At 55.7% G+C, this 57,671-nt stretch carries 43 protein-coding genes and 1 tRNA gene; 17 read left to right on the top strand and 27 right to left on the bottom strand.

Translation table 11 applies throughout. The annotated features are described in order from the left end of the window. The first annotated feature begins 290 nt into the window (after positions 1–290). Complete coding sequence (dnaX, locus tag SV7mr_RS25910; RefSeq protein ID WP_473163653.1) at positions 291–2,366, top strand: DNA polymerase III subunit gamma/tau; 2,076 nt, start codon at positions 291–293, stop codon at positions 2,364–2,366. A gap of 122 nt (positions 2,367–2,488) precedes the next feature. Here dnaX and SV7mr_RS18945 read toward each other — a convergent pair whose 3' ends face one another. Continuing rightward, the gene (locus SV7mr_RS18945) at positions 2,489–2,962 is read right to left on the bottom strand and encodes a transthyretin-like family protein (RefSeq protein WP_145275665.1); all 474 of its coding nucleotides are present in this window, start codon (positions 2,960–2,962) and stop codon (positions 2,489–2,491) included. A gap of 81 nt (positions 2,963–3,043) precedes the next feature. Then, entirely contained in the window at positions 3,044–4,135 is a 1,092-nt protein-coding gene (locus SV7mr_RS18940) for a DUF1559 family PulG-like putative transporter (RefSeq protein WP_145275663.1), read from the bottom strand. A 590-nt stretch (positions 4,136–4,725) separates the two neighbouring features. Here SV7mr_RS18940 and SV7mr_RS18935 point away from each other — a divergent pair. Further along, on the top strand, positions 4,726–6,579 hold the full coding sequence (locus SV7mr_RS18935) for an arylsulfatase (protein ID WP_419187607.1): 1,854 nt from the start codon (positions 4,726–4,728) through the stop codon (positions 6,577–6,579). Here the strand turns inward: SV7mr_RS18935 and SV7mr_RS18930 are convergent, their stop codons facing one another. Continuing rightward, complete coding sequence (locus tag SV7mr_RS18930; RefSeq protein ID WP_145275661.1) at positions 6,580–7,104, bottom strand: gamma carbonic anhydrase family protein; 525 nt, start codon at positions 7,102–7,104, stop codon at positions 6,580–6,582. It lies immediately after the preceding gene. A gap of 371 nt (positions 7,105–7,475) precedes the next feature. Between SV7mr_RS18930 and SV7mr_RS18925 the strand changes: the two genes are divergently transcribed. Both SV7mr_RS18925 and SV7mr_RS18920 read left to right on the top strand, forming a co-directional pair. After that, entirely contained in the window at positions 7,476–8,093 is a 618-nt protein-coding gene (locus SV7mr_RS18925) for a hypothetical protein (RefSeq protein WP_145275659.1), read from the top strand. 193 nt (positions 8,094–8,286) lie between these two features. Next, entirely contained in the window at positions 8,287–9,570 is a 1,284-nt protein-coding gene (locus tag SV7mr_RS18920) for a Gfo/Idh/MocA family protein (protein WP_145278656.1), read from the top strand. On the opposite strand, the gene SV7mr_RS18915 is transcribed toward SV7mr_RS18920, so the two are convergent. The 10 genes from SV7mr_RS18915 to SV7mr_RS18870 all read right to left on the bottom strand — a co-directional run bounded on the left by SV7mr_RS18915 (position 9,567) and on the right by SV7mr_RS18870 (position 21,603). Then, a complete protein-coding gene (locus tag SV7mr_RS18915) occupies positions 9,567–10,481 on the bottom strand; it encodes a bifunctional metallophosphatase/5'-nucleotidase (protein WP_145275657.1) in 915 nt (304 codons plus the stop codon). The genes SV7mr_RS18920 and SV7mr_RS18915 overlap by 4 nt on opposite strands. A gap of 17 nt (positions 10,482–10,498) precedes the next feature. Further along, positions 10,499–11,437 (bottom strand): 5'-nucleotidase C-terminal domain-containing protein, encoded by a 939-nt coding sequence (locus tag SV7mr_RS18910; protein WP_145275655.1) that lies wholly within the window; start codon positions 11,435–11,437, stop codon positions 10,499–10,501. Positions 11,438–11,733: 296 nt separating this feature from the next. Next, a complete protein-coding gene (locus SV7mr_RS18905) occupies positions 11,734–12,864 on the bottom strand; it encodes a protein-glutamate methylesterase/protein-glutamine glutaminase (RefSeq protein ID WP_145275653.1) in 1,131 nt (376 codons plus the stop codon). Between the two features lie 159 nt (positions 12,865–13,023). After that, entirely contained in the window at positions 13,024–14,700 is a 1,677-nt protein-coding gene (locus SV7mr_RS18900) for a CheR family methyltransferase (RefSeq protein WP_145275651.1), read from the bottom strand. 250 nt (positions 14,701–14,950) lie between these two features. Then, complete coding sequence (locus SV7mr_RS18895) at positions 14,951–17,137, bottom strand: methyl-accepting chemotaxis protein (protein ID WP_145275649.1); 2,187 nt, start codon at positions 17,135–17,137, stop codon at positions 14,951–14,953. 84 nt (positions 17,138–17,221) lie between these two features. Next, positions 17,222–17,707: a chemotaxis protein CheW gene (locus SV7mr_RS18890; protein ID WP_145275647.1), complete on the bottom strand. Its 486-nt coding sequence runs from the start codon at positions 17,705–17,707 to the stop codon at positions 17,222–17,224. Positions 17,708–17,827: 120 nt separating this feature from the next. Beyond that, positions 17,828–20,368, bottom strand: a complete 2,541-nt coding sequence (locus tag SV7mr_RS18885) for a chemotaxis protein CheA (protein WP_145275645.1) — start codon at positions 20,366–20,368, stop codon at positions 17,828–17,830. Between the two features lie 102 nt (positions 20,369–20,470). Continuing rightward, positions 20,471–20,836, bottom strand: a complete 366-nt coding sequence (locus tag SV7mr_RS18880; protein ID WP_145275643.1) for a response regulator — start codon at positions 20,834–20,836, stop codon at positions 20,471–20,473. A 162-nt stretch (positions 20,837–20,998) separates the two neighbouring features. Next, positions 20,999–21,205: a hypothetical protein gene (locus tag SV7mr_RS18875; protein WP_145275640.1), complete on the bottom strand. Its 207-nt coding sequence runs from the start codon at positions 21,203–21,205 to the stop codon at positions 20,999–21,001. 119 nt (positions 21,206–21,324) lie between these two features. Continuing rightward, complete coding sequence (locus SV7mr_RS18870; protein WP_145275638.1) at positions 21,325–21,603, bottom strand: STAS domain-containing protein; 279 nt, start codon at positions 21,601–21,603, stop codon at positions 21,325–21,327. 507 nt (positions 21,604–22,110) lie between these two features. On the opposite strand from SV7mr_RS18870, the gene SV7mr_RS18865 reads away from it, so the two are divergent. After that, positions 22,111–24,324 (top strand): 3-keto-alpha-glucoside-1,2-lyase-like domain-containing protein, encoded by a 2,214-nt coding sequence (locus tag SV7mr_RS18865; RefSeq protein WP_419187606.1) that lies wholly within the window; start codon positions 22,111–22,113, stop codon positions 24,322–24,324. A 57-nt stretch (positions 24,325–24,381) separates the two neighbouring features. Here the strand turns inward: SV7mr_RS18865 and SV7mr_RS18860 are convergent, their stop codons facing one another. After that, positions 24,382–25,377, bottom strand: a complete 996-nt coding sequence (locus SV7mr_RS18860) for a transglutaminase-like domain-containing protein (RefSeq protein WP_145278654.1) — start codon at positions 25,375–25,377, stop codon at positions 24,382–24,384. A 262-nt stretch (positions 25,378–25,639) separates the two neighbouring features. On the opposite strand from SV7mr_RS18860, the gene SV7mr_RS25600 reads away from it, so the two are divergent. Continuing rightward, a complete protein-coding gene (locus SV7mr_RS25600; protein WP_419187605.1) occupies positions 25,640–25,783 on the top strand; it encodes a hypothetical protein in 144 nt (47 codons plus the stop codon). A gap of 39 nt (positions 25,784–25,822) precedes the next feature. Here SV7mr_RS25600 and SV7mr_RS18855 read toward each other — a convergent pair whose 3' ends face one another. Beyond that, a complete protein-coding gene (locus tag SV7mr_RS18855) occupies positions 25,823–26,167 on the bottom strand; it encodes a hypothetical protein (protein WP_419187604.1) in 345 nt (114 codons plus the stop codon). A gap of 367 nt (positions 26,168–26,534) precedes the next feature. Here SV7mr_RS18855 and SV7mr_RS18850 point away from each other — a divergent pair, with 367 nt between their 5' ends. Beyond that, positions 26,535–27,794, top strand: coding sequence for a hypothetical protein (locus tag SV7mr_RS18850; protein ID WP_145275634.1), 1,260 nt, complete (start codon positions 26,535–26,537; stop codon positions 27,792–27,794). Between the two features lie 36 nt (positions 27,795–27,830). Further along, positions 27,831–28,718, top strand: coding sequence for an aminotransferase class IV (locus SV7mr_RS18845; RefSeq protein ID WP_419187603.1), 888 nt, complete (start codon positions 27,831–27,833; stop codon positions 28,716–28,718). A gap of 29 nt (positions 28,719–28,747) precedes the next feature. Here the strand turns inward: SV7mr_RS18845 and SV7mr_RS18840 are convergent, their stop codons facing one another. From SV7mr_RS18840 to SV7mr_RS18805, 8 genes are all read right to left on the bottom strand, one after another. Then, the gene (locus SV7mr_RS18840) at positions 28,748–31,567 is read right to left on the bottom strand and encodes a c-type cytochrome domain-containing protein (protein WP_419187602.1); all 2,820 of its coding nucleotides are present in this window, start codon (positions 31,565–31,567) and stop codon (positions 28,748–28,750) included. Between the two features lie 214 nt (positions 31,568–31,781). Beyond that, positions 31,782–33,503: an alkaline phosphatase gene (locus tag SV7mr_RS18835; protein WP_419187601.1), complete on the bottom strand. Its 1,722-nt coding sequence runs from the start codon at positions 33,501–33,503 to the stop codon at positions 31,782–31,784. Between the two features lie 217 nt (positions 33,504–33,720). Beyond that, entirely contained in the window at positions 33,721–34,674 is a 954-nt protein-coding gene (gene radC, locus SV7mr_RS18830) for a RadC family protein (RefSeq protein ID WP_145275630.1), read from the bottom strand. Between the two features lie 126 nt (positions 34,675–34,800). After that, positions 34,801–35,400 (bottom strand): bifunctional nicotinamidase/pyrazinamidase, encoded by a 600-nt coding sequence (gene pncA, locus SV7mr_RS18825; protein WP_145275628.1) that lies wholly within the window; start codon positions 35,398–35,400, stop codon positions 34,801–34,803. A 59-nt stretch (positions 35,401–35,459) separates the two neighbouring features. Then, positions 35,460–36,164, bottom strand: coding sequence for an NUDIX hydrolase (locus SV7mr_RS18820; RefSeq protein ID WP_145275626.1), 705 nt, complete (start codon positions 36,162–36,164; stop codon positions 35,460–35,462). Between the two features lie 86 nt (positions 36,165–36,250). Beyond that, positions 36,251–37,723: a nicotinate phosphoribosyltransferase gene (locus SV7mr_RS18815; protein ID WP_145275624.1), complete on the bottom strand. Its 1,473-nt coding sequence runs from the start codon at positions 37,721–37,723 to the stop codon at positions 36,251–36,253. A gap of 175 nt (positions 37,724–37,898) precedes the next feature. Next, positions 37,899–38,378 carry an FKBP-type peptidyl-prolyl cis-trans isomerase gene (locus SV7mr_RS18810; RefSeq protein ID WP_145275622.1) on the bottom strand — a complete coding sequence of 160 codons (480 nt, stop codon included), beginning with the start codon at positions 38,376–38,378 and terminating at the stop codon, positions 37,899–37,901. 1,444 nt (positions 38,379–39,822) lie between these two features. Beyond that, positions 39,823–39,906 (bottom strand) — tRNA-Leu (locus SV7mr_RS18805). 306 nt (positions 39,907–40,212) lie between these two features. Here SV7mr_RS18805 and SV7mr_RS25595 point away from each other — a divergent pair. The 3 genes from SV7mr_RS25595 to SV7mr_RS18795 all read left to right on the top strand — a co-directional run bounded on the left by SV7mr_RS25595 (position 40,213) and on the right by SV7mr_RS18795 (position 45,045). Then, positions 40,213–40,362 (top strand): hypothetical protein, encoded by a 150-nt coding sequence (locus SV7mr_RS25595; RefSeq protein ID WP_419187600.1) that lies wholly within the window; start codon positions 40,213–40,215, stop codon positions 40,360–40,362. 107 nt (positions 40,363–40,469) lie between these two features. Then, positions 40,470–43,331: a DUF6653 family protein gene (locus tag SV7mr_RS25590; protein ID WP_419187599.1), complete on the top strand. Its 2,862-nt coding sequence runs from the start codon at positions 40,470–40,472 to the stop codon at positions 43,329–43,331. A 184-nt stretch (positions 43,332–43,515) separates the two neighbouring features. Beyond that, positions 43,516–45,045, top strand: coding sequence for a GntP family permease (locus SV7mr_RS18795; RefSeq protein WP_419187598.1), 1,530 nt, complete (start codon positions 43,516–43,518; stop codon positions 45,043–45,045). On the opposite strand, the gene SV7mr_RS18790 is transcribed toward SV7mr_RS18795, so the two are convergent. After that, positions 44,995–46,539: an A24 family peptidase gene (locus tag SV7mr_RS18790; protein WP_419187597.1), complete on the bottom strand. Its 1,545-nt coding sequence runs from the start codon at positions 46,537–46,539 to the stop codon at positions 44,995–44,997. The two genes, SV7mr_RS18795 and SV7mr_RS18790, sit on opposite strands and share 51 nt — an antisense overlap. A 277-nt stretch (positions 46,540–46,816) precedes the next feature. Here SV7mr_RS18790 and SV7mr_RS18785 point away from each other — a divergent pair, with 277 nt between their 5' ends. The 4 genes from SV7mr_RS18785 to infA all read left to right on the top strand — a co-directional run bounded on the left by SV7mr_RS18785 (position 46,817) and on the right by infA (position 49,990). Further along, on the top strand, positions 46,817–48,289 hold the full coding sequence (locus SV7mr_RS18785) for a cryptochrome/DNA photolyase family protein (protein WP_419187596.1): 1,473 nt from the start codon (positions 46,817–46,819) through the stop codon (positions 48,287–48,289). Between the two features lie 460 nt (positions 48,290–48,749). Next, entirely contained in the window at positions 48,750–49,202 is a 453-nt protein-coding gene (rplM, locus tag SV7mr_RS18780) for a 50S ribosomal protein L13 (protein ID WP_473163652.1), read from the top strand. Between the two features lie 134 nt (positions 49,203–49,336). Continuing rightward, entirely contained in the window at positions 49,337–49,750 is a 414-nt protein-coding gene (gene rpsI / locus SV7mr_RS18775) for a 30S ribosomal protein S9 (protein WP_145275620.1), read from the top strand. Between the two features lie 18 nt (positions 49,751–49,768). Then, positions 49,769–49,990, top strand: coding sequence for a translation initiation factor IF-1 (infA, locus tag SV7mr_RS18770; RefSeq protein ID WP_145275618.1), 222 nt, complete (start codon positions 49,769–49,771; stop codon positions 49,988–49,990). Positions 49,991–50,355: 365 nt separating this feature from the next. Here infA and SV7mr_RS18765 read toward each other — a convergent pair whose 3' ends face one another. Beyond that, positions 50,356–51,432, bottom strand: coding sequence for an LOG family protein (locus SV7mr_RS18765; protein WP_145275617.1), 1,077 nt, complete (start codon positions 51,430–51,432; stop codon positions 50,356–50,358). Positions 51,433–51,957: 525 nt separating this feature from the next. On the opposite strand from SV7mr_RS18765, the gene SV7mr_RS18760 reads away from it, so the two are divergent. Further along, complete coding sequence (locus SV7mr_RS18760; RefSeq protein ID WP_145275615.1) at positions 51,958–52,641, top strand: BamJ family beta-barrel-assembly machinery protein; 684 nt, start codon at positions 51,958–51,960, stop codon at positions 52,639–52,641. Positions 52,642–52,742: 101 nt separating this feature from the next. Here the strand turns inward: SV7mr_RS18760 and SV7mr_RS18755 are convergent, their stop codons facing one another. Then, positions 52,743–53,885 carry a DUF6268 family outer membrane beta-barrel protein gene (locus tag SV7mr_RS18755; RefSeq protein ID WP_145275613.1) on the bottom strand — a complete coding sequence of 381 codons (1,143 nt, stop codon included), beginning with the start codon at positions 53,883–53,885 and terminating at the stop codon, positions 52,743–52,745. Positions 53,886–54,242: 357 nt separating this feature from the next. On the opposite strand from SV7mr_RS18755, the gene SV7mr_RS18750 reads away from it, so the two are divergent. Next, positions 54,243–56,318, top strand: a complete 2,076-nt coding sequence (locus SV7mr_RS18750) for a sulfatase-like hydrolase/transferase (RefSeq protein ID WP_145275611.1) — start codon at positions 54,243–54,245, stop codon at positions 56,316–56,318. A 62-nt stretch (positions 56,319–56,380) separates the two neighbouring features. On the opposite strand, the gene SV7mr_RS18745 is transcribed toward SV7mr_RS18750, so the two are convergent. After that, positions 56,381–57,325: an IS110 family RNA-guided transposase gene (locus SV7mr_RS18745; RefSeq protein WP_145268727.1), complete on the bottom strand. Its 945-nt coding sequence runs from the start codon at positions 57,323–57,325 to the stop codon at positions 56,381–56,383. Positions 57,326–57,671: the final 346 nt, after the last annotated feature.

Here is a 57,671-nt window from a genome sequence, read left to right as displayed (position 1 = left end):
TGGTCCGGGATGTTGTCAGTTCGATGACGCCGTACTCGTTTTGACTCGCCGTTGCGTCAAAATGATGGCGCTTCGGGCTTTTCCGGCCGTGAGAGAGGTTTCATTGACTGGCTCGCCCGCAGTGGCCCGGTCGAATGTTCGCACCAGGAAACGCTGCGATGCGATTTCCCCTTTCCGTCGCCGTGCTTCGCCCACTCGATTGCCTGCTTCGGAGGTGTCCTGATCGTCGGGCGTTGTGGTCGTGAATTATCAGTGCAGCGCCATGACCAACTTGGGTTTGATCGTGTAGGATGCTCACTGCCCAAACGTTCCCAGTCTCCCCATCCGATTCATTCATTGCCGCTTCGCTCATGGTTGACGAATCTCCGCAATCTTCTTCGTCCACGCCAGATGCTGCTGCCGCCGATCCGTCGCTCGCTGGTGACGATTCTGGCTATGTGGTGGTCGCACGGCGTTATCGGCCAAAAGATTTCACGCAGTTGGTGGGCCAGGAGCACGTCGGTCAAGCGCTGACCAACGCGATCGAAACCGGGCGCGTCGGGCATGCTTACTTGTTTACCGGTGCCCGAGGAGTGGGCAAGACCAGCACGGCGCGGATCTTTGCCAAGGCGCTGAATAACCCGGGCGGTGCGAGTGCTGAATTTGATCACGAAAATGACATCGCTCAGGCGATTGATGCCGGTGAAGACATTGACGTGATCGAGATCGACGGGGCCAGCAATCGCGGGATTGACGAAATCCGTTCCTTGCGAGCGAACGTGGGTGTCCGCCCCAGTCGTGCTCGTTTCAAGATTTACATCATTGACGAAGTTCACATGCTGACCACAGCAGCCTTCAATGCGCTGCTGAAAACGCTGGAAGAGCCTCCCGAGCATGTGAAGTTCATCTTCTGTACCACCGACCCCGAGAAGCTGCCCATTACGGTGCTCAGTCGGTGCCAGCGGTTTGATTTCGCGCCTGTTGAAGTCCCCAAGATTGTTGGGCGGCTGCGAGAGATCGTCATCAGTGAGCAGATTGATGCCGATGACCAAGCCCTGGAGCTGATCGCCAGGCGGGCAGCCGGCTCGATGCGTGACAGTCAGTCGCTGCTTGAGCAGGTGCTGAGTTTCTGCAGTGGCAAATTGACGCCCGACCAAGTGCACTCGATGCTGGGGACTGCCGACGATCAGCGTTTGCATGCACTGGCTCAATCGATGGCAGCTCGAGATCCCGCTGAAACATTGCAGCAGCTTGACCTTGCCGTCGACGCCGGAATTGATGCCGGCCGTTTAGCTGAGCAGCTACTGGGGTACTTTCGTGACTTGATGGCAGTCACTGTCGGTTGCCAGCCAAGCATGCAGCGGCACACCCCCGCGTCGATGTACGATGAGTTGCAAAACCTGGGGAACCAGTGGGGCTTGCAAACGGTGCTCGCCGTGGTGGGCATGCTGGATGAGACATTGGTGCGCATTCGGCATAGTGTCTATGGGCGTGTCTTATTGGAGGCAACGGTGATTCAGATCTGCAGTTTGCCCGACTTGCAGGCAGTCGCTGACCTGGCCGCTGCGGCAGCCCAGCAAAAGCCGCTTGCCGGAGCCAATTCACGAAACAATCCAGCAGCCGTACCGAGAGCCTCCGCCGCCGAAAAAAAAAAGGTGACGCCAGGTCCTGAGCATTCAGCGGGGCCGATGAGCGAAGTTCAGTCGACGGTGCCCTCTGCTGCCGTTGCCTCTGCGCCGGCCAAATCAGGTCCAACTTCATCAGAGCCAACTGGATCCGTTCAGTCGGCAGCGTCATCGGGGCCCCCGGCAGCGTCTCGGTCACAGGCCTCCGCGGCCGAGCCGGCTGCCCCAATACCGGCTGCCCCAATACCGGCTGCCCCAATACCGGCTGCCCCAATACCGGCTGCCCCAATACCGGCTGCCCCAATACCGGCTGCCCCAATACCGGCTGCCAAGACGGGCGCTGTGTCCATTCCTTTGAGCGCGGCCAATCTTTCCAAGCTGATTGATGCCGCATCTCAAGGCGTCGAGCCGATGACGGCCTCGTTCATCTCCACAGCGCACTGTAGCTTGAAAGATGAGTCGACCATCAAGATGGAGTTTCCGGCCGGAGCTGGCTTGGCTCTCAAACGCATGGATTTGCCAGAGCATCGCGGGCCGTTTTGCGAAGCGCTCAGTGCGCTCGCTGGTCAGAAAGTGGGAATTGAATTGGTTGCGTCCAAGCGGGCGGCCGATCCTAAAGCCGCACCGGCCAAGGCGGTGTCTCCGAAGCAGAGCGCCAAAGAGCGCATGGAGCGGATGCGAGAAATTGAAGCGCACCCATGGGTTCAGACCTGCGTTGAACAGTTTGACGCGCAGATTGTCAAAGTCGATCCCAAGCGCTAGCCACACGCTGTCGCTCGGTCACCGGTTGCAATCAAAAAAAAACGGGAAGTCTAACCTGAGTTGAACTTCCCGTCTGTCTGATTGTGAGGGTTCCTTGATGGTTTAAGGATCCGTTCGCAGTACTAGATCGCCAGTTGGATGACGTTGGGTCCTTCTGCAGTGACCTCGGCGGACAGCCCTTTGATTTCACCCGATGCTGCGCCGGGCCCACCACGCTTGGTGTCTGGCTTCGCTTCTGGGTCAGCCATCGGAGCCAAGGTGCCCTCGGCACTGTCTGCACCTCCACCGGAAACCTGGGTCACTGGCGCGGCGTTGACGCTGCCACCAATAATGGTGACAGAGTGTGTGTCCACTGCTGCGCCGGGGCCTCCGGTTGAGTAGCGAAGTTCAAATTTACCCTGGGCGTCGGTTTTGCCATAAGAGGCAGCTCCGTTGTTGACCGGGTAGAACTCGACTCTTGCACCGACCAGGGGTTGACCTTGTTTGGTGACCACGCCGGTGACTTCGGCAACCGGCGGATGATCGGCTCCACCACCGCAGCCAATGATTGGGAAGGCAAGAGCCATTACGGCAAGAGTGCGAATGAAGTGACGCATGATTGGCCTAGACTTGATCCTTGTGAAAGCTGATTCGAAATTGATCAGGCAACTGTTGGGTTGATTGAAACAGGGTTGAGATTAAAGGTCTGAATCGTTGATTGGCTCACGATCTTCCCGATTGGAAAGCAGTGATAGAATCGAAAAGCGAATGCTCTCGGTGATGAATTCAACCGAACCATCCGCTTTGGCGAACTGAGCTCCACCGCCGTGGGTCGACGTGAAGATCGTGTGGTGACCCGGACGGCCATACCAGTAGGGGCCAATGCCGTATGGATCCAGATAACGATTGGTGGGCGAGTAGTTGATGCCGACGCGAGTCGAAGCGATATTCAGGCGATAGGCTTCGAAATTATTGTGCACGGCACCACCACCACCTGACCAGGCTCCACCGTGCCAGTTGCCAGCTCGTTGGTCGTAGAAGTTAGGGTCAGCAGAATTGTTAGCTTGCACGCGAATGAAATCACTTTGTTCGCCGATCATTAGTGTGTTTGACGTGCCGTCCAAGATGGAGGCAAACTTCACCACTTCCAAGTTGTTGTCGTCGCGGGCAACAACAACGCCGTTGTAGTCGTTCATTCCCAGGTAGCCGTTCCAGCGTGATTTGCGCTCGTTGTAGTCACCGGAAACACCAACGTAGTTGGCGATCTGATTCTGGATTTGGTCTGGAGCACCCAGTGCGCGGGTTGCACTGCTGGTATTGTCGATCCGGAAGTTTGGTAGCGGGCTCGATGGGCAATTGAGCGTCGGCACAATCAAGCCATCATAGGTTTCCCAGTTCAAGTTGACGCCATCTCGTGAGGCAAAGTCATTGCCAGCGAAACGTGTTTGACCGTAGGCCGCTGTTTGTTCCATGAACGGCAGAATCTTGACGATCCATGAAGCTGGACGTTCGATGCTCGAATCGGTCAGCTCACTGGCAGTCGGCATTTGGCGGAAGGTGTCATGGTACATGTGCATGGCCAGCCCCAATTGCTTGAGGTTGTTGCTGCACGACATTCGTCGGGCCGCTTCACGAGCCGCTTGAACGGCTGGCAGCAAAAGGCCAACCAGAATGCCAATGATGGCGATCACGACCAGCAGTTCCACCAACGTGAAACCTGATCGATGGGGTGGACGGTGATTGGGTGAGTGTTGCGATGGGTCGCAAGCGGATTGTCGGTTGACTGTCATAATTAATGGCTAATGATAGAAGGGAACGGGTGTCATTCATTGAAAGCACCGCTGCAAACTGCCGCGATGTGCAGAGTCCTTTGATTGACTCGCCCTCATTGCATTGTTGGTGCCAATCGCAGAGTGATGCTCTGCCACCGTTTTGCCCTCAACGCTTGCGGATTCGTTGGGGGGGCGATTCTCCCGTAGATTAGCAACGGGATGTCGTTGATTCGACCTTAGAGGGTGTAGGTTTTTCGGGTTTATTTTCCTTTTGGGAGATGTTGGTGGCCGCAATGGCATGTGAGCAAGCCCCCTTTTTAGTGTGGAGGTGCTGAAGTTGTGGTCATTGTATGCCCAAAAGAGTTGCACAGTTCCGCAGTTTGGCCCGTGTCGAATTCAGTCTCGTTGGACCAATCAAGTCGTCGTCTAGCCCCTTGACTCCTCCTCTGCGCTCAGTTTTGAGCGGCTAACCGACGCCGCTGGCTGTCTTTTATGGGCAACATCCTTCCCTAGTGGTTGTCGAGAGGGCTTGTGTGGATCGCTTGTTGGTTCACAGATATAATCGGCTTCAATTCCTCTCTCGACTTCCTCGTCCGTGCCCACCTGAAATGCCCCGGTTTCCTATGCTTTATCGTTCTGCTCTGAGTGTCGTTGCCCAGCTGAGTGTCGTTGCCCAGCTGAGTGTCGTTGCCCAGCTGAGTGTCGTTGCCCAGCTGAGTGTCGTTGGCTTGCTGGCAATGTGTTTCTCTTCGTTCGTCATGGCGGACCGCCCCAATGTGATCGTGATCATGAGTGATGATCAGGGAGGTGGCGATTACGGATTCCTGGGCAACGAGGTCATACGAACCCCGCAGCTTGATCAAATGCGAACGCAGAGCACGCTGCTGAGTCATTTCTATGTCAGCCCTGTTTGCGCTCCGACCCGCGCGAGCTTAATGACGGGCCGATACAACTATCGGACGCGTTGCATTGATACCTATGTCGGCCGCGCGATGATGGATCCCCAAGAAGTGACGGTCGCGGAGTGCTTGCGCGACGCAGGGTATCGCACGGGAATCTATGGGAAATGGCACCTCGGTGATAACTATCCGCTGCGGCCCATGGATCAGGGGTTTGAAGAAAGTCTGATCCATCGTGGCGGTGGCATTGGGCAGCCATCGGATCCAATCGGTGCCGAAGGAAAGTACACCGATCCGACGCTGTTTCTAAACGGCGTGGAAACGCCGATGAAGGGTTATTGCACCGATTTGTATTTTGACCATGCGATGAAGTTCATTGGTCAAGCCGTCAAAGAGAAGCAAAGCTTCTTTACCTATCTCGCAACGAATGCTCCTCATGGACCGTTCCATGATGTGCCTGAAGACCTCTATCAGGAATACCTGAAGGTGGACTTCAAACCGATTTTGATCAACAAGCGACTCAACCCCCAGCGATTGAAAGCGGAATCGGACAAGTTGGCTCGCATCGCCGCGATGATCACCAACATCGACCAGAATGTTGGTCGTTTGCTGAATCACTTGGAACAGCTCGGTGTCAAAGACAACACTATCGTGATGTACTTGAATGACAATGGTCCGAACTCGATGCGTTATGTCGGCAACATGCGTGGGATGAAGACGCATGTAGATGACGGAGGGGTTCGCAGTCCATTGGTCTTCCATTGGCCGAAACAAGTGCCTGCCGGTGGCGAGCTCAAGCCGCTGTGTGCTCACATTGATTTGATGCCAACCATCCTGGATGCGTGTCAGGTGCCATTGCCTGAGGGCATCAAGATTGATGGACGCAGCTTTCTACCGCTGTTGGCTGAACGTAAAACGACTTGGCCTACCCGGCAGGTTGTCTTGCAGGCTCATCGTGGGAATGAGCCTCAAGCGTTTCACAACTTTGCCTTGCATGAAGGTCGTTGGAAGTTAGTGCATCCGAGTGGATTTGGAAAAGAACGCTTCACCGGCGCGGCGAAGTTGGAACTGTATGACCTGGGCACTGATCCGCAGCAGCGACATGATTTGGCGTCTCAGCGGCCGGAAGTGTTTCAGCGATTGAAAGGTGCGTATCAGGCTTGGTTTGACGATGTGAGTTCTTCGCGTCCGGACAACTATGCTCCACCGAGGATTGTGATTGGCACCGATCACGAACCGGTGTCGGTGCTGACGCGTCAAGATTGGCGGCATCAGTCCGGGCGTCCTTGGGGAGCGGACTCGAATGGTTTTTGGTTGCTGGAATCGCCAGCCCCGGCAACCTATGACGTCGAAGTCATCTTTCATACGGAACCCAAGCAGGGGCGGGCGCAAATCACCGCCGGTGAAACGCAACTGGAAATGCAGATCGACGCTGGCAAGAAACGTGGGCAGAGCGTGCGGATGAAGCTGCCTGCTGGAAAATTCAAACTGCAAGTTGATGTTCAGTTTGACAACAAGGTCCAGGGCCCGCATCAGGTGATTCTGACCAAGGTCAACGGCTGATCAGTTTCCCAGGTCGGCCTGCTTGTAAGAATCGATCAGCGATTGATAGTGTGTGGCCGCATGTTGGATCATGCGTTGATGCTTGTCCGTCGTTTGGCCGCGAATCTTTCCTGGCAGTCCGGCGACGATCGAGTGGGGGGGGATTTGCATTCCCTCGGTGATCACCGCGCCAGCTGCGATCAGGCTGCCCTGTCCAATGCAGGCGCCGTTCATGATGACGGCGCGCATTCCGACCAGGACATTGTTTTCGATGGTGGCTCCATGGACGATGGCCCCGTGGCCTAGAGTGACGTCGTCGCCCAGGATGCAGGGGTAACCTGGGTCCGCATGCAGAATGCAGTGATCTTGCACATTGCATCCTCTTCCTAATTTGATCTGTTCGCAGTCGCCACGGATCACGGCTTGGAATAAGACAGACGTCTTCTCTGCGATTGTGACATCACCAAAGACGGTGGCGTTATGTGCAATGAATGCTCCCGAAGCGATTTGATCCTCGCGAAAGCTGGTTTGGGGTGTGGGTGACATGCAGTTGTTTCCGGGTTGGATCGTAGGGGGTTCGTTGTGATGCGTTGGTTATTTTTTAATGGAAAGACTGTGTAGCCACTCGTAGAAGTGATTTTCAAGGGGTGTTCTTGACGTTCTGCAGACGGGGTAAGCCAGTCTCAATCGGTACGATTGGAAATTCCATCTGTGTCAGGCCACCAGATTTAGGGCTGCCATGAAAAACCAGGGAAAAGAGGGTGGCGCACGAGTACTGTAATCGTTCCTTAACCAAAGCCTTACGAGTTGAGAGAGTTGCCCGCAAGTAGGCAAACGCGATCAGAGCCGCACAAGTGTTCGCAAGACAACTCCTGGCAGTCCACTTGTTTCCTCTAGTTTGTCTTCCCTGAATATCCATGCAACAAGAAACAAAGATTAAGTGTGTCGTTGGTGTGCCCGAGCAGTGGCTGGTTGGCGAAGTTGACGTCAACGGCATTCGCCTGCAGGACCGAATGAATGATACGAGCACTGACTTTCTGTCGGTCGATCATGTCAAGTATTTCTGGTCCGGTGGCAATCAGTTATTGGCCCGTTCTGCGTCTGCAACGCTAAGCAAGAAGTCGATCCAGTTTGTCGGGGTGATGAAACCTCGCAATGAAGCGCCCGAGCAACGGCTCTCACGCTATAACAATCGGGACATTTACCTGGCAACCGTTTCTGTTTCCGGGTTGATTATCAAAGGATCGTTGCACTTGCCAGAGCTTTCCCAAGCCAACGAACTGTATATCCTTTCCCAGTCCGAGAGGTCTTATTTCCCCCTGACCAATGCGGTGGTTGCCTGCCGTTCGCTGGCCAACGAGATTCGTTTTCCCCTGCTGATGGTCAATCGTCGCTTGGTCAACAGCTTGCACGTTGGGTTGCAGGAGACCGATCCAGAGCAGGTCAGTCAGTCGCTGCATGAATTGGATTCGCACGCTCCGGCGATCACACTTCCGTCAAGCAGTTTGCCTTCCTCGCCAGTGGTGACGTCTTAAGCGGTTGCTATAAGAGTTTCACACGCTTGCTTTGAGGCGTCCCGTGGATCGTTGGGCTAGGTCTGCACGGGCTGGCAATTGGGTTATAATTGTCGATTGATGACGATTGGCAAGTTTGTTTGTGTCAGAGAAGTCTCTGGCATTCAGCTTCGTCGAATTCCTTCGCAAACCCTCCTTCTGTCGGCCCACTCTGATGTCTCATGCCTTCAATCGACGCCAAGGACTAGCTGCGGCTGGTTCGGTGGCTCTCGCTGCCGCTTCTGCGCGGCATCTTACTGCACAAAGTCCCAACGAAAAGCTCAATCTGGCCTGCATTGGGATTGGCGGCCGCGGTGCGGCAAATGTTGGTGGGGTGCGAGGAGAAAACATTATCGCGCTAGTCGATGTCGATCAGCAACGCGGTAAGCAGGCCTTTGAGTCACATGCAGGCGCGAAACGCTATGCCGATTATCGTGTGATGCTGGATGAGCTTGGCGGTAAACTCGATGGAGTGGTGATCAGTACGCCGGACCACACTCATTTTCACCCCGCCTTGGCGGCCATGCAGCTTGGTTTGCATGTCTATCTGGAAAAGCCATTGGCTCACAATGTTTGGGAAACCCGAACGTTGACCGATTTCGCGCGTGAGAAAAAACTGGCGACGCAGCTGGGTGCTCAGCGACATACCAAGAGCAATATGCACCGCGTGGTTGAATTGATTCAAAGCGGCGCGATCGGAAATGTGTCAGAGGTTCACAGTTGGGTGTCAGGCAGTCGAGGCATGCCATCGATGCCAACCGATCGCCCTCAGCCACCGGCAACGCTTGATTATGACCTGTGGTTGGGACCGGTCGCTGGCCGTCCCTATCATCCGTCCTTCTGTCCTTATGGATGGCGATTCTGGTGGGATTTTGGTACCGGAGAAACCGGCAACTGGGGCTGTCACATTTTAGACATCCCCTTTTGGGCTTTGGGATTGCGATATCCCAAACGCGTTGATGCTTCGGGCCCGGAAGTTGATGCCGACCGCACTCCGAAATCAATGTCGTGCCATTTGGAATTTCCGACCAGCAATCAAGACTCTCCGGTCAAGCTTCACTGGGGACATGGAACACCAGCGATTCTGAGCAAGCTAGGCCTGAACGCCAGCGGTTGCAATAACTTGTTTATTGGTGACAAAGGCATGCTGCTGTGCGGGTTCGATAAGCGTCAGCTGTTGCCCGAGGATCAGTTTGCAGACTTCAAGGAACCCGAAAAGTTCATTCCAGATTCGCCTGGCTTTTATCGTGAATGGATCGATGCCTGCAAAGGTGGTCCTGCAGCGACGTGTCATTTTGACTATTCGGGGCCGATGGCTGAAACCGTCCTGCTAAGCAATGTCGCCTATCGAGCCGGTGGCTTTGATTGGGATTCCAAGAATCTGTCCACCGGCCAGAACCAGAAGGCCCAGGCGTTGATCAAAGAGCCCTATCGCAAAGGCTGGGACATCAAGGTTTAAGCGATTCGGTAGCGTCCCGCATTGGTCTGCAGGGCATAACCATCGGGCGAGAACATGATGTCAATGCGTCCTAGCCGCAAACCGGCCCAGCCAACTTGATGAATCAATGTTTGGCGGGTCGCGGACTGTTTGATGATCTTGGGCTCGCGCATGAAGGTATGCGTGTGCCCGCCTAGGATCAAATCGATCCCGCTGACCTCGTTCGCCAGAGCCAAGTCGCTGACTTTGTCGCCGTCATATTTGTAACCCAGATGGGATAAGCAAATGATCAACTGGCAGCCTTGGTTTTTTAGATGGGCAACGGTTCGCTTGGCGATCCCAATCGGATCTTGGTAGGTGACGCCCTTGTGCCAGGCTGGCAGTACCAAGCCGCTCAATTCGATTCCCAGCCCAAAGATGCCTACTTTGACTTGCCCCAATTGTCGCGTGGTCGATGGACTGACATGTGGGGCTAAGTCTTTCGAAGTGACGTCATAGTTCGCAGACACCAATTCAAAGCTGGCATGCTGGAGTTGTTTGGCCAAGCCTTTAACTCCGTTGTCAAAGTCATGGTTGCCAATGGTCGCCACGTCGTACTTTAGCGCCGACATGGTTTTGATTTCAATCTCGCCCCCAAAAAAATTGAAGTAAGGCGTGCCTTGAAAAAAGTCACCGGAGTCCAGGAGCAAGACGTGTTTGTGCTGTTGCCGAATTTGTTTGACTAACGTCGCCCGCCGGGCCGCCCCACCCTGCCCTGGGTAACGTGGGTGGTCGGCAGGAAAGGGCTCCAGATAGGAGTGCGTGTCGTTGGTATGGAGCACAACCAGTTGTTGCGGTTTTTCCAAGCGGCGAAGGGCAGCCTGGGAAACGCCCGCCACGGAGGTCATGGCGGTTGCGGCAAGCCAGCTTCGGCGTGAGTAAACGGGATTCATCGGGCAGTTCACTAAAGTTATTTCGAGTGTTCGCTGTCTTGTTTTGATGCGCTGTCTTGCGGTGAAGTGCTGGCGTCGGCATTCAGTGGACTAAACGCTTGGACATATTCCATCATCGCGTCACGCCACAAGATGGGCGTCTCGGTTCGCGACGATGCCGCTTGCAAGAGCGTGTACTTGCGTCCAATGTCTGCCAGGAAATCTGTGGTGACTAAGCGGTACACGGAATCGGCCTGTAAGGCTTTTCCACCGACTTCAAACTGATTCGGTGACACTGTCTTTGACTGAGGTGCCAAGTCCGTGATCCCCGAAAAGGGCTCGCCACCGTTTCGCCCCAGTTCGGCGTAAAGTTTGGCAAGCTGTTGGCCATTAAACTCCAAGACCACCAAGCGGTTTTCAAACGGCAAGAGCTGATAGATGTCCGATCGAACAATGGGGCCGACTGGAAGCACTGGTAATCGGATGCCGCCATGATTGGCTAGGGCAACGTCGACCTTTTGATCCAGGGTTTGATTCAGATGCCACACCATCGAGTCGGTGACCAGTGATCCCAGTGAGGGAATGTGATTGCCCCGACCAACGGTGCGAGCAACTGAGCCGATCTCTTCGCTCATCTCTGCTTTGATCGCAGACGAGAAGGGCTCAAGGAGCTGTTCGACCGCTGGGTCACCGGAAAGCTTGTCGTCGACCGGAGTGGACTCGCCCGTGACGGAGCTCAATTCAACCGTCGCAATCGGCGGTGCTGGTTGGACAGGCTGCGGTGGTGCCGGCGCGGTCACCGCGGCAGGCGGTTCGGCAATGGGGGCCGCTGCGGGGGCCGGTTTCCAGCCCAAAGCAACACAGCCCAAAGCGACCATCAGCAGCCCGAGCATCCAGCCTAGTCGCGAGTCTTGAAGGCCAAACCGTGAACCGCGAGAACGCCAATTGAACTTGCCAGGCATAGGCCGCAACGTCATGGGAAAGGACAAATGAAAGAGAAACTGGCGGCACCGAAATCGCAACCAAAACGCGATCACTTGTGCCGTTGATCGTGACTTGATTGTAGGCTCAGGTGTCGTCACGTGCCAGCGAGGAATCTCGGATTGGCAGCGCTGTCACCCAAAGCTGGGAACGCCAGGGACAAGGTGAAGCCGCGGCCGGTTCAGAGCAGACAGACGCTCGTCCTCGCTGGCTGTGATCAAGCTCAGCTCAGAAAGTGTGAAGATTTGCCGGTTGACTGCGCGTCGATGGTCTGGCGATCAACCTGCCAAGGCTATCGCTTGCGAAGCATGCGTGCCAATCTGGATGCGATTTTGTCCAAGGGAAGTTGGGTTTGCACGGCACCAGCTTCGTGGGCCAGTCTTGGCATGCCATACACAACAGAAGACGCTTCGTCCTGGCCGATGGTGGGTGAGCCCGCGTTTCGCATCGCCAGCAAGCCCTTTGCACCATCGTTGCCCATGCCGGTCAGAATCACTCCCACGGCGGCTTTCCCGTACAGCTCCGCGACGGATTCAAACAGGACATCGACTGCCGGTCGGTGACGATTGACTTTGGGTTCTTGATTGAGCAGCACTTCGTACTTGCCGTTGACCTTTGCCAATTTCATATGCTGGTCGCCGGGGGCGATCAACGCATGGTTCTTTCTCAGCGGAGCGCCATGCCAGGCTTCTTCGACAGTGATCTGAGAATTCCGATCGATTCGCTTGGCGAAGGAGTTTGTAAACTGAGCCGGCATATGAATGACCGCTACGATGGGCGGTGTTTGCGCCGGCAAGGCAGACAGCACGGCGGGCAAAGCATCTGCGCCACCGGTTGATGTGCCGATCGCAATCAGTGCTGGTGCGATGCCCGTGATCGCCGCTTCATTGCTCACACGCGTCGGTGCCACGGCGGTGCCACCACCGCCACGACTGAAGGAGGGTGCCGGAGGCGCGCTGTTGGTTGCGGTCGTGTTTGGGCCTGCACTGGATACACCGGGCGGACGCTTGCGCGCCGCGATGTTGGCGCTGGCGGCATGCTTGACCTTGTAGATCATCTCGTCGGCTTGCTCTTCCAGGGTCGCATCAATGCCAGCCCGCGGTTTGCAAACAAAGTCAATCGCGCCAAGTTCCAAAGCACGAAGCGTGATTTCACAATTCTCTTCGGTCGCTGAGCTGACCATCACGACCGGCATTGGCTGAGTTTTCATCAGCTTTTCTAAGAATGTCAGTCCATCCATCCCCGGCATGTTGACGTCCAGTGTGATCACGTCGGGTTTCAGCTTGTCGATCTTTTGCTGTGCAAACTCGGCATTCGAGGCGGTTGCAATCACGTCCAGATCGGGATCCTGATCCAAAATCTTGGTCAGAATCTTGCGCATCACCGCGGAATCGTCAACCACCAGGACTCGTATTGTGGACATTGTTGCAGTGATAAAAATAGATGAAAACTAAATGTCAATCAGTAGATGTTTTTCAAGTCGCAGCGAGGTTGGATCAGCAACGACGCTGCGGCATGTCTTCTGTTGTGAACGCCTGTCGAGTTCTCAGTTGAATGGCCAAGCCCAAGGCGGCGTCGCGTTTTAGAACAAAGTGATGTTGTCGTCCGATGCTTCATTCTGATGAGGAACGTCGGCCAAAACGGGGACACGGAACGTTTCTTCTTCTTTCATGTTGATCGCTTTGCTCTCTACGGGTCTCACCCGAGCCCGGCCTGACATGGGGAAGAATTGGACCATCAAGCCGGAGTCGCAACCGAGTAGCTCTGACTCAATCGGGATGGATTCCACGCGTAAAAATTCCTTGATGAATTCCGTGTTGCGCTGCCCAATGCTGTTGGTGCGCCGCATCCCTTTGACCACGTTGCCGCCGCCGAAAACTTTGGCTTTGAGGCGACTGCGTTCCCCGCCGAGGCTCATGATTTCATTGATCAGCAGCTCCATCGCGTGAATGCCATAGCTGGAACAATTTCGCGTTCCCGCGCCATCGGGTAACAAGAAGTGATTCATTCCACCCACATTGACTTTTTCATCGTAGAGGCAGGCGGCAATGCACGAGCCAAGCAGCGTCGTGATCCAGACCGGTGTGTTGGCAGCCTTGACTTCGCCAACAATGATGGAGTGCTTGACGGTGCAGGTGGACAGATTGCCGTTGGCGGTGATTCGAGTGTGTTCGTCCAAGTGAGCAGCAACGTCCGCAGCAATCTTTTTGGGGCCCGCAGCCGTCTGATTGGCGTTGCGAGCGGCGCGCCGATTGGCAGCCTGTCGACTGGCTGACAGTTGGCCGCTGGTAGGAGGTGGGGCAGCCGACCGTGTCGTGGCTCGCGACGACACGGTCGGCCTAGCGGGACTTGCTGTTGGGGCGTTTTGCCCCGGTTGGGCCGCGACGGGTGCCTGCGCAGGCGGGCTTTGCGAGGCATTGACTTCGGTGCGAATAAATGTGGTTTTCCCACAGGTTTGATACAGGTTTCCAACGGGAGTCAGTGATTCCGAGTGGCCCAGAATCAAGTTCTTGCCAGGATCTTGGTACTGGGAAAAACGTTTCAGCAGACGTTCTTGAGTGCTGTTGTCAAAGTAGATCATGACGTTCCGACAGAAGATCACATCGAACTTCGCATTCACTGGCCATTGATCGTCCATGAAATTGATTCGCCGAAAGGCAATCATTTCACGCAACTCGGGTTTCGCTTGGATCTTGTCCCCGTCTTCAAGCGTCTGAAAGTAACGGCTGGTGACATACTTGCTGAGCCCGATCACTTGATGGGGATTATAGATGCCCTGTTCTGCATGCTGTAAGACATTGGTGTCAATGTCGGAGGCCAAGATTTTGAAGTCCCAGGAGAACTCTTTGGCAAACGCTTCGCGAATGGTCACGGCGATGCTGTAAGGTTCTTGGCCGGTGGAACAGGCTGCACTCCAGATTCGCAGTTTGCGCGGTGCCTTGCCTGCTTTTGCGTCGCGAATCATCTGCGGAAAGAGCGTCGACTTGAGGAAGTCGAAGTGGTGATTCTCGCGGAAGAATTCCGTCTTGTTGGTTGAAATGGAGTTGATCAGTTCGACCATCTCCTTGCCGTCGGGATCATTCTGTGTCACGTGCTTGTAGTAAGCCTGATACGAAGTCAGGTTCAGAGCACGCAACCGTTTTCGCAAGCGAGACTGCATCATGACCTGCTTGCCTTCTTGCAGGTTGATCCCCGATGCCTTGTAGATCAGGTCTCGTATCAGTTGAAACTCCTTTTCACTGAGAGTCGGTTCGCTCATGGTGATTCATCATGTTGTGAGATGGTGGTTGGCAAGTCAGTCAAGTCGCAGCGCCGGTGGGGAAGACAAGCATTCAAGGTGGCTGATTTCAGGTCCACCTGGAACATTGCTCTGCCTCCGCCATGCAGTCTCATCAACCCACTCAGGCACTTCTTCACACCGTGTCGATTTAGCGACTGCTAAATCGACCTGTAGATCACGGTGCTGAGTGTTGCAGGCGGAGCCGATGCCATCCTTGGCGGCGTCTCGCTTAAAACTCTTGGAAGCTATTGGCTGCCATCGTGGCCGGTGCACTGATCGGTGCGATGGGAGCTCCAGCAGGGGCAGGTGCTTGGTGAGTCGCAGGGCCTGCCAAGTGGGGTTCACCATCGTCCAGTCGGAATCGAGCAACGACACCGTTGAGCTGTTCGGCATGTGACAGCAGAGAGGCTGCGGTCGCCGACATTTCTTCAGTCTGTGTCGCATTAGACTGTGTGACACGGTCCATTTCGGCAACCGCTCGATTCACCTGCTCGATTCCAGTCAGCTGCTCGCTGGATGCGGCAGCGATCTCGGTGATGATTTCGGTGACCTGTTTGACGGAGGTCACGATTTCATCCAGAGTGGATCCGGAGTCGTTGACGAGGCCGGTTCCGTTTTCAACCTTTTCGCTAGAGTCTTCGATCAAGGACTTGATTTCCTTGGCAGCCGTCGCACTTCGTTGTGCGAGGTTGCGAACTTCGGCAGCGACCACAGCAAAGCCGCGTCCCTGTTCACCCGCTCGAGCTGCTTCCACAGCGGCGTTCAAGGCCAGCAAGTTCGTTTGGAACGCGATCTCGTCGATGGCGGTGATGATGTCCGCAATCTTCTTCGATGATGAATTGATCGCCGACATCGCTTCGACCGCTTCACTGACAACGTTACCGCCGCGTTGAGCAACGTCACGTGAGCCCGTGGCCAGGTCGCTGGCTTGTTGTGCGTTGTCGGTGTTTTGCTTCACCGTCGATGTGATCTCTTCCAAGCTGGACGCAGTCTCTTCCAGGCTGCTGGCTTGCTCTTGAGCTCCCGTGGAGATCTCTTGGCTAGCGCTGGCCATCTCTTGCGCGGCATTGGCAACGGTGCTAGAGACTTCGCGGACCTGTTTCAGAGAATTACGGACCGAATCGATCGCCTTCTCCAGGGCTTTTCCGACTTGGCCAACCGCATCTTCGCCCAGGTCTGGGACGATCTGGTTGAAGTCACCTGCAGCCACAGCGTTGACCACGGTGAGAACAACATCGACCTTCTCTTGCGTTTCCTGAGCGCGGGCTCGTTCTTGTTCCGCTTTCTCTTCGATCTCCCGTTCCATCGCCAAACGCTTGGTGATCACTTCCCAGCTGACCATGGCACCCATGTAGTCCTTGTTTTGATCGAACACTGCGTTGACTTGCAGGTCCAGCGTTTCATCGCCCAGCTTGATCTCTGTCGAAATCGGTAGGTTGGATGGGTCCTTCAGCATGTTGCGTTGGTGCGAAGGATTCTTGTGGAAGATGTCAATGCACTGGCCGATCAATTCGTCAGCGCGAATCGGCAGCAAGTCCTCGATCGCTTTGAGCGTTCGGATCGATGCTGGGTTGGCGTAACGGATGATGAGGTCCGTGTCGGCAAACATGATGTTGATGGGGGCTTGTTCCATCATGGAACTCACGCGAGCCATCTCTTTTTCGGCTTTCAATTGCGCCGTGATGATGTCCCAGGTGACCATCGCACCAAGGAAGTTCTTGTCCTGATCAAAGACCGGACTGACCAACAGATCCAAGGATTCGGGGCCAACTTTGATCACTGCCTGGATTGGCAGTTTGCTCGGATCGGCAAGAATACGACGCTGGTGTGAAGGATCTTTATGGAAGATGTCGATGCTTTGACCGACAATGTCATCAACCTTGATCGGTAGAAACTCTTCAATGGTTCGCAGCGTCTTTTCTGACTCTGGGTTCAGGTATCGGATGATGAAATCGGTGTCGGCAAACATGATGTTTGACGGCGCCTGTTCCATCATCGAATGCACCCGTACCATCTCGATGGCTGCGAGTTTCGATTCGGTGATGTCGGTGGCGTATTTGACAACTTTGACCGGTTTGCCTGCGGGGCCAATGATGGGATTGTACGAGGCTCGCAGCCACAGCACATTGCCGTCTGTGTCAAAACGCTCGAACTCTCCTGCATGATCGTGCCCGTTGCGGAGGTCTTTCCAGAACTTTTTGTAGTCGCTGCTTTCGGCGTACTTTGGGGCCACGAACATGCGGTGGTGTTGGCCAACGATTTCGTCCAGTGAATAGCCTACGGTGTCCGTGAAGTTTTGGTTGGCATCCAGGATGTTACCATCGAGGTCAAATTCGATGACAGCTTGCGTGCGGCCGATCGCGTCGAGCTGTGCCTGAGTGTCGTCGAAAGAGTTGCTGGTGGTTTCCGTAGTCATTGGTTAGCCCCTATTGAGTGAAATTGGACGATCGCCGTGGGAGTCGTGTCAGGTAATGGTGAAGTGGAAAGCTGAATTCGAGGGTTATGTTGCGGTTTGAAGGTCGTGTTCGTCAAAACTGACTAACTTTTCCATGTCTAAGAGCGTGATCAAACGTTCACCGTTCTTAGCGATGCCGCTTAAGTAGTAGGCATCGCAACCGACTCCTAATTTGTCAGCGGGTTCAATGTTGCTGCCTTCGATGTTGAGAACATCGCTGACAGCGTCGACAACCAGTCCCGTGATCTTGTCCCCAATGGTGACAACAATGATGACGGTGAATCGATTGTAGGGTGTTTCAGGCATGCTGAACTTGGAACGCAAGTCAATGATCGGCACGACGGCGCCGCGCAGATTCATCACGCCTTTGATGTGTTCGGGCATGTTGGGGATGGGCGTGATGTGGGAAATGCCTTTGATTTCCTGGACACGCAAAATCTCGATCCCAAACTCTTCTTCTTTTAGTGTGAACGTTAGGTACTGACTGGCATCGGGAGTCAGGCTGCCTTCGTCATTCATCTCAAGTGTCATTGTTGCCTCCTAATCAATCGGTGGTTTAGGCCATTCGAGTTGCGGGTCGTTGTTTCACTGGTGGCCGTGTTCACTGGTGGCCGTGTTCACTGGTGGCCGTGTTCACTGGTGGCCGTGTGCTCAGGCCCACGTGTGCTGTGGCGTGGACCGTTCCGGGTTGTTGGTCGTTGATTCGTCTGGTTCGGTTGACGTTGCCAGGGATTCATCAGGGTTGGCTGGGTGGTCAACGGCCTGCGTTTCAGTGATCTCGGACAGCTGCTCGGCTTCCTCGCTGGGCATCGGGAGTGCTGGTTTCAAGGCGGTCAGTCCGGCAATGTCAAGGATCAATGCGATGCGGCCGTCGCCCAGAATGGTCGCGCCGGCAACTCCCACGACTTTCTGGAAGTTCGCCTCCAGGTTCTTCGTGACGACCTGTTGTTGTCCCAGCAGGTCGTCTACCAGGAGTGCAAACTTGCCTTCGTGGTCGTCAACCAACACTAACAATCCGTCCGTTGGATCGCTGACGGCACCGTCAATGCCAAACAGGCGATGCAGGCGAACCAAGGGCACCACTTCGCCACGAACTTGAACCACTTCAACCTTGCCAGCGAGTCGTTTGACGTCGGAGGGGCCGGGGCGGAATGATTCGATCACGGAAAGTAGTGGGATGATGTAAACATCCTGATTCAAGCGTACGGTAAGGCCGTCCATAATTGCCAGAGTTAGCGGCAAACGGACAGTGATCGTGGAGCCTTTGCCAGGTTCTGAATGAACTCCGACACTGCCTTTGAGTTCGGCGATGTTTCGACGCACCACATCCATGCCAACGCCGCGTCCAGAAACGTCGCTGATCTTTTCAGCAGTGGATAGACCCGGGTGAAAGATCAGATCACAGATCTCTTGGTGTGACAACTCATCACCTTCGCTGATCACTCCCTGCGAAAGAGCCTTCTTGCGAATCGCTTCAACGTTCAGGCCTTTCCCGTCGTCTGTCAGACGGATGTAGATGTTGCCACCTTGGTGATACGCATGAACCGTTACGGTTCCCTCGGCCGGTTTGCCAGCGGCGATTCGTTCCTCGGGGCTCTCAATGCCATGGTCCACCGAATTGCGAATCATATGGATCAGTGGGTCGCCGATACTGTCGACCACCGTTTTGTCCAATTCGGTTTCTTCACCGATGGATTCAAAGTTGATTTTCTTGCCAAGCTTGTTGGACAGATCACGCACGATGCGAGTCATCTTCTGGAAGGTCGCGGCGATGGGAACCATTCGCAGCGAGAGACTCATCTCCTGCAGATCCCGGACGATCTTACCCAGCTGATTCATACTGGTGGTGGTCTCCGCCGCAGCGACTTTGCACCAATCCTGTTCCACCATCGAAGCACCAATGACCAGTTCACCGATCTGGTTGATCAGCTTGTCAAGGCGATCGCGGTCGACGCGAATGGTTTCCCGGCTGCGGCCTCCCAGAGCGGCTTCGTTTTTCGCCGCCGCCGGTTTTGCTTTCGCCGCCGGCTTTGCTGGAGTGGCCTGTGCTGGAGTGGCAGCCTCGCTGGCAGTGGTTGGCTGACTCGCCGATGGCTCTGCTGCGTTGGCGGTCGACTCAGCGAGAGGACTTGGCGCTGTCGTTGCTGGTTCCGGCTTGTCACTTGCCGTTGTCAGATCGGCGGAAAGTTGCTCCAGTTGTTCATTGATGTCTTCGGCGATGGTCTCGGTTGAGGGCTCGGTTTCGGACGCTGTCGTGGTTGGTTCTGGAGTGGTTTGAGCGACGGCGTCCCGGGTTGGATCGCCGACCGATTCGCTCTCTGTCAGCGTGCTTTGGCCCAGCGGGGTGATGGTGAGTTGGCTGTCATCGTCCAGGAACATGAACACATCCTGAATCGTCTCCTGGTCAGCATTGGTCTGCAGGATCACGGTCCAGGCTAGATGGCAGGACTCTGGCTCTAGCTTGTCAAACGGCGGCAGTTCGTCCTGATGCAGTTCAACGGATTCGAATCGCCCCAGTTCAGCGAGTTCGCGTAGCAACAGCAACGCGTCTTGCCCAAACTGAAAGTAGTCGGTTGCTGGGCGCAAGAAGATTTTCCAGCGTTTGGCATCGTCTTGGCTTTCGCTTTGCGGTGGTTGTTCGTTGGCTGCGGTTTCAACGGGTTGTCCGCCGGTTGGGTCTGCCCCGGATTCGCTTGCTTGTTCCATGGACTTGCTATTCGTTTCGGAGGCGGCAGGTGGGGTTGGAGATTCGTTGGTCTCGCAGTCAGCTGCTTCTGACTGCACGGCAGCCGGTTCTGGAGCATCGCCATCGGCATTGATCGCATGCAGTCGCTGAACCACTTGGTCAATGTTTTCTGGAATGTCTGATCCATCTTGAGCCGCGGCGACGAGACCGGTCAGCACGTCAAGGGATTCAAAGAGAGCGCCGACAAGGTCGCTGTTAACCGCCAAATTTCCTTGGCGCAGATGGTCGAGCAGGTTTTCCAAGACATGCGTGAAGTTGCCAATGTCGTGGAAGCCAAATGTACCGCTGGCTCCCTTGATGCTGTGTGCTGCGCGAAAGATCTCATTGAGCAGTTCTTCGTCGTCGGCCTCAGATTCGATTCGCAGCAGCGAAGCCTCCATGGTCTCTAAATGGTCATGCGCTTCATCAAAGAAAGCTGCATGAAACGCTGAGAGGTCGATCTGCATTTCCTACTCCAAAAGTTCTACTGCATCAATCAGGCGTTGCCAGACGGACAAGGTCAGAGGGGTTGGGCTCGATGGTGTTCGTATGGCTTACGCTGCCGGTGACTAGCGGACGACTTTGTTGACCACTTGGATCAGTTGCGTGGGGTTAAATGGCTTGACAATCCAGCCGGTCGCACCTGCTGTTTTGCCCTCTTGCTTTCTTGATGCTTGTGACTCGGTCGTGAGCATCAGGATTGGGACTGCCTTAAATGATGGGTCTTGACGGAGATTGCGAATCAGGGTCAGACCGTCCATCACAGGCATGTTCAAGTCCGTGACAACAAGATCAAACTTCTTGCCTTTCGAATTGTCTAAGCCCTCTTGTCCGTTACTGCCTTCGGTAATGTCGAACCCCGCCTGGCCAAGCGTGAAGGAAACCATTTGACGCATGGAGGTGGAATCGTCGACGACTAATGCTGACTTTGACATTGGGCATACCTGGATGAAAACGTGAGGACGAAGGGTGTGACTGCTTGGATGAACGTGTGAATCAAAATCTGTCTGCCATCAAGCGGCCGGTCGAATGGTTGGAGGAATTCGTGATCGGTTCGCCAGAGGAAACGGTGTGGCTGGGGTTGATAAATGAGTTTGTTATTCCGCTGTGGACCTGGGGGCGGTCGGTTTCTCCGTTGAACGTCCGTACTCCTGCTCGTTGAACACTGCTCTGCGAGTCCCGAAGCGGTGCAGTGCGGGTGGTTCGATGAAGCTGATTTGTTCCTGAACCCAATGCCCCCAGCGAATGATTGGCTCCATGATCCAAGTTCGATTGGCTGCTGATGATTGATTGTCGTTTAACATGCGTGGGGCTCCGTCAAGAGAGTTAAATTGAGTTGCAGTCGGGCGTTCGGGCCTCCGGCACCATTGGGTTGCGAGGGATTGGTTTGTATCAGGGACGGAAGTGGTTTTGTCTGTGTGGTTTAGCCAATTAGGTGGTCGGCGCCAGATTGCCCAAGGCAAGCGATCAATTCATCGGACAGATTCGCTAGGCTGAGTGTTGTTTCTTGCTTGGTCTTGGCATGTGCAGCGGCAAGCAGCAATTGCAACACCGAGGCGTCAATGAACTGCAAGTCACTGCAGTCCAGTGCGACATCATCGGAGTCCTCAATCGCTTGCTGTAGCAACTGCTGTGTCTCATTGATGCTGGCTAAGTCGCGGCCGCCAGTCAGACAGAGCGTTGCTGAGGTTTCAATGGCCATGGCAATGGTTGCGCTCTTGTTTTTGAGTGTTGTGGTCTTGAGGGGTGGGCGTCATGACAGGCCTTGGAAAACACACTTTCTGGGTTGCCCGTTGACTTCCTCATCTACCGACGTCGCTAAACGGTAGATCGCAAAATGATCGGTAGACGTGGTGTCGCGGAAAACGGACACGCGATCGGAGAGATTTTGCTGCCTCGGTCAGGCCTTGCAGGCAGTGAGTGACAACGAAAGAGTCGCCGCAAAGAAGATCGTGCTGGCTGTCGTGCAGCCCACGCGGTGGATAGTTATACTGTGGTCCCAACAACAAGCTGCGGTTGCGAAACGCATGAATCGAATGCTTGGCTGCCTCGGTCACTGTGTGCGATTGCAATGCACAGCACCATGGTCCCTAGGATCGTCCCGCTTGTTGCTCGTCCCGTTTTTCCGACGCTGTTCTGATTGCCCTCACCCCTGCACCGATTCAACCTGACGATGCCGATCAAGAAACTTTTTTTGTGCCTGTGCCTGGTGTCTGCTAGCCTTCAAGTGGCCACCGCACAGGAAACCCCGCCTGCTCAACAGTTAACAGAGCAGTCAGCTGACAAGCCAACGGAGCAGGCGATTGATCAGCGATTTCTTGATCCCACGTTCTGGAGCTGTATTGATGGCCGCCCGGTGCTGGATAACTGGCAATTTGCTGACGGTGAGGTGCGTTTGTTCAAGCCGCGCGGTGGAGGCGGTAGCATTGTCTCAGAACCCTTGCCAGCGAACTTTGACCTGACCTGGGAATGGAAGATCGAAAAACGGACCAACAGCGGTTTGAAGTATCGCGTGGGACGTTTTGGTAAAGCGATGTTCAACAACGGTTACCTGGGCGTTGAATATCAAATCATTGATGATGCACCAGACAGTCAAGGCAAGGGAAGCACGGCATCCATTTACGATTTGGTGCCCCCTGCAGTGGAAAAGAAACTGAATCCTCTGGGGCAATGGAATCAAGCTCGAGTGATCGCCCGTGGCAACCACTTGCAGCACTTTGTCAATGGTGAACTTGTCACCACATCGGCCACGATTGGTCCCGGTTGGGAAAAGTCGATCGCCCTGAGCAAGTTTTACGGAGCCAAGCATTTCGGCACCCCAAAGGGTGGCGACCGAATCATGTTGACCGATCATGGTGGCAAAGTCAGCTATCGAGGTTTTCGGTTTGTTGGTGTGGGCCCTGCGGACGATGCGGCACTGGCTGACGGTTTATCCTCTGGCCCATTTCTTGGAAACGGGATGCGAAATAGTTGGGCGGACCAGTCGTCAATCGTTGTCTGGACGCGTACAACGAAGACTGCGGGCATGTTGACCGCCGGAAAAGAGTTCGTTTCGCTTTCCAGTCGTGAAGCAGCCGCGCTGTCTAAACAGTCCGATCCTGAAAAGCTCTTGAGTCGTCAGCTTCCAGAGGGCGCTGATCTAGAGCAAATGATCGGTGCCTGCCCCGGTGCCGCCGGTCGTGTTCGTCTGACGTATTTTCCCGCGAAGTCACGAAACCAAGCGAAGTCCACCGACTGGGTTGAAACAAACGCCGAGCAGGATTTTACCGCACAGTGGAAATTGCAAGGCTTGCGACCGGGCGTCCAGTATGCCTTGGTCGCTGAAGTGCAGTCGCTTGACGCGGACCGGCCGAGCGCGATCCTGCGTGGTGGCTTTGAAACGGCTCCCGCGCCGTCAGCCGAACGTGACGTGGCCTTCTGCGTGACCACCTGCCATGACTTCATCCGTCGTGATGATGGCATGAAAGGCCATCAGATCTATCCGGCGATGTCCAAGCTGCGACCTAATTTTGTCGTTCATGCCGGCGACATTGAATACTATGACAAACCTGATCCCTGGGCAGTCACAAAGGACCTGATGCGATTCAAGTGGCAGCGGATCTTTGCCTTGCCTAACAATCGTGACTTCTATAGCAAGACCACGTCGTACTTTATCAAGGACGATCACGACACGTTAAAGAATGACTGTTGGGTGGGGCAGACCTACGGCAGTGTCAGTTTCGAGGAAGGTGTGAAGTTGTTCAACGAAGAGCAGTTTCCCTCACGTGCGCCTCGTTATCAGACCGTTCACTGGGGCAAGGATCTGCAGATTTGGATTTTGGAAGGTCGCGATTATCGCAGCCCCAACGACATGCCCGACGGACCCGAGAAATCAATCTTGGGTGCGGAACAAAAGCAGTGGCTCTTCGAAACGCTGCAGCAGTCAAAGGCCAAATTCAAGTTGGTCTTCAGCCCAACGCCGATCGTTGGTCCCGATCGCGCGAATAAACGCGATAACCATGCCAACGAAATCTTTGCGGTCGAAGGCCAAGAGATCCGCGAGTTCCTTGGCACACTGGAGAACGTGATTGTCTTGTGTGGTGATCGCCACTGGCAGTATGCCTCTCATAATGCCCAACTCGATCTGTGGGAGTTTGGTTGTGGCCCTGGAAGCGAAAAGCATCAACTCGGCTGGAAACCCGGTGACCAACGGCCCGTGCATCGCTTTTTGCGAGTCAAGGGTGGCTTTCTGTCAGGCGAATTGCGTTACCCCAAGGGAACAGGGCAGCCGGTGCTAAAGCTACAGCATCGAACGGTGCAAGGGGATTCCGTCAGCGAGTTCGAATTCGGTCGGAAAGAACAGCCCCAGCCATCGCTGCCGACTGATTCGCAGCCGCCAGCAGCACAAGTGGACGGGCCGCAGCCAACGGCCAGCGACAAGTAAGTCGCTGCCAGTGGCCAGGGCATTTGCGACGTGGATCTGACGGGCAAGCGCGTTGGATCACAGCTCAAAGGCTTCGCGAACAAAGTTCGGCCGCGGCGCACCATTGCCGCGGCGATCGCAGCGGAAGTATTCGGCGACATATCGAACGGTTTCACGTTTCTTTTCTGGCACGCGGAACCGGTCGCCTTTCTGGAGCACTGGTCGGGCTTCATCCATGCGGCCAAATTGACGTGTGCCGGCAACTTGGCAAGGGTACCAATAACCTTTCTTGTCTGGTGTTTCCAGATAGAACTCTGGGTAGGAGTGGTCGGGGATCCAGACGACGCGGGCGGGGATGCCTAAGTTTCTGCAGATGGCAACGAACAAGCTGGTCATCTCTTCGCAATCACCGAATCCATCCAGCAACGCCTTGGAGGCTTTCTTGATGTCACCCTCAACGTACTGCACTTTGTCACGCACATAGTCGTAGACCTGTTCCACGCGTTGCCAGGCGTTATCGACCGGTTCCTTTTCCAGTTCCACAGCCACGTTGCGAATGATGCGGCTGGTGGTATCGATCTCTGGGCTGACGCCCATGTAAAGCCTGAGTTCTCGCGAGATTGATTTGGGGATGATCAGTGCGGAGGTGTCTTCCGGTGGTTGAATTCGATCGCGTTCAATGTCGAATTCAAACAACGCACTGACCTTGGCTCCGGCGTTGATGCGTGGCATTTGGAGCACAACTTGCTGTGTGCCGCCACCAAGGTCACGCACTTGCCAGCGAGTCACTTCCGGATCCACTTCCTGGTTGCGAATGGTGATCTTTTGCTCAGGCCAATTGGAGGGCACGGGAAAGGTTGCCAGGCCGTTGGTGCAGGCCACGGGCGTGGTCAGAATCAATCCGATGCGCCAATGCGAAAGCGGTTGTTCGATGTATTGGGGGCTCTCTGGGCTGCCGTCACCGTTGTCGCCTTGAACAGGTTTGTCACCGGCACTGCTAACCGTAGCAGGCAGCAGGGCTGAGGCCGCGCAAAGGCTGCCAGCGGCGCTCATCCAGTTCCGTCGATTAAGCATGAGGTTGTGTTGACGCATGATGCTCCCGAGCAGTCTGGAGGGAAACGGAAATTTGCCACAGAACGCAGTTTCTGGGACGCCCAGGACCAACCCAATGGCACAGATCAAAGTCGCTGGTCTGTGCCCAGCATAGTCACAAGACTTGGCCTGCCCCAGGCATCAAATCTGGCGGGTTTCCAGGATGAAATAGAAATGACGCGAAACGCCACAGGCAATTCCCCCCGAAATAGCCTGCTTGCGAATGGCGTTTCGCGTCATTGAAATGACAATCTGTTTCGATGATGTGATCGGGCCTGCGACCGGTGACGCCTGTCTGCAGGGGGCACTGCACGTTAGCTGTGCAGAAGCACCTGCGGCGGATCACCCGGCCGTCATGTCACCCTCGCTGGCAGTGATCACTGTCTGATTGGGATCACTGTCTGTTGGAGATCACCGAGGGTCAGGGTCACTGACTCGGCGCGACAGCGCCAGGAGGCAGTTCTTCGGAATGGATGATCGTTGCACCATCTTTGTCCCAGCCATATCGGTTGGCCGCATGCGGTGTCATCGCGGGGCCGAAATTGTCACTTGCGCTGGGCATGCCACCACCGGCTGGATTACAGCCACAGCTTTGCGTTGTGGTGTAGGCCTGGGCCATGGGTTGGTTGCATGGCGCGGCAATTGCAGTGGGGTGATTGCAGGAACCACAGCGGGCACCGCGACCAAAGAAGAAGTTGCGAAAAGGTGCACAGCCAGAGCTGACTGTTAGCAACGTTGCGGCCGTAAGAACCGCTAGTAGGCGAATATTCATCGATCTTGTCACGAATTGCATAAGGAGCCGAATCGTGGATCTTTATCGCAGATCCGTACAAACCTAAGACGTAACCAATGATGTGCAAACGCAACATGTCTTTTTTTTGAAACATTTTGTTGCGTTGCGTCAACAATTGGTCATATTTGATTGATAAGAACGCCATACCCAAGCGATGTGGGAAGCATGCTGTTGCGACAGACGGAAAGCAACAAAGCTGGACCACGGCGGTGTTTGGGTGATGCGAAAGACCTGGCGTTCTGGGGCTAGCTCAATCAAGTGTTAGCAGTCGATGTCTGTTCACGGACGCGAACAGAGGGGGCACTTTGGATTCCGACTACATTCGCATTTCATTGACAATAGAACATTGATTCGACTTTTTCGTTACCAACTTGGCATTGGCGTGCTTGCTGTTTGGCAAGCTTGCTCTGTCCTGCTCGTCGCGTGTTTCCTCTGGTGTGGTTCCGCGGGCGCTCAATCAAAATTGCTTCGCAAGACGGCTGTGCTGCAACAGTCGGCAGCTCTCACAATTGCTGCCAGTCCGGAGCCCTTTTCCAGCGTCACTCCAAAAGCTCAAGACGCTAAACGATCCGCTGATCCTGGACTCGATCAGCTTGAGCTCAAGAATCTGCCAGAGCCTCGGCCCGCTTTGCCGGCGGATCCGGTTCAACTCACCGGTGAATTAGTGCCCACGCCCGTTCGGTCAAACGAACTGGTTGGCCGCTGTGGCAATGAAGATCGAGTGTTCATGATCTCAACGCGTCACTTGCCTTACTATGCGTGTCATGTTCCCGAGGAAGAGGCCGAGTTCCGCTATTACCAAGTCAACGGGTACCGCTGCCAGAAACTTGCAGAAGAAGATTACTTTGCGTCGCTGATGCCCAATCAACCGATTGTGTTTTACGTGCATGGTAACCGCATGGCGCAGAAAGATCTGTTGGGGCGTGCGACGGCTGTCAGAAATTACATTCGCCGCTATCACGCTGATTTTCCGGTCAACTGGGTGATCGTCAGTTGGCCAAGCGCCAAAGAGGGACTGGTCATCCGCGACTTCCGCGAAAAAGGGCGGCGTTGCGATGCACAAGGTTTCTACTTGGCGACCTTGATGCAGAAGCATTCCACAAAGGTGCCCATGGCGATGGTGGGTTACAGTTTTGGTGCCCGCGTGATTACCGGTGCTCTCCATGCGTTGGCCGGTGGAAGCTTGGCTGGACGTAAGCTGCACTATGAGCCACTGCTTGGTCGCGAGATTGATGTGGCCCTGGTAGCCCCTGCGGTTCAGTCGAATTGGTTGGCCACTGGTGGCTATCATCAATTGGCAACCAAGAACATGAACTCACTCAACTTATTGTTCAATCATCGCGATGCGGTATTGAAGCGATACTGGTTGCTGAACAACAATCGGCGTACCCAAGCGCTGGGCCACTGTGGTCCAACCTGTTTTGCACCGCGTCTTGATGGGTCTTCGTTGCCGGTGATCGCCAAGGACTATGCGCGAGCGATTAATATTCGCCACGCGGAATTGGAATACTATCGCAAGTGCGGCAACGCTGGCTATCAAATCTCGAAGATGGTCAATGGGTTGAACGCAGCGGCCGAGATGGTGTCGGTTTCAAAGCAAGACTGATCGCTTCATGGGAGCGTGGTTAAGGACGGTATCGCGTTGTCTGCATTGGCATTCTTGAACGGAGATTGGATTCCCGACGATCAACTGGCGTTGCCGCTGTCTGATCCTGCGTTCACCCATGGTGTTTGCGCAGTGGAGCGGATGCGAGTCTATCATGGCCAGCTCTGGCAACCGGAGTTGCACTTGCAGCGTTGGCAACGGACCATCGATGCGTTAAAGATCAGCGGGCTGCCCTCCGCGGCCGGATTGCAGCAGCTGATTTCTGAGTTGATGGATCGCAATGAGTCTTGGATCGCCAATCAAGCGAGCTTTGGGGTCGTGCTCTTGGCTTCGCCCGGCAGTTTGATGACTGGCAGTTTGATGACTGGCGCTGACACGCAGACGGCGCCCCAGCCAACCTTGATTCTGCATCTGTATTGCATCGATCAGGGGGCCATGCAGCAGCGAATCGAGCACGGCATGCCGTTGGTGATCACGGATGTGCAGCAACCTCCCTCAGCCAGCTGGGATCGTCGACTCAAAGTCCGTTCTCGGCTGCACTATTACTTGGCCGATCAGCAAGCACATCAGGTTCATCCACTGGCCAGCGGTGTGCTGGTTGATCACGATGGCACGGTGACTGAAACCGCAATCGCCAATGTCTTGTTGGTCCAACAAGGAAGCGTTTTCTCTCCCCAGCCGGATCAGATCTTGCCAGGCGTTTCCTTGCAAGTGGTGCAGAGGCTCTGCGCTGAGTTGCAGTTGCCGTTTCTAACTCGGCGATTGAACACCCAGCGACTGCGCGAAGCCGATGAAGTCATCTTGACGGGGACCAGTTGTGGGGTTTGGTTCGCCAGTCAAGTGGATGATCGGATGATGCCATCTCCAAGGCCCGTGTACACGCAACTGCGTCAGGCATGGGATCGGATCACCAGTGCGTCGTGAAAGAATCGCCAGCGGTTTGACGCGTTTGGCTACGGCAGCACTTCAACGGTGACAGGATGCGTTGCCAAGCCACCGTCGACAGCGGCCGTCAGGAAGAACGCACGTTTGCCCGGCGTGGCCGTTGGATCTGCCGTCAAGAAGAACTCTCGCTCGGAAGCGTTGGCAACGATCAGCAGTCCATTGAGACCGATATTGTCGACATACACACCATGGCTGGGGTTGCGACCTGAGAACTCCTTGCCAAACGAGACCTGGCCGTTGAACCCTTCGGCACGTTGAATCACGACTCGTGCCGAAACGGTCTGACCTCGGGGGATTTGAATCAACAGGTCACGAGCCACGTTCTGATCCGCCGGATCGCTGGTGCGTGCGATCGTCGCGGAAACTTTGGGTGCATTGGCAGAGACCACAAGCTTGCCCAGGTCGCCGACGGATTTTTCGATGCGTTGGCCGTTGATCATCGCCCACGCGGTGACTTTGGCCGTCGCTGCTGCCTCGGTAGATAGCAGTTTGGCGTCCGCCTCGGGTGTGGCCCAGACAACTGCCTGAGCAGATTGCTGGCCGGATTCAATGGTGACCGGAAAGTTACTAATCAGTCCATCGGGCAGCGCATCGATCTCAAATGTGACGGGGCCATCAAAGCCATCGAAGCGATCCACGCTGACGCCGATCTCGCGACCCGTGCCCGGAAAGAGTTCCTTGCTAAGCGCGCTGACTTTCGGATTGAACTTGGGTTCGGCGGGACGAACTCTCAGTTGATAGCCGTATTTCTCGCCGCCTTCCCCACGCGTGTCACGCACGGCGATGCGATACGGTCCATCGCTAGGTGCCGTGAACAGTAAACGCGAATTGGTGCCCGCCATTCGCATCGGATCGTCATCGTTTTGATAGGGCACGTCAAAGGTTGGCAAGCCATTGGCCATGGGCTCGCTACCCGGAGCCATCGGCTGAACGATGTAGGCCGGTTCGCCCAACGCGTGTGTGGCGCCGCTGGTGCCAAAGTACGTCCAGCGTTTGCCACGCCCTGGGTACACGTTGAACCCTGAATCCGGGCCACGCGGATGGAGTTTTAGTCGCGTCACTTCCCCGGCAGAATACAGGTACTGATTGAGCTGAAGTTCCTGCCAGTTGAATAAACGAAAGTCGTCCGTTTGATCGCTGTTCTTGCCACGGAAGGTAAAGTAAGAATCGCGAATCGCCTGCAAGCGAACTTGGATCACCGGTTTGCCGGCAACGTCCGTGATGGTCACGATCGGATCAAGTTTACTGCCGGAGGCTTTATCGACATCGATTGCCCAGACTTCGCCTTGATGGCAGTCCCATTGATACCAATCGACTTCACCCCTGTCACTCAGTTGACCATTGACGAGGCTATGGCCGGGCAACGGGATCGATCCGCGTGCCGATTCCACGGGTTGTTTGGTCGCGGCCTGGCGAGCTTCGGCTTCCGACATGGACAGTGGCTCACTGGAAGGCAGATAGACTTTGGCGATTTGCTGTTTAGGCTTGTCATCGGGCCCTGCGCTGGCGGTGGGCAAGGTGATCGTTGCCAGTTGGCCGTTCATGAGGGCTGCCGACGCCGTGCCGCCATCAGGACGAATCATGACACTGGTGGCACTATCAGGCAAGCGATCGAGCGAGGCGACCGGTTGCCAGTCGACGGTGCTCAGGACTTTGGCATTGCCAGATTCAAAGACCGCCAGCAGTTGCCTGCCATCGGGCGTGAAGTCCATCGCCACGGCCGGAGATTCATCAACAAAGCGAGCCGCAACGAGCGGATTGATGGCGGGGGTTGTTTTCGATTTGAGTTGCCAAATGCGAATCCGATTGTCAGCACTGCCCGCCAAGATGTGTGCGCCATCCTTGGTGACTTTGGTGACCAGTACTTCGCCTTCGGGTTGGCTGAGCGTGTCCAGACGCTGCATGGTTTGCGGGTTCCAGACCTTGACGGTCTCATCGGCGCTGGCACTGATCAGTACCGCGCCATCGGGCGAATACTCCAGGTCATAGATCGCTCCATTGTGCCCCTTCAGTTCGCCGAGTTGCTTGCCGCTGGCAACATCCCAAAGCCGAATCACAGCATCGTATCCGGCTGCCGCAACGGTGTTGCCATCGGGTGAAAAGACCGCGTCATAAAGTGTGTCACCACCGACGGTGAATTCTTGGACCAGCTGGCCAGATTTCCAGTCGTAGATCGCCGCGCGCCCGTAGACTCCCGTCAGGCCCGAACCCATGAGCAAGGTTTTTGAGTCCGGAGAAAACTGCAGTGAGTTGATCTTGCCTTTGTCGTCCGCATTCAAACGGATGGAAGACTCAACGTCTCCCTGCATCACGTGAACGGTTGCAAAGCGAGCCACAGCGACCAAGTCGCCGCCAGTGGAAAGGGTTGCCGCAGTGATGGGTTGTGCGACCTGTTGATTGGCCTTGATGATCGGCGTGCGCAGGCTGCGCTTAATCGGCATCGGTCCACTGGGGCCCTTGGCACCCTGTTCGATCCAGGTTGCCATGAGTTTCAGTTCTTCGTCGCTTAGTCCCTCCGCATCCTCTGGCGGCATGACCGGATCCATCTTGCCGCTGACCATCAGGAACATTCGGCTGCTGTTGGGTTCGCCGGCGGTCAATGCCACGCCTTTTTCGCCTCCACGCATCATGGCCGCAAAGTCGTCCATCACCAATTCACCGTCTGCCTCATCGCTGTTATGGCAGCCGAGGCAATGGGTTTCCAGAATCGGATAGATGTCTTTTGCGTAGTCGACCTCTGGTTCGGCGGACGCCAACTGGCATACCGGAAAAAGAGCGGCCAAGAAGACGAATAACTGGCACAGACGGGGCGATTGCAAAGGCATCATCGGAGCACTGCAAGAAAAAGCAGGAGGGCGGAGGGAGGGCACACAAGCGGCTCCATTGTAGCCGCTTTCCATCAGCCGGGCGAATCGATGCAGAAGTCAAAACGGCTGATGTCTCATTCGCCGCTGGCTGTTGGGGCCGGTTTTTTGATTCACGACGTGGCCGTCGATGAACCGTGGCGAACGCCAAAACGGTGGATGAATCACCTGGCGGGGCTTATTTGCCGGCGTTGGCGATCGCTTCGGGTTTGTCGATGACCAGGTAGTGTCCGTGGTCAGCGGTAATGATGATGGCCGTGTGATCCCAGGTCTCGTTTTCGTCTGCCCACTGGACGACTTTCTTGAAGGCCTTCTCGCCCTCGAAGACGGCACCGATACTGTTGTCAAGGTTGTTGGCATGGTTGGCCCAGTCGACATCGCCCGGTTCGATCAGCAGCCAGAACCCGTCGACCGATTGTTCCAGCACCGTCAATGCCGCTTCGGTCATCTCGGCGAGCGAGGGGTTTTCATCAATGTCTGCCTGCGTCACGGTTTCCGCTTTGCGTTGATCATCGGCAGGATTGAAATTGCCGTCGGCTGTTGAATACGGCAAGTGCCCCGCAGCGTTCCCGAACAGTCCCAGCAGACGATCACCGTTATCGGCAGCCTGTTGAGCGGCTTTCAGCAAGCTGCGACTGCCATCGACACCGGCTTGTCGCTGGACGACGCGATACCGACCACCGTTTTGCAAGTCGACTTGTTCCACGTCCGCTTGGTGAATGTACTTGTTGCCGTTGGCAAAGTTCTGGCCCTGCTGAGCGTCGGTTTTGGTTTCGTCACCCCATCCAGCGCCCAGCAGCACGTCAACACCGGAGAGCGGATGCTCGCGATGGGCGCTCGAGGGAAGTCCCAACAGGTCACGGGCGATGTCTTGATAGTCTTTTCGGGCAACATTATTGGCGTAGGCCGCCGCTGGAGTGGCATGACTGACTGGCACGCTGGTGACCAGTCCGACCATGAAGTCTTGCTCGGACTGAAGCTCACGAGCAAGCGGAGTGACTTGTTCGCCATCAACGGTGTAGTTGATCGATCCGTTGTAGGTTTTGATCCCACTGAACATGGATGTCGCCGAGGATGCCGAATCGGTCACGGCGTGTGGACGTAAGCGATCACGGCCTTCGATGTATTGGTCACCGACTCGTTCCGACCAAGCCCACCGGCCACCGAGACGCGGGTCGTAGCCGAAGTAATGGGATTGCTTGACACTGAGCACACGCTGCGCATCGACATCCGTTTTCGCGCCACTGGCTGCCGCACTGGTGACGATGGAGCTGAAATCCGTCACCACGTGAAAGTCATCTTGAAAGGCAAGTCCACTCCCGCGACCACTTTGATAAACATCGGCGCCATTGCGATACAAGGCTGCCGCACGTGTGGTTTGCCAGTCCATGCCATCAAACACAATCATGACAATGTTGTTATAGCCTTGCTCGACGGCGTGTTTTTGCAGGCGGTAAAGATCCGTCTGGTCATAATAGGTTGCCTGCAGATTCAGGCTTTCATTGCTCGAGGGGTGTTGAGCTAATTCGGACAATCGCTTGGGGTCGGCATACACACTGCCTTGTTCACGCAAGGAGGAAAGCGTGATCCCGAAGGTGTAAATTGGGACCAGGCGATTGGTGTGGTTGGTCCAATTGCTATAGCCCTCAGGCAGGTCGCCCCAGTGTCCATACGCACGCACGTTGTTACTGGCTTCATCTTGTTGCAGGTCACGCATGGCGTCGTCGCGATGCCCCGGCTCGGCATCCGTTGTCACCGTGGATGTGGCTTTGTCCGTAGGCGGTTGTGCGACAGAAACCGGTTGCGGGCCCAGTGCTGTGATTGCAAGGGTGACCATTGCAATCAACGCAGCCATAAACAGTGACCGGACATTCAGCGAACGCAAGCGAAACAGAGGCATTTCGGGACTTCGAGACAATGAAGACAGAGGACTGGTTTTAACAAGTCAACGACTCCCTTCGTCAACAAGTTCGCATGATACTCCCTGGCAGCCGGTTTTGCGAAGGTGTTCGAGGCGAGAAATCTTGCCGTAGTGAGCCTTGGGAACGAATTCTCAGTGCAACGCAAGTTCAGCTTCTCAGTGCAACGCAAGTTCAGCTTATCAGTGCAACGCAAGTTCAGCTCAGCTCACGGATGCTGACGCAGGCCTGCGAGGCGACGACGATATGGTCCAAGACCGTAATCCCGATCAACTTTCCAGCTTCGGTCAGCCTGTCAGTGACCTGGAAATCTTCGCGACTGGGAGTCGGGTCGCCCGAGGGATGGTTGTGCACCAAAATCACCGCGGCCGCCGAATCGCGGATCGCCGGCCGAAAGACTTCACGCGGGTGCACCAAACTGGCGTCCAAGGTCCCTCGTGTGATGAGGTGTGTATTGATGGGAAGGTGTTTGGTGCTCAGCGTGACAATATGAAACTCCTCTTGAACCGCACTGCGCGCCAGCCCGCCAAAAGCGGTCTGACAGAATTCCACGGCCGCTGAAGTGCTGGTGATTGGCGTCTGTTCACAACGCTGCTTGATCTCGTGGTCCGCCACCCGGCGGCCAAGTTCGATGCCTGCCATAATCGCTGCGTAACTGGTCACCGTGACGGCGGGACTGATGTCTCGTAATTCTTGTTTGCAGCTCCGTCGCAGGTCAGACAGCTTTTGTTCGAAGCTTCGGGCCAGTCGCTGACCCGCCTGAATGGCCGATTCGCCTTTGACGCCGACTCGGATCAGAATGGCCAGCAAATCAGCATCGCTTAGCTGCTCTGCTCCGGTGGCCAGCAGCTTTTCACGAGGACGTTCCTGTTCCGGTTGAGCTAAAACTTGGTTGCCTTCCACTTTGCGCTCAATCCAGTGCGAAGGGTCCACTCGCACTTGAGCGTTTCGCCACGTAAATGTTTCGTCACTCTTTGTCCCGTAGCGGTCCAGGATTCCCTCACGCACCAAGTCGTCTAGCACCACGCTGACGAATTGGGGCGAAAGCTCAGGACATTGGGCTTTGGCTTGTGTTTTGGAGAACGCGCCGACTGCGGACAGGCGTCCCATCAGTTTGCGTAACTTTTCTTTGCGAGTCTCGGATCGGCCCATCGCAACTGTCTGCCAAGGAAAACGAGTGTCTTGCTAGTCTCGCCTGCATTGTAGCAATTGTGGACGGAGTGGTGTCTGCTGAAGGTGGGGTTTTTGGTTGGCGGAAAAAGCCCCGCCTGGACGCGATTAGGACAGGATCCTGACGCCCGCTGAGCGCATGTCTTCGATGGCCTGCTGCACGTCATGCGGCTGCAAATTGACGCCTCGGCAGCCCGCCAGGATCAGTTGGGTGTTTAGTCCCAGTCGCACTGCGTCTAACGCCGTGAATTTCACGCAGTAGTCCGTTGCCAGTCCCATTACGGACACCTGATCGACCTGATGCTGTTGCAGCAGTTCGCCCAGGCCGGTTGCCTGACGCCTGCCGTTGTCAAAAAAGCCACTGTAGCTGTCGATGGTTCTGTCTGTCCCTTTTTGGACAATGTGTTGAATGCGTTGCTGCTCAAGCGAGTGGTGCAGTTGTGCGCCGGGCGTCTGTTGAATGCAGTGATCCGGCCACAAAACTTGCGGCAACCCATCGAGCTGGATCAAGTCGCCAACAGCCTGGCCGGCATGTTGACTTGCAAAACTCAAGTGGTCCGAGGGATGCCAGTCCTGCGTCGCAATGACCAGGTCGAACTGAGGCATCAAGTTGTTCGCAATGCCAACGACTTCGTCGCCCTGGGGAACAGCCAGGCTGCCGCCGGGCATGAAGTCGTACTGCAGGTCGACAAGGATCAAAGTGTTCATGGGAAGGTTGCAGGCTGTTAAAAAAGGTCTGAAAGCACCGACAACGGTGTGTGATCCGATTAGAGCTCAAAGTGGAATCCCGCTTTCTGAAGTCGCTGGTATTTGGTTCGATCAAATCGGTACAACTTTGCGGCTCGATGAGCAACGCCGGTTTGTTTGCGCTGTGTATCGATCAGCAATTCCATCGCCAGCAACTTTTTGCGAAAGTTTCGTTTGTCGAGTGACTGGTTGAGGATCACTTCATAAAGCTGTTGCAATTGCGTTAGTGTGAATTCTCGTGGCAGTAGTTCAAAGCCGATGGGCCGCTGGCGAACCGCTTGCTGAAGTCGCTGCCATGCGGAAGTCAGAATCAGTTGGTGATCAAAGGCCAGTTTCGGCGTCTGGTCAGCATCAAACCAATCTGCGTCCCGAGCATCGGTCGCAGCAAGCACCTTGTGGTCAAACAAATTCACAAGCGCAAAGTGGGCGACCGAGACCACATGTTCACGTGGATCTCGCTGCGGATCGCCAAAGGTGTGGAATTGTTCTAGGTAAACCTTTGACAGGCCGGTCTCTTCACGCAATTCCCGAGCCGCCGCTTGGTCGAGTGACTCATTGATGCGAACAAAGCCGCCGGGCAGCGCCCAGGCGTTCTTAAAAGGTGGCAGGTCTCGCTGGATCAACAGTACCTGCAACTTTCGAGTTGCCGCATCGGAAGCGCCAATCCCGAAGACAACACAGTCGACGGTCAGCGCAGGCCGTGGATACTGATAGCTGGTGTTCACTGTTTCCCATTCGATTGTTGGGCGGCCTGCTGAGGCAAATTCCTGCTTGCGACTGCGGCATTGGAAATGCCCGTCGGTGGCACGGGTTACCGTGCCTGCAGGATCAAGTTTGTTTTCAACTCGTTCAGTTTGGTTTCCAGTCCGACCGGATACTGGTGCGGGTAGGTGTGCCGGCGGATACCGCTGTGAAACTGTTGTAACTGTTGCTCGCGTCGAGTTCGAATCTTCGCCAGGGAAATGCGTTCGCAGACCCGTGTTCCGTTTCGGAACACGGGGGTGAGTAAGTCCTCGTGCTTCTGATCGCTGGCAAAGGTTTTGCGCCGAGTCGGGTCCAGGGGATCGATCATGACACAATCGTCCGATGCGCCATCCAACTCGTTAAAGATCATGTCGGCTTGTGCCCCTTGATCATCGAAGTAACGGCGGACTTGCAAAATGCCGGGCGTGGAGGTCTTAATCGCCTGTTCAGAGAGCTTAGTTTTCGGTTGCCACTGACCACCGGTCGGTTTGATGGCGCTCAACTTGTAAACGCCACCGAGTGCCGGTTGGTCAAACGCGGTCGAGAGTTTGGTGCCGACGCCCCAGACCGAGATCTGAGCGCCCTGCTCTTTCAAGCTGCGAATGATCTGTTCATCAAGATCATTACTGGCCACGATTGCAGCGTCGTGAAAACCTGCTTCATCGAGTAACTTGCGGGCCTCGATGCTTAGGTAGGCCAAGTCGCCAGAGTCCAGCCGGATGCCGACCATCTGGTGTCCCCTTTCTTTCAAGCGCTGGCCGACGTCTATCGCGTGGCGAACACCTTGCAATGTGTCGTAGGTGTCCACCAAGAACACGCAGTTGTTGGGCATTGCGTCGGCATAGGTCTCAAAGGCTTCTCGCTCATTGTCAAAACACATCACCCAGCTGTGGGCGTGTGTGCCTTTGACCGGGATGCCAAACAGTTTGCCAGCCAAGACATTGGATGTTGCGGCGCAGCCACCAATGAACGCCGCTCGGCTCGCCGAGAGCGCCCCGTCGATTCCTTGAGCGCGTCGCAAGCCAAATTCAAGCACCGGGTCGTCACCGCAGACGCTGGTGATGCGACTGGCCTTTGTTGCGACCAAGGTCTGAAAGTTGATGATGTTTAGCAGTGCCGTCTCCAAGAGCTGGCACTGGATCAACGGTCCCCGGACACGCAGCAGCGGCTGGTGTGGAAACACGACCGTGCCTTCGGGGATCGCGTCCAAATCACACTGCAGTTGAAGCTCTTTTAAATGGGTCAGGAATCCGGGTTCAAAGAGCGGCTTGTCGTCGTTGCCTCGTAATTCACTCAGATAGGCAACGTCTGCGGCGTCAAATTGATAGTCATTGAAGTAGTCGATGACCTGATCCAATCCGGCGCTGATCGCATAACCACCGCCAAATGGATTGCTGCGAAAGAACAGGTGAAAAACGGCTTCGCTCTCCGCTCCGCCGGTCTTCCAATAAGCATGTGCCATGGTCAGTTGGTAGAGATCCGTTAACAGCCCCAGCGGGGTGCCATAAATCTGACGAAGGACGCTGTGGGAATCGAGCATCGCAGCACCATGGTTGAAGGTGAATGATAGTGTCGTTTGTACACTAAGAGGCTGCGGCGCGTCAAGAGGTTCGCCAGAGTCGAGAGGATTGCCTTGGCCGCACGCAGCTTGTTCCGCGTTCTCCGCAGTTCGCGGGGCTGGGTTCGCCAAGCGTCATCGGCGCGCTAGCAGCAGATCATCGCGGATGCGGAAAGACGCGAATCAATTCCACCGTGAAATGCAGCGTCGCATCGCGTGGGATCGTTGGCGGTTTGCCTGCGGCGCCGTAGCCCAGTTCGGACGGGATCTCTAGCTCGATCATGCCGCCTTCACCGACATAACGCAGGCCTTCTGTCCAGCCGGCGACGACGTCGTCTAACGAGAAAATGGCCGACGTGCCCTTTTGGTAGGAGCTATCGAACAGCGTTCCGTCATCCAGGCGTCCCTCGTAATCGACCTTCACGTGTTGGCCAGGTTTGGGTTTAACGCCGTCGGATTGCCGCAGGATTCGGTACTTCAGGCCCGAATCGGTGGTGGTGAATTCGGGATCAGCGTCAGCGGCAGGGGCTGGTGGGCCAGGCATCAATTGCGAGCAACCCGTGCAGTATAGCAAGGCTGTGGCAAGGCAACTGAGCGAGAGCAGGTGACGGCGCGAAGCGTTCAGACCAAGGTTCATGGTAGTGAAACGTCTGCGAGTGAAAGTGACTTGAAGGCTCTCCGCGAAACCGATTTTCGGCGGATGCACCTAGTTTAGCGGGCTCATTGGCCAGCACGCTACCGGTGCTACGCAAGAGCCCGGCAATCGTTCGCCGTCGAGGCCAATTTTCCCGGCAACAGATCGACCGGATCGCGTGAGGTCAGAAAAGTCGAAGGAGTCTTTTGATTGGCCAAGTGGATTGAAATGGCTTGACCAACAACCGACCCGCCCGGCGTCTGATGGAAGGCGTGTGGGGTGCTTGCACGTACCAACCAATACGCAGCACCAACGAGTGTTAGATTTCGTTTTTGGGGGGCAGTCGTTCTACCGAATTCGAAGATTTTCAAAGCAGTGGTGCGTGCAAGCACGATACCCTACGATTTTTGGTACGAGGGTTTGGGCGAGAAGCCTTGGAGTTGCTTGCATTCTGATGGGCTTGCCAGGACCCTTTGTAGAACACCTACGGCGTTCGGAGACGATGTGTGGGGCCTGTCCCCAGGGTGCGCTGCGCGACCCTGGGCTATGGGGTAGAACACCTTCGGCGTTCAGGCATTCAAGACTGGGGGCAGCCCCCGGAGGATGATTGTGATTCCCTTCTTCGTGCTCTTCGCGTCCTTCGTGGTTCATTCCCGGTTTCGCCACAATTGCCGGGAGTCGCAAGTTTTTGGTGGAAGACGTTAACGGGGACATCGCCACGCGATCGCGCGATTCTTCGATGTGTGTACCAGTCATTCCACTGCCAAGGGTTCACACGCAATGAGCATGTTCACGATACCCCCTTACGGACACCAGGTAATAGACAGGCTTTGGCAGTTGGCTGTGCACTTATTAAACATGTTCTGCAACCTGTTCATTCACTCGATAGCCGAACATTCACGATGCTCACACCTGCGATGCACCTGACGGATCGTGTGAGGTCAAAAAAGTTGAACGAGCTTTTTGATTGGGGATTGCGGAGCTTTGAGGTGATTCGAATGGCTTGGTCTCGGCCGAGGTGATGGTCGGCGGTTTTGGCTCAAATTGACGTTTGTTGCCATTGACTGCGCAGCAGGGGACTCACCGGTGCTGCCCCGGATAGTACGAAGCGTTGTCGAGAAAGCAAGTTCAGGCTGCGCGGCGAGAGGATCGAAGAGGACCGCCAAGCTGCTCTTCGCTGATGATTTCTTTCGCTGTCTCAGGAGCCTGCTTCATTGGAATGATGTGGCCTGGGATTTTCGGGGCCACCTCACTCAGTCGTCAATCGAGCTGAGACAGCATGTCGCCGGAGAAAGAGGTTGGAGACTTTTTTGACCACACGCGGTGCTCTCACGAGCGATACGAATCCAACCCGTTTGCAATGCTGGCCTCCTTTTGCCACCCTCGCGGTGGGCGCACAAAAAAAGGACCTAGGAAAATGCTTCCTAAGTCCTTGACTCACAAGGAGTACCGAAGGAGGGACTCGAACCCTCACTGGATTGCTCCAACTGGATTTTGAATCCAGCGCGTCTGCCAATTCCGCCACTTCGGCTTTGGGTCTCTAGCAAATCTTTACGACTTGCGGATTGGAGGCGAAGTATCCAATAGGAATCCGGTTTCTGCAAGCGGCGATTGGCTGTTCTGGGCCATCTAAAGCGATTTTTTTGTGGCTTGGTCGGGAATTTCGCTGGGGAATTCGCCCCGTTCAGGCCTCGGCAAGATCACGTGGGCAAACGCTGTGTGGAAAAGGGAGCTGGCAGAATGCGGTGGGCGATGTCGTCTCGGCTCTTCTCTTTGCCTGATCACGCGTTACAGCAGTTCATTTCGCTTCGATCGCTCTGAGCGTTACAGTCGACCGATGGTGACAAGCCTTTCAAAGGGGCTGGTCGGTGCTCGATTGATCAGTGGCGGGTTCATGGGCAGCCCCGATCAGTCGTTCGGGCCAGCCCGTTCAGGCGGTGGCAAAGACGCCCGCGGCTTGGGACTTTCTGCACTCTCGGCAACATAGTCCGTTGACGGCGGGCATTTACCGACGTCCGTCCATTTTGCATTCATGTGCCTTCTCTGGCAGTCGACCAACTAGCGATGACAGAGCAATTTTTATGACTGGTGGCTATGAAGCAATTGGATCAATTTACCGAACGCGCGATGGGGATGAACGAGGCCGTGTGGCAACGGCATCTCAATCCGTACACTGGCTGGGCGCGCGTGACCGCACTCCCGTTGGTTGCGCTGGCTGTTTGGAGTCGTGCTTGGTTGCAGTGGTACTGTTTGATCCCCATTGCCTTGGTGATGGCGTGGGTCTGGCTGGCGGCGCGCTTTTTCGCTCCACCTGATTCAACCGACAATTGGATGAGTCGTGGAGTTTTGGGAGAACGATTGTGGCTTGACCGGGATCGTCATCAGGTGGATGCCCATCATTATCCGATTGTGTTCGCAACCATGCTGATTGTCGGCATCGGTGGAGTCGTCATGCTGGCTGGATTGGTGACGCTGAATGTCGCCTGGACTATCGCTGGCGTCTTCGCATCGACCGTCGGCAAGTTGTGGTTTCTCGATCGCATGAATTGGCTGCAACGCGACTACGAGCACTATGCCGCGCAGGCTGAACGTCAGGCCTCGCGCCAGCACAATGCGCCGCAGCCGTTGCGTTTTGATGATGCTGAAACCGGTTTGGCTGGCCAGGGGTCAAAACGCATGACCGCTGATTCGAATTCAAGATCGTCCAGGCAGCCTCAGCCTGCCAGCAGCCGGACATCGCAAACGCAAAGGGAGAGCCTCGAGTCGATTGAGCCCGTCAGTGAGGAAGTGCGAGTGACCGGTGGCAGCCTTAGCGCGGGTCAGCAACCTGCCGTTGGTCAGCATCCGTCCAGCTCCAGCGATTGGGGATCGATTCCAAAGCCATTGGCACCGCGAGCCGCCGAGGTAGCACCGCCAGCAGCCGAGCCAGCCGCCGAGGCAAACGAGGTCGTCACTGAGCGAGCCACAGCGTCCGCCACCGATGCGTCCCTGAAAACCAATGTGATCGATCCACCTGATCCCCCGCGCCCGCAGCCCTTGCTCTCGCGTAAAAAACGAGTGATGACGGTTGACGATGTTCAGCATCTGCAAGCGACGGGCCAGCGCTCATCCAGGCAGGAATCGCATGGCGATCAGAATGCTGATTTCAATGTTGCCCCACCCGACCACGGGCAATCGCATCTTGGTAGCGCATCGCATGTTGGTGCAGCGCCGCACACCGGTGCAGTGTCACAAAGCAACGCTGGGGCTGAAGCTAGCGTGCGTGATCGATCCAGTCTCCCTGCAGCACACCGTCCACCTGAGCGCCAGCCCGAGCCTCGTTTCAGGCGTTCCAGCTTGAGAGTGCGATTGATGGACTTGGCCCGCAGGTTGTTCGGTTCTTCGGCTGAAAGCAGTGCTGAGTTTCAGCAGCGGCAAGCCGAGGAAGACGCGGCTCGGATGCATTTTCAATCGTTCCATCAGCAGCCAGCGGCGCTATCCGCTCATCGGCCGGCAACCAAGGAGCCCGCGTCTGAACCGCGTCCCAGGGCGGAAAGGGAGACGGAGGCAGTTGAAAAGGAGACGGAGCCACTGGTGCGCGTTGATGCTCAGCATCAGCAGCCGCCTGTGAGGCCCGCGCCACCGATTCCACCAAGTCAGGCGATTCCACCAAGTCAGGCGATTCCACCAAGTCAGGCGATTCCACCAAGTCAGGCGATTCCACCAAGTCAGGCGATTCCACCAAGTCAGGCGATCCCACCAAGTCAGGCGATCCCACCAAGTCAGGCCGCCCCGCCGATTCAGGCCGCTGAGCAGCAAGGGCAATCCGACCGTTCGGTTCCGAACCAGCTTATGGAGCGCGACGTGGCGGCAAAGCAGAGGGAAACACAAAAAGCAGGAAAACGGGACGGAGTGCCGGCGCAGAATCCAGAGCAGAAGCCAGAGTTGAGGCCCCCGCAGAAACCACCGCGGCCACGCGAAGGCCAACAGGCTGACCCATCGATGGATGAGGCTCGGGCGCGTGATTGGCTGGGGCAGCAACCAGGGTTTGTCCCGCCGCCCCCGGAAAAAATGGAGGCCGCCGATCAAACGGTGATCATCCAGGGGGAGGCAAACGCAGGCGGGATGGATCACGAACCGGCGGCGACTGATCCTTCAGTCACGTCTCAGCCTGCTGCTTCCACATCACCGGCTTCCGCGTGCGAGTCCGTTCCAGAATCATTGGTCAGTCCAGAATCATTGGTCAGTCCAGAATTCGCGCACGCAGAACGTGTGCATCCAGAGCTTGTGCATACCGAGATTGCCAACGCGGAGGTCCTGAACGCTGACTTCTGGGGGGCGGAGATTTTGGATGCGGGGTTTGGCAGCGGCCTGTTGGTTCATGTTGCCGATGCAGTCGCCCCGCCAGTGTCCGCGCTGCCGAGCGTCAGAAAGCCGGTCGTCAGGAAGCCGGTTGTCGAAGCGGCGGCGGCGAAGCTTCAGGCCGGCCCATCCAGTGCTGTGGCCAGTGCAGAAAGCAGCTTAGAAACCAGTGCACCCCGGCAGCAAACTCCCGAAGGCGTCTCCACTGTGCGTCGCCATGAGTCGCCAGAGCAGCGCATCGATCAAGCTGGTCCCCCCGGACCCCAAGCCAAGCCATCCGGCGCTGCGATCCGAGTCGATTCGGTTCCACGTCCTCGCGCTCAGGTGGCTGCAGAAGAAAGCGTTGTCAAGCCGTCCCCTGCTGATGCGCTGCGAGCCTGGGTGCGTCAAAGTATGGGACAGGAGTCCGCTCAGACGCCTGATTTGGCGGCCAACGAGGGCCCGTCACCTGATCATTCAGCGAAGGACTCCGAAGCAAGTCCAGCAACAGACTCAGCAAAGGACGGGCAGGAGGCCGTTTCGCTGCGGCCAGTGGATTCGCTGCGAGCTTGGGTGCAAGCTGAGCGAGTGGCGATGAAAGCAAAAGAGGAAGCCGAAGCAAAGGATCTTCGGTAGCCTGAGTCCTGTTTTGCCTGCTGCCGGACTGGCTAGTCGCCCCTTGGGATTGGGGCTCTGATCACGAATCAGGGTGAACAATTCTTGACCCACGCGTTCGCCCCGCATAGACTCGGCATCTCCTTATCCCCACCTTCCTGCCTGCAGACGCTTGCTTTTGCGCTGCCTACTTGGGTGCCCCACCTTGATTGACGCTTATTTGAATCCGATTTCAACTCTGTTTGCTCAAGCCTCGACTCAGGCCGTCACGGATGGCCCTGCGACAGGGGAGATGATCGCTTTGCTGGGCGCTGGCATTGTGTTACTGCTGGTATTGATTTTATGGCTCAAGCTCTCGGCGTTTTTGGCATTGCTGATCGTTTCGGTGTTAGTGGCTGCGACCAGTAAATTGGTCAATCCCGAGGCAGTTCCGATCACTCAGGTCGCTCAGACGATTGTTGACAGTATGGGAGGAGCGTTGGGTTTTATTGCCACGATCATTGGGATCGGGGCGATCTTTGGAGCCATTTTGGAACGCAGCGGTGGCACGGAATCGCTGGCCAACTTCATGGTCAAAAAGTTCGGGCCCAAGCATGCGCCGTGGGCGATGTTGGTGACGGGCTTTGTCATTTCGATTCCCGTGTTCTTGGACGTCGCACTGGTGATCTTGGCGCCGCTGTTGTTTGCCTTGGCACGTGATACCAAGCGTCCGTTTTTGCACTTTGGTTTGCCATTGGTTGCCGGGCTGGCGGTGACTCATGGTTTTGTTCCGCCGACCCCCGGACCGGTTGCGGTGGCGTACTTCCTGAATGTGAACTTGGGCTGGGTCATTTTGTTTGGCGTGTTGGTTGGTTTTCCAACGGCGTTGATCTGTGGTCCACCGTTGTGCATTTGGTTGTCAAAGTTTGTTGACGTCAAGATGCCCGAGCCGATTGCCACCGAGCAAGTTGCCAAAGACAAGCTGCCACCGATTTCGTTTATCTTGGCCTTGATCGCGTTGCCGATCGGATTGATTCTGATCAACACAACGATCGAGCAGTGGGTGGCGTCGGGAGTTCCGGGCAAAGAAGCCCTGACAGAATGGTTGTCACAGACACACCCGGGAGCGAAGTTCAGCAGCGCCCAGAGCTTGTGGGTCAAAGATGCTCTGACGCAGCAACCCTTCGTGATTCAGTTCTTGACGTTTTTGGGGCATCCGGTCATCGCTTTGCTCACCTCCACGGTGTTTGCCTTGTACTTCCTGGGCACTCGCCGAGGAGTCGATCGTGAAGCACTCCTTGAGATCTCCACCAAGGCGCTCGGCCCCGCTGGGATCATCATTTTGATCACTGGTGCCGGTGGCGTGTTCAAAGGTGTCTTGAAAGCGACCGGAATCACCGAAGCACTTGAGGTGATGTTTTCGCAGTACGATATCAACGTGCTGGTGTTGGCCTGGATCTTTGCCACACTGATTCGAATCGCTCAGGGGTCGGCGACCGTCGCCATGTTGACCGCCGCTGGCTTGATGGTGAACTTTGTCGAGGGCATGTCACAGCCCCAATTGGCGCTGGTCAGCGTGGCGATTGCGGCCGGTGCGACGGGCTTTTCACACGTCAACGATTCCGGGTTCTGGATGATCTCGCGGTACTTCAATATGTCCGAGGGTCAGACGCTGAAAACATGGGGCGTGATCAGTACCTGCATCTCACTGGTCGGATTCACCCTGGCGATGCTGTTGTGGCAACTGGTCGGTTGATGAGTCACCGACGACGGGATCAGAAGGCGAATCAAGGTCACAGCCCGTGGCCTCGTTAAGCGGTGGCGACTGGTGGGCGGCAGTGTTGCTGTTGTCCGCGTTGCCTTGATCAGCAGCGTCTTGATCAGCAGCGTCTTGATCAGCAGCGTCTTGATCAGCAGCGTCTTGATCAGCAGCGTCTTGATCAGCAGCGTCTTGATCAGCAGCGTCTTGGTCAGCAGCGTCTTGATCAGCAGCGTCTTGATCAGCAGCGTCTTCGTTTTTAAGTTCATCGTCATCCACCGGCGGCAGGTCCATGCTAGCCGGCGTTGGCTGGGTGTCACGTAAAACCATCGGGACGGCCAGCATGAATAGAGTGGCGATCATGATGGGCGTTGTGCCGCTGTGATCGCTGGGCCAAAACGGCAGCGACCACAGTGGGTGCCAAAACGCCAAGTGCAATGCGGTGGCAATCGGGATGGCAAACGAAAAGCGTTCCATCATGCCGCGTGCTTGGATGGTTTTGCCTGCGGGGCGTTGATTGATGTCGATGCGATCAAGCAGTGGCTTGGTCAGCAGGCTGAGAGCGGTCGCCATCAGCACCACCGCGGGAAGTGTTTGCCAGCCCAACAGAATCGCTGGGACGAACAGCATCCATATCAGATCGACCAATCGACCTGACCCCTTTCCCAGTGGGTCAAGCTTTAAGTCGGCATTGGGGCACAGTCCGTTGCCAACCACACGGCCGGCAAATGCAGCGGCAACAAAGGCTGTGATCACACGCATGATGGCATCCGTGTATTGACCCTCTGCAGTCCAGGCTCCGGGGCGAAGGGTTTGCCAAGGCACCACCATTGCCGTGGGCCAGGCGATCATTGGGAGGACCAAACCGGCCAGGATGATCCCCATGAGCTTGCCAGGCAGTTTGGTGCCATCAAGGCGGATCAAAGCCATCGCCCAGCTCATCGAAAGAGCCGTTGCGTGGTAGCACATCATGCCAATCATGGGGCCTGTCCACAGCGGCGACCAGGCGGGGCCGGCATGAGCATGGACAATGTCGTTTGGCAATGACAGCCGATTCAGTTCGGTAAAGCCCACCAAGGTCATGGTTAAACCGACCAGGAACTCGACGATCGGGTAGCGGGTTGAGATGGGCAGTGAGCAGAACCGGCAACGGCCACGCAGTGAGATCCAGCCCAGCACGGGAACGTTGTCGCGATTGAGCAGGGCGTTGGCACAGCGTGGACAATGAGAGCGACCGCCAACGCTTTCCCCACGTGGCATTCGCCACGCCACGACGTTCAAGAAGCTGCCGATCGAACTGCAGAAGTACATCAGCCAGGTCACCAGCACGACATCGATTAAGCGTGGTGCCAGCAGGCCTTGGAAGTCGTTGATGGGTGAGTTTTTTGACTGGTACGCCGCCATGCCAACGATATAAACAGCCGCTGCTGTGAACATTGCCCACAGGGTTAGCAGCAGCGGACGTTTCTTGCGAAGGAGGTTGCGGGTCACGGTGCTTCCTTATCCGTTGTTCCTTGAAGTTGCATGCCGTGATTCAGTTGCATGCCGTGTTCGATGGTCTGTCGTCTGAGCAATTTGGAGGCGGCGTCAGGTTCAGGCCTTCACCGCTGGTCGTCAGGTGAACGTTTACTCCTTGGGGGCAGTTCGCCAGCGTAGTTGAAAAACGTCAAAAAACCGAGCGGGGCAACGGCCAAGTTGCGTCGCCAGTTGGAATTGCTTGCCGAATGCAAACAATAGTTCTGAATCACACCCAGGACAGCAGTTGAACATGAGCATTGCCGCAGAACGCCTTCATTCGGTCAATTCGAAACCGGTCAACTCCGACGGGAGGTTTGTTTTGTACTGGATGGTCGCTGCTAGACGGCCCCGGTTTAACTTTGCTTTGCAGCATGCCGTCGAGCGGGCTCAGCAGCTGAAAAAGCCTCTGGTGGTGCTTGAGCCCCTGCGTTTGCGATACCGCTGGGCCAGCGATCGCTTTCACCGTTTTTTGATCGAAGGCATGCGGGCCAATGCAGCGGCGTTTGAAGGCCGTGCGGTGACTTATTACCCGTTTGTTGAATCCGATGTTGAATCCAAGCCGGGTGACGATAGCTTGCTGGCTGCCTTCGCGGAAACTGCTTGCGAGGTGATCAGCGATGATGCACCGTACTTCTTTTATCCAGCGATGGTTCGCGCGGTGGCAAAACGATTGCCGGTGCGGTTGAGTTTGGTGGACAGCAATACCGTGATTCCGATGCGATTGGCGGAAAGAACCTTTACTGTCGCCCACAGTTACCGCCGGCACATGCATCGCAATGTGATTCAGTGGCTCGACCAGATGCCGCAGGCGGATCCGCTGGAAGGGGTCTCGCTTCCCAAGTTGCGTCAGTTGCCACCATCGGTCACAGAGCACTGGGAGAGAGCCGATCTCAAGCGATTGCTGAGCCCCGGTGGGCTGCATGACTTGCCGATTGATCACTCCGTGGCGGTCGTTGAAACGCTGGAAGGCGGAGCAGCCTCAGCACAGCGGCGCTGGACAGGATTTCTAGAGCAGGGGCTTGGCCGGTACGATCAGGACCGCAACCAGCCCGATTGCGATGGGAGTTCGCAAATGAGTCCGTTCCTTCATTTTGGACACATCAGTGCTCATCAGTTGGTCCGTGATGTCTTGGCCAGCGAAAGCTGGCGGCCGGAGAAACTGGGGGATGCGATCGGCAAGAATCAAGGCTTCTGGGGCACTTCCCTGGCCGTTGAAGGGTTTCTCGATCAGGTCCTGACATGGCGTGAGCTCGGATTCAACATGGCCGTGCGGCATCCCGATCGGTTTGACAACCTGCGTTCGCTGCCGGATTGGGCCAAAAAAAGCATTCAGGAAACCGCCCGTGATCGGCGCCCCTACTTGTATGGTCTGTCAGAGCTAGAAGAAGCCGGGACGCACGATCCGGTCTGGAACGCTGCTCAGCGGCAATTGCGGCAAACCGGGCGGATGCACAACTACTTGCGGATGCTGTGGGGCAAACTGATTTACCAGTGGACCGAATCCGCCGAGCAGTCCTTTGAATTCATGGAGCATTTGAACAATAAGTACGCCTTGGACGGGCGAGATCCCAATTCGTACAGTGGGATTTTATGGGTCCTGGGACGATACGATCGTGCTTGGGGGCCCAAGCGACCGGTGTTTGGCAGTCTGCGTTACATGACCAGCGACAGTGCACGTCGCAAGTTGAAACTGGAGCGTTATCTGCGTCGTTTCGAGGGCTAAAGGGATTGTTTGCCGGCGAGGCGGGCGATTGGCTGGCAGCTCATTTGGCTGGCAGCTCACTGGCTGCGTCGTCGATGCGGGTTGTTCACAGCGCCAGGTCCTGAGGGCGAATCAGAAATGGTAAGATTGGCGGCCAAGCTGCTCTGTGGAAACACGTTTTCGGAAGCGAAACGCCCAAAAGGACTTGCCGGGGCTGGTCTGGGGCGATACCCTTCCCGATTCCTCGCCCAGGTGTGAATTTTACGCATTTTTGGGCAATTAGGCGACAGCACAACATTCCTGCTGAGGTCTCTCGCGGTGATTGTCGCGTAGGAACCTGTCTCGCAGGTAACCTGCGGTGCTGTCGAAGCAACCAAAACACTGGATTTCTGGCTCCCGTCATTGCGTTCGATGACGTTGATTCCGAGCATGAGCTCTCGATGGGTGCCAACGCAATTCCCAACAGCTGTAAAACATTCCCGTGACTGCGCAACCAACTTACATGGCCAAAGCCGGCCAAGTCGAAAAGAGCTGGCACATCGTTGATGCAAGCGATGAAGTTCTGGGCCGCTTGGCAAGTGACATCGCTGTTCTTCTGATGGGCAAGCATCGTCCCGAATACACTCCGCACGTTGACTGTGGCGATTTCGTCATTGTGACCAATGCTGAGAAGGTTGCCATGACTGGCAACAAGATGGGCGATCGTCACTACACCTGGTACACCGGCTATCCCGGACTGCGTCTGGAAAGCTACGGGGATCGCCAAGAACGCAAGCCAGAAGACTTGATCTTCCACGCCGTGCGTCGCATGCTGCCCAAGAACAAGTTGGCGCGGCAGATGATTAAGAAGTTAAAGATTTACTCTGGTGCAGAGCATCCGCATGCGGCTCAGAACCCGCAGCCTATGGTTCGCACTGGAAAGAAAGTGGTCTGAGCGGCTGAAGCCCTTCCACTTGGCACCGGCAAGTCCAGGATCTTACTGGCGACCCCAGTCGTTCTCCAACGGCAGTCGTCGCCTGTTCTGGCATCAACACATCCATTTCCTGTATTATTGAAGCATTCGAACTGATGACCCTGGTCAAGAAAGACAAGATCAACGGTGACGCTCTAGGCACCGGTCGACGCAAAAGCAGCGTTGCACGCGTTCGTGTTCGCAGTGGTGAAGGTAAGATCGTTATCAACCGTAAGCCTCTGGAAGAATACTTCGTCAACGTTCAGGATCAAACAGCGATCATTGAAACGCTGAAGTCCGCCGAGTTGGACGGTAAGGTCGATTTGATCGTCCGCGTCAGCGGTGGTGGAATGACCGGACAAAGCGGCGCCGTTCGCATGGGCTTGGCTCGTGCACTGATCAGCTTTGACGAAGCGTTGCACGATGTCCTACGCGATGGTGGCTTCCTGACTCGTGACTCACGAATGAAGGAACGGAAGAAACCAGGTTTGCGTGGTGCCCGTCGTGGCGTCCAGTTCAGCAAACGTTAAGCACCCGGAAGGATTTTCGTGGGAAAGAAAGAAGAAGCATTCGAAGTCGAAGGCACTGTCACTCAGGCACTGGCCAATACTCGATTCCGTGTCCAATTGGAGACCGGTTCCGAAGTCATGGCTCACGTTGCAGGGCGGATGCGCAAGCACTTTATCCGGATCGTTCCTGGCGACAAAGTTCGCGTGGAATTGTCGCCCTATGATTTGACCCGAGGTCGAATCACCTATCGAGAACGATAGGGCGAGCAATCGTCCGATGCGCCCAAACCCGTTGTTGCCAAGCCAGCAGCGGGTTTCTTCATGCGCCGATCCATTAGCGTTTTAGCCTAGGCAGGGGTCGCCCACTGAAACACCCTCCTGCATTGTGTTGTTGGTGGTTTGACAGATTCGCAAGGCGGTGGCATCGGTTGTCTCAATGGCCGGCTGGGGAGGGTTTCCGTTGTGGCTGCTTGCCGTTGGCGTTGCCATGGTTTTTTGGCGCGTGCAAGCACGGCACCTTGCGGTTTTGGCGTTCGCCACGCCCCTTCATCAACACCCTCCCGCACGCGGCAGAGTTCAGCGCCGCGGTTCTTGCTGGGATTGCTGGCTCCGCCAAAAACGGGCGCTCACTCGGTTTCCTCGTCGGAATTGATCTCGTTGATCAGTTGCCGTAACCTGCCCAGGTTGCGTCGGTCAAACTGGAACGTCAAACGAGGCAGTCCGGCCAGGTCTGGTTCGCTGGCTTCTTCCGGGAGTGCTTGGCACTGACAGAAGCCACCTTTGACAACAATGTCCGCGTATTGGCTTTGGATCGTTTCCATTGTTTTAGCACTCAGCGGGCGCGTCAATCGAATGACCAGTTGATCACGCACATAGCGCATGCTGTGATAGACACGATAGAAGTTCAGGACCTCATCGATCGCCTCTTCGACGCTATCGGTGATCATGTACAGCGAGGTGTCTTCGGGGCTGATCATGCCACCCTTCAGCAATTGCTTGTCGATGAAACTGCCCAAGTCCGCCCAGTAGTCGTCTCCGGGGCTGTCCAATAAGACCAGTGGCAGCAGCGCCTGCTTGCCGGTTTGCATCAAGGTCAGCGTTTCCATGGCCTCGTCGAGTGTTCCGAAACCTCCCGGGCAGCAAACCACGGCACTGCATTCTTTGACGAACATCAGTTTGCGTGTGAAGAAGTATTTCATGGTGACCAATTTGGGGTCACCTTCGATGATGTGATTGGAGCTTTGCTCAAAGGGCAGCATGATGTTCAGGCCCATCGAGGCATCGGGTCCGGCGCCAACATGCCCGGCTTCCATGATTCCACCACCGGCGCCCGTGATCACCATCCAGCCATGGCCGGCCATTTCTCGGCCCAGTTTCACCGCTGTCTGGTAATCCGGGTGATCGGGTTTTGTTCGTGCCGATCCAAACACGGTGACTTTGCGGCGACGGCGATAGGGGCGAAAGACTTTGAACGCATGGCGCAGTTCGCGCAGGGTGCGTTCCAGGATTTTCAAATCGCCGTTGGCGGTTTGGTCTTTCTGTAAGCGATCGATTGCGTTTCGCATCGAATCCAGCAAGTGCTTGGCGTTTCGCTTGGGCGCCGGCGGCTCGATCGGTTCGTCGGCCGGATGGGGGCGTTCCATTTCACAGTCGCCGATCGCTTCGGGGGGCAAGTGCGTTGGGTCAATCCGTTCGGGGTCCATGGTTCGCCTCGGGTTATTAACGATGCTGGGCAGGTTTGACGACTCGCGGCCACTGGTCAGGCTCGGGGACCAAGCAAGACACTGGGCAGTTCCGGTGGGTTCAGTCGCGTCGTTCACTAGCTAGGATATCGACCTCAGCAACCGCCTGGCTTGCGGTCTGGGCGTCGGAGCGAGGGTTTTGCCTTGAATTTGCCGGTGGCAAGCGGGGATCGTCCAGATTCTTCTGAGCAACGGTTTCCCCCTCTTGCCGGTTGGGTCATACTGGTGATAACTTTGCCATTGATTTAGGTCACCACCGCTGCACGGCTTAAATCACCTGCACCCTTACCCCCCCTTTCGGAAGGTCCGACGAGTTTAGCGTGAGAGAGGTTCCGGTCACGTTCCGAACCGATTCCAACGTGGTGTTTCGTCAACGCTTCCGTCGTTGTGTCAGCAGCAGACAATCGCAACGAATGTTTCTCGCACCACTATCCCAAGGTATCAACGATGTTTCGTTGCCTGCTGGCCCTTTCGGCAATCACATTCATGACTGTATCAACCAACGCACAAGATCCTGCAGCCGCTCCACCTGCGCAAGACGCTAAGCCTGCGACCGCAGCTGACATGTCTTATCTGATCGGCTTCAACATTGGCGGCAACTTCAACTCCAGCAACATTCAGGCTGGCGACTTAGATGTCGATGGTTTGGTTGCCGGGTTTAAGGCCGGATTGGCTGGCGACAAGCCAAAGTTCAGCCAAGAAGAAATGGCAGCGATCGAAGAAGGCCTTCGCGGTCTGTTCCAAAAACGTCAAGAGGAAGCCGTCACCAAAGCCAAAGCAGCGGGCGAAGAGTGGTTGGCAGCCAACGCTAAGAAAGAAGGCGTCAAGGAACTTAAGGGTGGCCTTCAGTACAAAGTGATCAAAGCAGGCGACGGCGCTTCGCCCAAGCAAACCGATCGCGTGACCGTCCACTACACCGGGACGCTAACCAACGGCGATGTCTTTGACAGCAGCGTGCAACGTGGGCAACCCGCTCAATTTGTTGTCGGCCAAGTCATCAAAGGCTGGCAAATGGCTTTGCAAGAAATGAAGAAGGGCGACAAGTGGATGTTGTACATTCCTTCCGACCTGGCTTACGGTCCTCAAGGAAGCCCACCACGCATTGGCCCTCACGAAGTCTTGGTCTTCGAGGTTGAATTGCTAGACGTCAACGCTGAAACGCCTCAGTAAGCTTGCGTTTATGTTGCTGCCTGAGTGGTCAAGCCAGGCAGCACGGCAGAATCGATGAAGCAAAAAGAGCCGGGGTTTCGACCTCGGTTTTTTTTGATGCGCTAGAACCTGACCGAGCCGCGTAGCGTTGCTGCCCCGGGCAGGTCGATGTCCGCTCGCCCACGTTCAAACTCGAATCGTCGACCAAAGGCATAGCCCACTTCGAAGTTCACTCGGCGTCCGAATGCAAACGGTATTCCAGGGGCCAGTCGCGGTGTTGATTCCCACCCGACGACCGCCAGCCAATCGCGATACGTGATTTGGTCATCGGTGCCGTTTTGTTGTCTGTAGCCCCAGGTTCCGCCGCTAAAGCCAGTGCCGATGTACGCCCATTGTTCTCTGTCACCGTTTTGCACCAATCGGTACGCTAAACGCGGGCGGGGAAAAATCAGGTCCAGCCGGCAATCAGGGCCGGGCTGATAGATCAGTCCGACTGCAGGGAGCACTGGGATGTCGTTGCGCCCCAAAGCCAGAGCACCGAAGGTCCAGTTCCAGCGCTCGTTCGGTTGATACATCGCAAACGCACTGCCACGAAACTGCCAGCTGTCGCCGCTTTCGTTGTGACTGTCGGTGGCAAACGCCGTTCCGGCAGAAAAGCGAAAAGACCAACGCTGGTTCCATTTCCGAATCCATGATGCCGTCAGCGAGGTTTCGTAGAGATCTGTTGGCAAGTCTAAGGCCGCCGGTGCGTTCAGGTCCGTGTAGGAGAAACCAACATTGATCATTGGCGGTGGCGGGCCAAAGAACGGATACGTGGGCATGGTGACGCGCGTCGCGTAGCGAGTGAGCGAGACATCGTCTGCTTCGCCGTACCAGTCGGCTGCAAAGCTAAGCCGAGGCATCATCAGTTTGCGAATCTGGGCTTTGGAAAGCGAGGTGCTCCGGTCAAGAACAGTGTCTCGCGTGACGGGCGTGTCGCAAGCATAAGGATCAACGGCATTGCTCGCAGCGGAATCAAACACAGCCGCTGGTCCGTCGGGCGTCTGGTAGGGATCCCAACTCGGCGGCTGGTCCGGCCTGGCGGTAAACCCTGAGCTTGGCGGAGCGGCGCTGAATGAATGCGCAGTTGAAGCTTGTTGTGTTGAAGCTTGCTGTGGCGGTAATTCCTGGGCGCTCACCAGTGTTGCCAGGCAATGGCTGACCACCCAGCCGATGAGTGCAAGCTGCAGCGGTGCGACAGGCGGTTTGCCTATTCGAAGCAACATCCGTGTGATTCCTTTCAAGCCTGTGAAACTGCCTTGTTTCACAACGGCCACGTGCGTGGAGAGTGATTTTTAAAAGCCTAGCAAATCGGCAAGTCTGTTGTGAACGGGAATCTCGCTTTCGATCTGTCAAATGAACGCAGACCATCAGCCTGCAGAATGGCCTGCTCTGTCCACCTGTGTTGTCAGAGGTTGTTTGGCAGTGGATCGCCGTCACAAGAGCTGTTTTTGACCAATCCAGCCAGCGGCCACGCGCGTTCACCTGGAATCTGGGGGCAGCGGTGATCAAAATGGCCTGACTGCCCTGCTGCTCTGCAACGCCTTTTGGCTTGTTTCTCGATTCCCTTTGGTCTCTGTTCTATGACTTACTTTGGCATGCGATCTGCGACGTTCATCTTGTTCCTGGTGGGTTTGATGATGGTTGCCCAAGGGCACTCGGCGAAAGCTCAGCAAGCTCGTCCCAATGTGTTGTTCATCATCGTTGATGATCTGAATGATTTGCCTCTTCAACCTGATGGCAAACCATTGGTGCCGACGCCAAACTTTGATCGTCTGGCGGCTCGTGGGGTGACGTTTACGAATGCTCACTGCAATGATCCCATCTGTGCTCCTTCGCGGTCTAGCATGTTGTTTGGACTTTATCCGCAGACCAGCAGTTTGTACTGGTTTGAGAACTGGCGTCAAAATGAGGTGTTGCGGTCCAGCGTTTCACTGACGCGGCATCTGCGCGACGGTGGCTACGACGTGTTTGGGACTGGAAAGATCTATCACGGCAATCAGGACGATCAGGTTTATAAGCGGCAAGGACCGCGTGGCAATATCGGCCCTTGGCCTTGGGATGGGCGCCCTGAAAACAAACGCGGCTACATTCCCCATCCCGATCAGCTATTCCTCTATGACGTTGATCCGTACATGGATTACAAGTGGGAACATACTTTTGGACCCCTGTCACAGATTCCGCACTATCCCAAAGACGAAGCGAACGGCGTTCCGGGCTACAAAGGCTGGACTCTCAGTGGCAAGCCTTGGCGGTATCAGAGTGATGATGATCGTGACCTGATGCCGGATGAAATGGTGGTTCGTTGGAGTGCCAATGTGTTGGCGGAGAAACACGAACGCCCCTTTGCGCTCTTTACCGGTTTGGTGCGAACCCATACACCGTTATACGCGCCGCAGAAGTATTTTGATCGTTTTCCGATCGATGAAATCAAGTTGCCAGCCGCTTTGGAGAACGATCTGGCGGACACTGCACCAACGCTGGGTGATCAGTCGCTGTATGGTTTTCGCCGCTATCAAATGCTGCATAAGCATCCAGAGCATCCCGATCTGTACAAGCAATGGCTGCAAGCCTACATGGCCTGTGTTGCGTTCATCGATGATCAAGTCGGAGAGGTTCTGGACGCTTTAGATCGAAGCCCGTACCGCGACAATACCGTCGTGTTCCTCACCAGTGATCATGGCTTTCACATGGGCGAAAAGGAAAATCTCTACAAGCAGACGCTGTGGGACGGCGCCACGAAGATTCCATTGATCGTGGCTGGATTGAACGGGATGCCACAAGGCGTTAAGTGCGATCAGCCCGTTTCATTGATCGATGTCTATCCAACCTTCAATCAAATCTGTCAGCTACCAACCGAGCCGAACAAGAGTGGCAATGGTTATCCTCTTGATGGCCACAGCCTTGTGCCACTGTTGAAAGAACCACAGGGAAAATGGGACGGTCCATCGGTCGCCATCACGGCTCTTCCTGGGAAGGATCACAGCCAGCACACCAAGTTTGGCGGCACGTTGTACCCGCACTTCTCTGTTCGCAGCAAGCAGTTTCGCTATTCGCTGACCAGCACCGGACAAGAGGAACTGTATGACTTTGGCAGCGATCCGTATGAGTCCAAGAATTTGGCGAGCGACCCTGGGTATGTTGCGGTCAAAGCTGAATTGCGGGAGCAACTAATTGAACTTCGAGACGGAGATCGTTGGCAGTCGCTGGATCAGTTGAGTGATTGGGTTTGGGGCGCCAAGAAAGGGGGCGCGAATGAGCTAGCTGGCCTGCTGAGTTTTCGTGGGCATCAGTCGTTCTATCTGTCCACTGCACAGACGCTGCAAGACTTCGAATTGGCCTTTGAATTTCAATCCAGTGCCAGGCAACCGCTCTTGCTTTCTTACCATGCCAAATTAGACGGCAATCAAGTCAATGGACCCAGTGTGTCGCTGCATCCGACGGCGAGCAATCAAGCAGGCCGTCTAGTACAACTCCGTGAACAAGGCTGGAATCACTGTCGGGTTCGAGTCTTTGGAGACCGTTGTCAGGTTTGGTTGAACCATCAGGTCCTTTACGATCTTGCTGCGCCAGAAGTCAAAGGCAGCGGCAAGGTTGGGTTCTCGGTTCCAGGTGCGGCACAGCCTGAATTGGAACTGCGAAACATTCGCCTGCGGTGAAGAAGCAGACGGCAGGTCTTTCAGCAACATCCTCCCGCTTGCGGGAGCGGCTGTGTTAGATGTCAAGCGTTTTGTGGATTTTCCCATGCTGTATTTGTTTTGACCATTGTGTTGAGTGTGATGAGGATTTTGCGCATGCATGCGGTAATAACGACCTTTGGAGGCTTGCCTTGTTCGGCCAGTCTCTTGGAAAAGGCTGCGATCGCTGGGTTGTATCGGCGAGCACTCAGTGCGGCCATGTAGAGCGCCGATCGCACTGATCCACGGCCTCCAAAAATCGAACGCTTGCCTCGCATCTGCCCGCTGTCCCGGTTGAACGGTGCTAGTCCAACGAGCGAGGCGATTTCCTGTCGGTTCAGGTCGCCAAGCTCTGGTAACTCTGCAATGATCGTTGCTGATGTCACATCGCCGATACCAGGCATCGTCCCAAGTAATTCGGCGCGATGCTTCCAGTCATCATCAGACTGCACAAGCTTTTGGATCTCACGATCAATCATTTTGATGTCCTTGTTGATTGCATCGAGAACGCGCTGAATGCTCTTGCGAACCGCTCCGGACACGGCTTGTCCCTGTCGGTTCTTCTCGGCAGTTCTGGTGCCGATCAACTGTCTTCTTCGAGTCACAAGCTGATCCAATTCACCCTGCAATTGCTTGGTTTTGGCGACGGCTCGAGGCCTCGTCAATTTCCCAAACAGTGCGATGATGCGTGCGTCGATCTTGTCAGTCTTTGCCAATTTTCCAATCGCTTTGGCAAAGTCTCTCACTTGTCTCGGATTGACCACAGAGACAACATGGCCGGCTTCAACAAGTCGCACAGCGAGTGGACGTTCGTAGTTGCCAGTGGCCTCAATTACGATCAGGCAAGACTTCGCTTCTGGCAACAAATCCACTAGCTCATCAATTCCCTTTGGATCATTGGGAACGACTGTTGTCGTGGCTTGTTCATCAAACGCGAGATCAAGCTTGGCTTTTGAGACATCGATTCCGATAAAGTGTTGAAAACTCATCTTGGATGTATCCCTTCCTTGCAAATGCGAGCTCGAGAGCTTGTCTCGGCTCAGGCGGCTGTTCGGGCTATTTACCAAAGGCCGACGACGATCCAGCTCCCGCACAGTGTCTGCGTTGCAGCACTCGAGGGTCAACGATCTGCCGTCGGCCGCAGTTGCTTTAGCCTCTTCGCTACGCTCAGAGGCTAAAGCAACTGCATCTGTAGTGTCCAACGAAACGCCACTAGAATGTAACATACAAGGGTCGGCCGGTTTGTGGTGGTGGCGCGCTGATGCGTTTGCCGATTTGCAAGGCGGGAAATAGATTGTCTCAATGGCCGGCCGGGGAGGGTTTTGTTGTGGCTGT

The organism is Stieleria bergensis, assembly GCA_007745635.1.
Lineage (GTDB): Bacteria > Planctomycetota > Planctomycetia > Pirellulales > Pirellulaceae > Stieleria > Stieleria bergensis.
Note: the sequence above shows the minus strand (reverse complement) of the source record. Positions and strands in the feature narration are given on the sequence as shown.

Excerpts from the sequence above, each read along its gene's own strand:
- dnaX (WP_473163653.1), top strand. The coding sequence starts at position 291 with ATGCTCACTGCCCAAACGTTCCCAGTCTCCCCATCCGATTCATTCATT.
- SV7mr_RS18945 (WP_145275665.1), bottom strand. The coding sequence starts at position 2,962 with ATGCGTCACTTCATTCGCACTCTTGCCGTAATGGCTCTTGCCTTCCCA.
- SV7mr_RS18940 (WP_145275663.1), bottom strand. The coding sequence starts at position 4,135 with ATGACAGTCAACCGACAATCCGCTTGCGACCCATCGCAACACTCACCC.
- SV7mr_RS18935 (WP_419187607.1), top strand. The coding sequence starts at position 4,726 with ATGCCCCGGTTTCCTATGCTTTATCGTTCTGCTCTGAGTGTCGTTGCC.
- SV7mr_RS18930 (WP_145275661.1), bottom strand. The coding sequence starts at position 7,104 with ATGTCACCCACACCCCAAACCAGCTTTCGCGAGGATCAAATCGCTTCG.
- SV7mr_RS18925 (WP_145275659.1), top strand. The coding sequence starts at position 7,476 with ATGCAACAAGAAACAAAGATTAAGTGTGTCGTTGGTGTGCCCGAGCAG.
- SV7mr_RS18920 (WP_145278656.1), top strand. The coding sequence starts at position 8,287 with ATGTCTCATGCCTTCAATCGACGCCAAGGACTAGCTGCGGCTGGTTCG.
- SV7mr_RS18915 (WP_145275657.1), bottom strand. The coding sequence starts at position 10,481 with ATGAATCCCGTTTACTCACGCCGAAGCTGGCTTGCCGCAACCGCCATG.
- SV7mr_RS18910 (WP_145275655.1), bottom strand. The coding sequence starts at position 11,437 with ATGACGTTGCGGCCTATGCCTGGCAAGTTCAATTGGCGTTCTCGCGGT.
- SV7mr_RS18905 (WP_145275653.1), bottom strand. The coding sequence starts at position 12,864 with ATGTCCACAATACGAGTCCTGGTGGTTGACGATTCCGCGGTGATGCGC.
- SV7mr_RS18900 (WP_145275651.1), bottom strand. The coding sequence starts at position 14,700 with ATGAGCGAACCGACTCTCAGTGAAAAGGAGTTTCAACTGATACGAGAC.
- SV7mr_RS18895 (WP_145275649.1), bottom strand. The coding sequence starts at position 17,137 with ATGACTACGGAAACCACCAGCAACTCTTTCGACGACACTCAGGCACAG.
- SV7mr_RS18890 (WP_145275647.1), bottom strand. The coding sequence starts at position 17,707 with ATGACACTTGAGATGAATGACGAAGGCAGCCTGACTCCCGATGCCAGT.
- SV7mr_RS18885 (WP_145275645.1), bottom strand. The coding sequence starts at position 20,368 with ATGCAGATCGACCTCTCAGCGTTTCATGCAGCTTTCTTTGATGAAGCG.
- SV7mr_RS18880 (WP_145275643.1), bottom strand. The coding sequence starts at position 20,836 with ATGTCAAAGTCAGCATTAGTCGTCGACGATTCCACCTCCATGCGTCAA.
- SV7mr_RS18875 (WP_145275640.1), bottom strand. The coding sequence starts at position 21,205 with ATGTTAAACGACAATCAATCATCAGCAGCCAATCGAACTTGGATCATG.
- SV7mr_RS18870 (WP_145275638.1), bottom strand. The coding sequence starts at position 21,603 with ATGGCCATTGAAACCTCAGCAACGCTCTGTCTGACTGGCGGCCGCGAC.
- SV7mr_RS18860 (WP_145278654.1), bottom strand. The coding sequence starts at position 25,377 with ATGCTTAATCGACGGAACTGGATGAGCGCCGCTGGCAGCCTTTGCGCG.
- SV7mr_RS25600 (WP_419187605.1), top strand. The coding sequence starts at position 25,640 with ATGACAATCTGTTTCGATGATGTGATCGGGCCTGCGACCGGTGACGCC.
- SV7mr_RS18855 (WP_419187604.1), bottom strand. The coding sequence starts at position 26,167 with ATGAATATTCGCCTACTAGCGGTTCTTACGGCCGCAACGTTGCTAACA.
- SV7mr_RS18840 (WP_419187602.1), bottom strand. The coding sequence starts at position 31,567 with ATGATGCCTTTGCAATCGCCCCGTCTGTGCCAGTTATTCGTCTTCTTG.
- SV7mr_RS18835 (WP_419187601.1), bottom strand. The coding sequence starts at position 33,503 with ATGCCTCTGTTTCGCTTGCGTTCGCTGAATGTCCGGTCACTGTTTATG.
- radC (WP_145275630.1), bottom strand. The coding sequence starts at position 34,674 with ATGGGCCGATCCGAGACTCGCAAAGAAAAGTTACGCAAACTGATGGGA.
- pncA (WP_145275628.1), bottom strand. The coding sequence starts at position 35,400 with ATGAACACTTTGATCCTTGTCGACCTGCAGTACGACTTCATGCCCGGC.
- SV7mr_RS18815 (WP_145275624.1), bottom strand. The coding sequence starts at position 37,723 with ATGCTCGATTCCCACAGCGTCCTTCGTCAGATTTATGGCACCCCGCTG.
- SV7mr_RS18810 (WP_145275622.1), bottom strand. The coding sequence starts at position 38,378 with ATGAACCTTGGTCTGAACGCTTCGCGCCGTCACCTGCTCTCGCTCAGT.
- SV7mr_RS25595 (WP_419187600.1), top strand. The coding sequence starts at position 40,213 with ATGGTGACAAGCCTTTCAAAGGGGCTGGTCGGTGCTCGATTGATCAGT.
- SV7mr_RS25590 (WP_419187599.1), top strand. The coding sequence starts at position 40,470 with ATGAAGCAATTGGATCAATTTACCGAACGCGCGATGGGGATGAACGAG.
- SV7mr_RS18785 (WP_419187596.1), top strand. The coding sequence starts at position 46,817 with ATGAGCATTGCCGCAGAACGCCTTCATTCGGTCAATTCGAAACCGGTC.
- rpsI (WP_145275620.1), top strand. The coding sequence starts at position 49,337 with ATGACCCTGGTCAAGAAAGACAAGATCAACGGTGACGCTCTAGGCACC.
- SV7mr_RS18765 (WP_145275617.1), bottom strand. The coding sequence starts at position 51,432 with ATGGACCCCGAACGGATTGACCCAACGCACTTGCCCCCCGAAGCGATC.
- SV7mr_RS18760 (WP_145275615.1), top strand. The coding sequence starts at position 51,958 with ATGACTGTATCAACCAACGCACAAGATCCTGCAGCCGCTCCACCTGCG.
- SV7mr_RS18755 (WP_145275613.1), bottom strand. The coding sequence starts at position 53,885 with ATGTTGCTTCGAATAGGCAAACCGCCTGTCGCACCGCTGCAGCTTGCA.
- SV7mr_RS18750 (WP_145275611.1), top strand. The coding sequence starts at position 54,243 with ATGACTTACTTTGGCATGCGATCTGCGACGTTCATCTTGTTCCTGGTG.
- SV7mr_RS18745 (WP_145268727.1), bottom strand. The coding sequence starts at position 57,325 with ATGAGTTTTCAACACTTTATCGGAATCGATGTCTCAAAAGCCAAGCTT.